Below are 41,691 nucleotides of genomic sequence, written 5' to 3' on the forward strand. Positions count from 1 at the left end.
GTCTGGGCCGTGTCTCAGTCCCAGTGTGGCCGATCACCCTCTCAGGTCGGCTACGCATCGTTGCCTTGGTAGGCCATTACCCTACCAACTAGCTAATGCGCCGCGGGCCCATCTGTAAGTGATAGCAAAAGCCATCTTTCAACTTTCATTCATGCGAATAAAAGTATTATCTAGTATTAGCTCACGTTTCCGCGAGTTATCCCAATCTTACAGGCAGGTTGCCCACGTGTTACTCACCCGTCCGCCGCTCGTTCCACAAAAATCCCCCCGAAGGGATCTTTTTGCTTCCCGCGCTCGACTTGCATGTATTAGGCACGCCGCCAGCGTTCGTCCTGAGCCAAGATCAAACTCTCCATAAAGTAATGAGCTTGCTTGCTCGTTTCAAAAACTAGCTTTAAAAATTGATTCAGGGTAGTCTGTTTCAAATAATTGAAACGTCTTACCTGATCTGTTTCATACTGGTTGTTTTGTTCAGTTTTCAAAGATCAAATCGGCGTCGTTTTTTTGACGACTAAAGAAGTATATCACATTGTTGTTAAATTGTCAACAACTTTTTGATTCAATATTTGTTTTGTTCTTGTCGTTTAAAGCGACTCTAATAATATACCATACTACAAAACTTAAAGTCAACAATTTTTTGAAGTTGTTTCGCTGTGTTCGTCTCTCTTGATGAGAGATTTATAATATACCATGATTCATAAACTTAATCAATGAAATATAGCTTACCATTTTTTACCAATTAGAACTGACGGGACGAGCACAAAGAAACTAACAGCAAATTCCCTTTATATCTATTGTAATAGATCGATAGTTACCTAGTTTCCTCTTATTTAATTACCATCTCATCCACCCCATTAGAAGATATCACTTAAAATCTATCCAAAATTATCTAGCTGACACTAAAAAGGACACCCCCCCTATTCAGCAACAGTTATAATTTAATGGAACAAAACCAAAACTTTTTTCATATATAGTCGGACTTATTAGTCGATCTGTCTTCAACTATCACACATACTAATGAACCATTTTTCACAAACATCACTTGTCTCTAACTTTTCGCTCATCCTCCACCTTAACTTTGCTCATTTTATCTCTTGCTGCTTTAAAAACACATTAAAAATACTGATAACCAACGACAATAATGGCGAACATGTCAGCACTGGTAAATATAATGTCACCACTACAGTAATTATAAGCGAACTAAACGATCTAGAGGCTGACAATTTGGATGCTAACTCAACTTTAACAGTACCCGAACAAAACTCAGAAGACAGCGAAGAGGCAAAAAATTAAAGAAAACACTGCATTTCGTGATATAAAGTGAAACTTCACTCTGTGGGAGTTTTTGTTCTTCCCCCCCACTGGTTAGTTGAAACAATTTGGGTGTTAGCGTCCGTTTTCTCACACATAAACATTGCCGTGTCATATCATGTTTTGAAGCGGGAGTCTTACGGACGGCTGCACCAGGATGAAAGCAGAAAAATCTATTAATGAACAGGTGAAGAAAGAGTATTCGAAGCCTCTTATACTATGGCGTAAAAATCGAAACTGAAGTAGAAAGTTGATACTACTGCATCTGCATGGTCGCCATTCACCATCAACCTACCAGCTACAAATGGAGAACCAATCACAATACTTATATGAATTAAGTGCAAAAGATAGCTCCAAGACAAAGGTTGTAGCATTGGAATTGGTGAAAATAGGTGAACGGAGCTAATTACTTAAAGCTTTTCTCCTTATACAACGGCAAACGAAATAATATACCAACCGCTGTCAATTGGTATGCTATTTGCTTGGTCAGGACATGGGGACAGGTTGAGGCCACTGAAAAAGTCTACTCAAAGGAAAAAAGGAGGTAACCTCTTACTATATATAGGTGGTCATCTTCTTTTAAACTCCTGTATGTTGATTAAGTTCATGGTGTTTTTTCGAAAAAGACAGTTCTTCAGTGGCCTCGGACAGGTTTGTTGTCCCACTCTAACTTGGGACAAGTGCCCTGTCCCCATGTCCCACCAAAGTCAACTTTGTTGACATTATTTTGAATTTAGACTATTATAAAAATAGTGACAATAACTTTTGGGAGTGAGCAAATGTTTACTATTGGGGATTTGGTTATCTATTCATCGCACGGCATTTGCAAGATTGATGATATTTGTGACAAAACTATTTTTGGAACGACAAAAAAGTATTATGTCTTACACCCAATGGAGGATGATCATCAATTAACAATTAGTACTCCTGTTAATAATGACAAAGTAATGATGCTAGAACTTATCGATAGAGAAGAGGCACAGCAGATCCTTGATTCTTTTCATCATCCAGGTGTCGAGTGGAATACGAATCACCATGAGCGTTTCCAGCAGTATTCTACTATTATTAAAACAGGGGATCGAAAAGAGATTGCAAAAGTAATCAATACATTAATACGGAAGAAAATAGAAGCGGAGCGTAACGAACGAAAATTCTATGAACGAGAAAGTGGTATGTTGAAGGAAACGAAACAGATTCTATTTGAAGAATTAGCCATTTCCTTAGACACGACATTTGAAAAAATCAATGAAATGGTTTTACGTTCACTAAAAGAAGCTGAATTAGTCTAATAAAAGACCTTACTGAATATTACAATCAGTAAGGCCTTTTTGTGTTCCTCCTATTAGTAATAGAAACTATATGTTTTAACGTTACCCGCATTTTTCTTCACATTCGTTACCATTCCCCTATTTAAGTCCCCAGTCCAATTTAAGAATATGTTTCAGAGTAAGCAATTGTTCTTCCCCTATATGCTCAGCAATTTTTTTCTCTATTGTTGCTTTTTGAACCTGATTTTTTTCATAACAGGATTCCCCTAATGCAGTTAAACGGATACATTTCTCTTTCTTATTGTTCTCTACATTCTGAACTTCAACCAGTCCTTTTGTCTCTAACTTCTTTATAAACTTATGGATTGCCTGCCGAGAAATATCTACATTTTTAGCCACATACGAAAACGTTGGTTGCTTTTTATAAATCCTAGCCATGATGTACCATTCAGAATTCGTTATATAAATCTCGCTCTCATCATTCCACGTTTTCTCAGAAATTCTTCGCAGTATATTGTGCCGCTCACTAATTAAATCTATCAAATCTAAACGCTCGAACTCAGTGTTTCGCTCCAAACGATTCACCCCTCTTCATCTTCGCTACCTAATATACCTCCCCTCCAACCAGATGTCAATTTAGTTGACATAACTGGGACATGGGGACAGGTTTGTTGTCCCACTTTCGTCACCTTTCGCTAAGCCTTGTCACCTCTACATTTTCTAACACATTACTGGGACAAGGTCCCTGTCCCCTTGTCCCAAAAGGTTGACTTTTCCGGGTATATAGTTTAATGTATTTAATGTGTTCAATTTTAATTAAACAAATTAAACAAAAGAATTGATCAGATGTTGGTAATGTCTATAAACTACAATCAATTGAGCAATCTATCGTTATGGATGGCGTTACTCCTTCTGTTGGTCGGGATTATGCTAAACAAGATTTTTTACGCAATTTCATCACATTTATCATTAAAAAGTTAAACATGAACACTATCACATCACCAAGCGCTCTGAACAGGCAGAACCTATTTTAGAAGATATAACATGTCACACAACCGATCAACATCCAACAGAAGTAGCCATGAAAAAGCTTGCTCTTATAAAAGATTCCGACCAAAATTTTAATTGGGCACTCAATCATTCGTGTGAAATGGAATCTAGGAAAATGGTTGACTATTACCTAAAACACCTAAAGAAAAGGAGACATAGCAATGGACAAACAAAATACGGCATTGGTGCTCATTGATCTTCAAAAGGAAAGTAATTTTGGACTTGAGATGAAACAGGTCGAGTCAAATGCGAAAACACTCATTAACGGATTCAGAGAACAAAACATGCCTATTATTTACACGCGACAAATCAATCGTGCGGATCGTGTTGGCCTATCATTAGGCGAACCGTTAAATGACGATGGCACCCCATACTACTATAATGATGCCAACGGTAGCATCGAAATTTTAGACAGCATTAAACCTCAAGAAGGGGACGTCGTCATTGATAAATATCGTTGGAGTGCTTTTCATGAAACAAGTCTAGACCTCACACTAAGAAGTTTGAATGTAAAAAATGTTGTCATTGGTGGGGTTGTGACAGATGGTTGCCTGTTAACTTCTGTTTTTGATGCTTATTTCAGAGATTACAATATTCACCTTGTCAAAGATATATGTGGAGCTTCTAACGAAGGATCTCATATGGCATCCCTTATGATGATGGCAAACTGGATTTATAACATAAAAATGTATGATACAACGAATATCCTCCAACGCATTAATGGAAAAGACTACCATGCATGGGAACCAGAACAAGTAGATTCCTTACAATTCACTCCAGAAAATATGCGTGAGGTATTTAAAAAAATAAACTAAGAGAGGGAGAAATCTAACATGAAAAAGTTTTTATTATTATTTATTAGCGCAGCACTACTAGCCCTTGTTGCTTGTGGCAATGGCGAAGAGAAAAATAATGATGCAACAGCAAATGAAACTGAAGATGCAACAAACGAAACGACTAATGAAGAAGCTAACGAAGAAAAAGGAACCATTGTGTTTGGACAAACACCTTGGTCAAGTACGGCCCCTCCTACACAAATTGCAAAACAAATTTTAGAAGAACAAGGTTATGAAATCGAAGTTCAACACGTATCCCAACCAATTATTTGGGATGGCATGAGTAATCAAGAAATTGATTTCTTCATGGATGCATGGTTACCATATACTGAAGCACCAAGATGGGAAAAGTTCCAAGACGAGTTAGTAAAAGTTGCAACAAGTTATGAAAATGCTGAACTTGGATGGGCAGTACCATCCTATGTGGAAGAAGACACAATTGAAGAACTAAAAGCAAATGCAGACAAATACGATGGCGAAATCGTAACCATTTCGGAAGGTGCAGGAATTGTTGAGATTTCTACAGAAATGTTCGAAGGCGAAAACTTTGAAGAGAACGGCTTTAAATTAAGTCCTTCAAGTGAAGGTGCGATGATTTCCGTTGTACAAAGTAAAATTGACAATGAAGAGCCTGTTGTTTTCACACCGTGGAGACCACACTCTATCTTTGCACGTAACGACTTGAAATTCTTAGAAGGTCAGGATGAATACTTCCAAGCAGATAATGTGTATGTATTGTCCTATGACGGAATCGAAGAAGCACATCCAGAAGCATATGAAATTTTATCAAACTGGAGCATCTCAATCGCTGAGTTAGAAGCGATGATTCTTGAAAATGAAGAAAACGGTACATCCTTCGAAGATTTAGCAACAGAATGGATCGAAGACAACCGCGACAAAGTCGATCAAATGCTAGGAAAATAATAAATTACAAAGAAGCAGAGGACTCCCCCTCTGCTTCTTTTTTTGCGGGACACGGGTGGGACACGGGGACAGGTTTGTTGTCCCAGCGCGGGACAACAAACCTGTCCCTCTGTCCCAAAATATTCTTATATCTCTTTATTCATCTTCACCATATTATACCAACATACTCCCCCATGCTCGGATTCAGAAATACCATGATTAGCAAAACCTAATTTTTCATAAAATGGGATAAGATCTTGTTTACATGTTAGTGTTATACCTTGTCGTTCATTTTCCCTCACAAGTTTTTCTAGCCTGTCCATTAATATTCTAGCAATCCCTTGATTTCTTGCTTGTTTGGATACTACTAATCCTAAAACACTCTGAAATCCACCTTTACTCGGATTGGTCTCGATCTGCTCAAAAAGATCATCTGTTATATATGGATTAGGAATGATTGGACCATTTACATAACCTATTACTTCCCCTTGTTGTTCTGCCACAATAAATGTATCAGGGATCATCTTCATTCTTTCCATAAGTGCTTGTTTAGTGGCAACTTCTTGTTTCGAAAAGCCCTCATTCTCTATTTTACAAATTTTTTCTAAATCTGTTTGCTGCACATTTCTCAAATAGATCAATTAAGTCCCTCCTTTGTCCCGGTTAATTGTCCGTAAGACTCCCGCTTCAAAACTTCAAACGAGAGAAGATTTTAAAGCGGCAGTTAACTTTCGCTTTCACTCCGTTTAAGAGCCTGCGTGTCTCCACTTGTGGTATTAATACTGGCGTAGGAAGAGCCCCCACTGAGTGATGTTTCACTTAATCCACATAACATTACGCTATTGCTCATTAAACTCTCACATTATTTGCAAACTTCCTTACCTGCAAACAAGAGACCCGAGCAATCATTTATCGGCAATCCTTCCTTTAACATTTCCTCGGCAATATTGCTGTTTCTTTTCACTATAATCTCCATAGTTCGGAAAATTCCTAATGAATTTTTCATTCTTTAAATCATTAAATTACCCGCAGCAATCCATTCATTGTGCTCCTGTTCCATAACGATTGAACACCTTTCATCATTGTACTGTGAAGAGGTTACAATAAAGTATCTAATCGTTACCTGTCACCAACCCGAATGATGTTCAACATCTATTATACAATTAAATTACGGTGCAAGCCACGGGACAGAGGGACAGGTTTGTTGTCCCATCCATACGTGGGACAACAAACCTGTCCCCGTGTCCCATAATTTTGTCGTATTTTGACGAACAAGTGGACAGGATTCGGTTCAGGTTAAAATACGATTCTATAGAGGCATAAACGCTTGTATAGGCTGTTTGATTCGTTTTTTGGCTCGTGTTACTCTTGTGAAGTTCGTATTTTAAAGACTATTTACCTACTAGCTTATTTCGTTACGATATGCTATACATAGGCTCTTTTTTTAATCTTTATAAGCAATATGTTCGATAGAAATAAACTAGTAAAAATTATCACACAACAGGAGTGACTAAAAGAATGGAATTACAATCAAATCCCCAATTACTTTGGTTTATTGGGTTCTATGCCGTACTTATGGTCGGCATTGGCATTTACATGTCAAAGAAAGTATCAAACAGTACAGATTTTATCTTAGCTGGTAAAAGCTTAGGACCAATCGTCTTAATGGGTACATTACTAGCTACATGGACAGGTAGTGGAAGTATTTCCGGTGGAGAAACATCGGTCTCTTATAGTTTTGGTATTATTCCTTCATTAATGTTAATGATCCCAACCATTATTGGTATTTTTATCCTTTATACGATTGCCCCTAAGATTCGGGCTTTTGGAAAATACACCATCTCAGGCATACTTGAAGCAAAATACGGTCCATTTGCCAGAAATCTAGCAAGTATCATTGTAATCTTAGCGTACGTCGGAATTGTGTCCTATCAAATGACAGGTCTTGGATTTATCTTAAATCTAACAACAGGCATGAGTGTTGAACTCGGTACAATTATTGCCGCTGTCTTAATCATCTTCCTAGCAATGATCGGTGGATTACGTTCAGTTTCTCAAACCGATGCTATTAGCGGTTTCTTAATGGTGGGTGGTCTGATAATTACGGTACCTATCATTATCTCTGTTGCAGGTGGCTGGGATACAATTGTAGCAAATGTACCAGAATCTCATATGACAGCAACTGGTGGCTTAACAACGATTCAATTACTAGGATACCTATTACCTTCTTTATTCCTATTATTAAGTGACCAAAACATGTATCAGCGTTTGGCCGCATCCAATGGGGACAAGTCATCGAAACGGGCAGCACTCAGTTGGTTAGGAATCATGCTACTTATTTCTCCAGCGATCTCGATTATTGCGTTTGCCTCTCGTTCGCTTTTCCCTGATATTGACCCTGGAATGGCGTTAATGGCAACAACAACAGCATTACCACTTGGTGTTGGCGGTATTTTACTTGCTGCGGCTGCAGCTTTCATTATTACAACAGGAAATTCCTATTTACTTTCCGCAGCGACAAATATGACGTATGATATATATGGAAAGTATATTAATCGAGACCCATCCGACAAGCAACAATTAGTCATGACGAAAGTGTTCATCGTCGGACTGGGTATCTTTTCATATCTATTAATCAGCTATTTCCCAACCGTATTAGAAGTACAAATGTATTCATACACGGTTTATGGTGCGGGCATTACGCCGGCGATTTTAGCGGTATTTTTCTGGAAACGCGTAACCGCAATCGGTGGTATTGCATCCATGGTTGCTGGTGTTGTGACAACCTTAGGATGGGAACTGATACTGAACACACCATTTGACTTAAACAGTTCGGTTATTTCCGTTCCAACCGCGATTATCGTACTGATCGTTGTATCATTAGCAACACAAAAGAAACAGTAAAATCAAGCTAATGAACGGTGAAGGATCCCAAGTTTTTCCCCTTCACCGTTTTTTATTACTAAAAAAAATCATGTTAAACGAGGAGTGTTAAGTATGAACAAACGTCTACAATCCTTAACCAATTGGTTAAACGAGGAAAATATTGAAGTTGCATTTATCAATTCAACGGAAAATGTATACTATCTATCAAATTTCTATACCGATCCACATGAACGATTAATGGGGGTGTTTGTTTTTAAACAAGCGCAACCATTATTTGTTCTACCTGCCATGGAAGTGAATCAACTAAAAAATGCTGGTTGGCAATACGAAATCATTGGCTATTCAGACCATGAAAATCCTTGGGACATGATTCAAACGTCGCTTGAATCAAGAAAACTAGCAAAAGCAAACGCTGTTGCCCTAGAAAAAGAAGTACTTTCCTTTAGCCGAACCGAATCTTTCCTTCAGTTCTTCCCTGAAGCAAACATTGTATCAGTGGAAGATAAGTTAAATCAGATGCGTGTAGTAAAAGAGGAAAATGAAATTGCCACCATCAAACAAGCAACAGAAATGGCTGATTATGGGGTGCAAGTTGGAGTTAACGCCCTTCAAGAAGGAATCACCGAGATGGAAGTATTGGCTAAAATCGAATATGAACTGAAGAAAAAAGGGATTCGTGAAATGTCATTTTCTACGATGGTATTGTTTGGTGAAAAATCAGGTGACCCACACGGCAACCCCGGTGACCGCAAATTAAAAGCTGGTGACATGGTGTTATTCGATTTAGGCGTTGTCCTTGATGGGTATTGCTCAGACATTACTAGAACAGTAGCCTTTAAATCTGTATCAGATAAACAAAAAGAGATTTACAACACCGTACTAAAAGCAGAGCTTGCCGCATTAGAAGCCTGCAAACCTGGTGCCCGGATTGGAGATCTTGACACGGTTGCAAGAAATGTCATTACAGAAGCTGGATATGGCGAGTACTTCCCACACCGCATTGGACATGGGATGGGAATTAATGTGCATGAGTTCCCTTCAATGAGTCATTTAAACGACGGCATCTTAAAAGAAGGCATGGTCTTTACGATCGAACCAGGAATCTATCTACCCGGAATTGGTGGCGTCCGAATTGAAGACGACGTGCTCATAACAAAAGACGGATTCGAAACACTCACCATATTCCCAAAAGAACTACAGATTATTGATTAAGTGGGACAAGGTTGCTGTCCAAGGCCATTGAAAAAAATCAATTAAAAAGTTCCGAAAACTATATTTAAATAAAAAGTATAAAAAGCGATCCGTAATATTTGGTAGAAAAGAATTCCGACAAACCAATCACTAAACATAGAAGGTATTTTGATACTTAGTGAATAAGCAAATCAACTAAGCACCTTTGCTATACAATAAATCCCAAATAGTCATCTATTTAATACTTCAAGACGTAGCAGATTTCACTTTTACCAATGAACCTCTAGAGATCTTACTGTAATTATCTTGAAGGGCAAAAGATGTCCGTTCTATTGTAGATGAAGACGGCAAGCTTGGACATAAATGGAAAACTTCTCATTTCTTTAGTTATGAGCTTGCAAAGATGGAAAATGGTATAAAGATTACTTTAAGAAGAAGTTACCGTTTAACAAGACAAATTGTCTGCCGAAGGTGCCACAAAGTACATAAGATGGGGACATGGAAGGAAAGTTTAGTATTCTTACCTAGGGGAGAATCTGTCGGAGTTTGCCGCCAACTTCCTTCAGACTTGAAGTTCCCCCTTCAAGTCCTTGTCTTGAGCTACAGCTACTACTGCCTTCACTGTTCGGGACTTTCACCCTTTGCATGCACCCATGCTTGGCTCACCAAAAAAGGGGAACAGGTCCCCCTAGCTTGCTTTACTCTTTTGTGTTGTCGTGTTTTGTTGTGATTTAACTAATATAGTTTCTAATTCTTCTAATGATTTTCCTTTTGTTTCAGGAACGAATTTCCAAATGAAGATTGCGGATAATAGACTCATTAATCCATAGAATGAGTACGTTAGTCCTCCACTAAATTCCATCATTGCTGGATAGGTGGAAGAGATGAAGTAGTTTGCTGCCCATTGTGCTGCAACTGCTATTGCCACCGCTTGTCCTCTAATTTTGTTAGGGAAAATTTCAGCAATAAGCACCCAAACTACTGGTCCCCAAGACATCATAAATGAAGCTGTATAGATGATAATAAATACCAATGTACCGATGCCAATTGCGTTTGAAAAGGCCATGCCAGCTACCCCAAACATACCAATTGTCATACCTATAGAACCAATAATTAACAGTGGTTTACGTCCAAATTTATCAACCGTTAAAATTGCGATTAAAGTGAAAATTACATTCACTAAACCCATGATAATAGTTTGGAACATGGAAGCATCTCTTCCCGCCCCCATACTTTCAAAAATTCTCGGCGCATAGTAAAGGGCCACATTAATCCCAACAAATTGTTGGAATACCGATAATAAAACACCAATCACAATGATTGCCTTACCAAATGCAAACAGTTTTGCTTTTGTTTGAGCGGTATCAAAAGATGATTTGATTTCAAACATGGTCGCTTTTGCCATTGTTTTCTCATACACTCGATTAAGCACTGACATCGCTTTGTCGTCTTTATGTTTCGAGATAAGATAACGTGGTGTTTCTGGTACTGTAAATAATAGAACAAGAAATAATAGTGCTGGTACCGCTTCCGAAAAGAACATATAGCGCCAACCGATATCGTTTACCCATTCAACAGGTTGACCTTTTGCAATCCCCCAATTGATGAAATAAACAACAAGCATACCAAAAATAATTGCAAATTGGTTTAAGGAGACTAAAGTTCCTCTTATTTTTGGAGGTGCCATTTCCCCGATATACATAGGTGCTACAGCCGATGCAATCCCAACACCAATACCTCCAATAATACGATAAATATTAAAGGTAATTAATAACGCCATGGTTGGCTCACCTTTCGTAAAGAATAAAAATTCAGGATAGCCTGAACCTAAAGCGGAAACTAAAAATAACATCGCTGCTATTACAAGAGAATATTTTCTCCCTACATTTGATGCTAAGTAACCGGATACAAAACCACCTATAATACATCCGATCAAAGCACTGGAAACCGTAATACCATGAACAAGGGAGCTAAGTTCTAGATTATCTGTAAAATACGCCTGAAGCGCTCCTTCTGCTCCAGAGATAACTGCTGTATCATAGCCGAATAATAACCCCCCTAATGTTGCTACCAGTGTGATTAGTACAATATAAGAATAACTATTTTTCTTCATATTTCGTTAAGAAAGAGACCGTTCTCTTTCCCTCCTCCTCTCTTCACTTGGAATTTCCTCACTTTTTGGTACCCCTTACAATACTTTTAATAGTACCGCAGTTTATGAAACCCTTCGAACCGTTACTGCAGTATCTGAAACTTTATGAAGCGTTTTCTTTTTCTGTTGCGATCACCAGCAACTAATAACAAAATACCATGAATCCGCTTTCTTGTTAGCACTTTCATCTTTACTTTCTTGTTAATTTCTAGACTATTTTGTCATCTATGCTAATTATTCATGCCAAAACTATCCTTAGTAATCTCGATCAGCTTTTACGATTCCCTCAGTTACATGCTGTATAAAATTTAAGTCATGATCTTCGTCTTAAAGCTTTGTCACATTTTAACAAAAAAACAACGACCTCTAGATCGTTGTTTTACTATAAGAGGTGTTTAAAAAGCCGATAAAATTGACACGGTGAATTTCTTCGTTAGCTTGCTTTTCCTGCGTTCACGTATTAACTCCATACGTTCCGCTCCTCAAAGCTGAGCTGCCTTGAACTTCTTGCCCCTTTTTATCTTCCTTTTTGAACACACACTATAAATACTTTTTTCTATATTCACTAGGACTCGTACCTGTTTCTTTTTTAAATACCCTACTAAAATAATTTGGATCTTTATATCCTATACTCAGTGCTATTTCTTTCAATGGAACCGTTTGATCTAATAGAAGTTCTTTTGCTTTTTGTAGTCGTTTAGCCGTCAAATATTCAATGAACGTCACTTGATACTTGTCTTTAAAAAGCTTGCTTAAATAATAGGAACTAATCCCTAACCAATCAGCTACTTCTTCAAGAGAGATCGACTTATCATAATAATTATCCAAGTACTCCCTTGCTTGCCCAAAGTAGGCATCCCCACCGCGGGAGCGCCAATCTCCTAATCGCTCAATAATCATTTGTAGGTGCGCTTTAGCTGCTTGTTTATATTGCATGATAGTTTCAAAATGTCCAAGACTTGTTTCCACATCCGCTTCAAATCCCATTTCTTTAATCGAGCGATTTATCACAATAAAGAAATTTTCCATGGCCTTTTGGATCAACCTTACCTGATAGTCAGATGCCCGTTCAATCAACTGAAAGTATGTCTCAAACAATTGCAACCCTGTTTGCATATCAGCTTTTTTGACAGCATCGATTAACTGTTTTTCTACCTCTAAAGGAATAAGCTTATTACGCTTTTGTTTTACACGATCACTATACACCATATAGGAAGCACTTGGGTGATTATACACGAATTCGAGTGCTGCCATTGCCTCTTTATACGAGTCAGAAAATTTGTCACCATCTGTGGTAAGTCTCCCAATTCCAGCATACAAGCGACAATCATCTAACTGGTGTTGAACATGATGAATAACCGTACGTGCAAACTCCTCCGTTCTTTTATCATCCGCCACGTCTTTATCCGTAAATAGCATCAGTACAGGCACTTGAAAACCTGTTAACGGGCCAACAAGACTAGAAGGATAGTGATCATGTAGGGTTTGTTTTAATAATTTGTACCATTGACTTTTTTCTTCTCGGCTTGGTTGGATAAGGTCGGACTCAAATGAAAAAACTGCCACAAACCCTTGTTTCTCTTCTAGGTCCACCCATTCCTGCCAGTCTTTTTCGGTAAATTCATGAACATGATCCATAATGAACGAAACGATATATTCCATTTCCACAAAGGAACTGACACTTTTCAATCGCTGTTTGACCTTCTTTTCTTCCATCCGTTTTTGTTCTTCGTTTTCAATTTCAGCGACCATTCGATCAAATGCTTTTAACAAGTCCGACACTTTACTTGGTTTCAGCAAGTACTCCTTAATTCCAAACTTCATCGCTCCACGAGCATATTCAAATGTATCATAAGCAGATACCATAATAAATTTTGTACCTGGGAGAACTGGGACAATTCGCTTAATTGCTTCCATTCCATCTACTTCTGGCATTTTTATGTCCATAAAGATTAAATCAGGTTTATGTAAAAGAGCTAATTCTATTGCTTGTTCGCCATTGCTAGCCTCCGCAACAATTTCAAAGTTTGAACGTTTTTTTCGAAGCATCATCCCTAGCCCTTCTCTTTCAATGGCTTCATCGTCAACAAGCATCACCCTAATCATCTATATCCCCCCATTCTTTGTTGTTTTATTTATTTGAATACTGACCGTTGTTCCCTTCCCTAACTGAGAAGAGATCGTTACTTTACTACCTTTATCAAATAATTGAAGACGATTTATTACATTTTTCATTCCAATTCCAGTAGAGTGTCCGGTACTTTGTTTAACTGTAAACACGTCACCTTCCTCCGTTGTATCCAGCAATCGGTCGATTGTTTGTTGATCCATTCCTTTCCCATTATCTTTCACATCAATACGAACCATTTCATTTTCCTCATAAATCATTATTTCAATTTCAGCATCTTCTGCCATATCTTCAATCCCGTGTATAAAGGCATTTTCCACGATCGGTTGAAGTGTTAAACAAGGAATTGGAACCGTTAAACAAGCAGGATCAACATTTGAGATAAACTTCACACGCTCGGCGAAACGAGTTTTTTGGATGAAAAAATACTCTTTAACAATTTCCACTTCATCTTTCAAGAGTGTTTCACGATCAAGACTACCAATATTGTATCGCAGCAAGGTAGAAATAGATGTAATTAAATCACTCGTTCGTTCTGCGCCTTCGATATAGGATGTCTTGGAAATAGTATTTAATGTATTGAACAGAAAATGCGGATTAATTTGATTTTGTAAACTCTTCAGTTCCATTTCTTTCACCAATTGCGCTAGTCTTGCTTTATCTTTCATTTCCGCAACTGATTTTCGAATACTTGTTTTCATTTGATTAAAGGTCTTTGTTAAAAACCATAGCTCGTCTTTCCTTGATACAACAACATCCTCCCCAGAATAAAATCCGGTAGAGATCTCTTCTGCAGATCGCGTTAACTGCTCTATCACTCGTGTAATGCCATTAGAAAACCATAGGGCAAACAAAATGCTGATAATAATAATTGAAATAATGATCGCAGACTCCATCTTGTTCATAGCACTTATTTTTTTCTCAATTAAATTGGAGACTGTGTGATAATTGGTTAACTCCTTATTCATAAAATCAAGCGTTTGGTCATGAATATAACTAGAGGTCTTATCTGCTTCGTTCACATAAGAAGAATACTGCTCTATATCTTGTTGCTTTACCCCTTCAACTATTTGGTCGGTCTGTTCAAGAAAACTACGTATCATATTGGAGATGTTTTTCTCAATCCCAAATCCATTTATATCTGCTTGAAATAATTGATGCAATTGGATGAGCTGATCTTTACTTTCTTGATAGACTGACAAATTTTCTCGTAATGGTTCGTGTGCATAAATTTGAACCGTTTCAAAGGTTTGATTCGTCACTTTTGTAATTTCATTTAATAAAAAGTAGTGTTCGAGATTCTCATCATAAAGTTCCTTAACCTGTTGACTACTTTGTTCATTAACAAAAAATAACAGGACAAATAAAAAAAGAATTGTCGTAAAATAAATAAGTAACTTCGTACGAATGCGAATCATAGTGAACCTTCCTTTTGACGCTTCCAATTAGATAGATCGCTCCGATGGATAATAGTTGGTTGTTTATAATAGACATCTTGCACGTATCTATCATGGATAATGTCTAGCATTAATTGCACACTTTGATAGCCCATTTCATAAGGTTGTTGTTCGACGATTGCATCAATGTCCGTATTTTCTAGTAATGCAATATTTTCATCAATCGCATCAAATGTAATCACATACATATCATTTTGTTTCTTCAATGATTTAGCTGCAGCTACTATCCCCATCCCATTATAGGAACTCGTTCCATAAAAGGCTGTAATGTTTTCATGTTCAAGTAACATTTTGTACGCTTTTTCCTCTGCTTCTACTCTAGTAATGTTCGATTCTTCTAAGGCGATGATTTCAATCCCTTCTGCGTGCTCGACCACTTCTTTAAATCCTTGCACACGTTGCTGGTGATGAGGATTATCTAAACTTCCAGTAACAATCCCAACCGTAGCCGCACCGTTTGTATCTTCTATCAGTGCTTCTCCGGCTAACTTTCCTGCAAGATAATTATCTGTTCCGATATAGGCATGACGAGAACTTTGCTTGGAATCGGTATCGATTGTGATCACTGGGATCCCTCGCTTTTCCGCTTGATTAATCATGTCCGTAAATTGCTCATTAAGCCCTTGTACGATAATACCATCTACATTTGATTGTATTGCCATGTCAACAAGTTTTAATTGTTCTTCGAGGTTCGACCGCTTCGGACCAACATACTCAACAAAAACGTTATGCTCTGATTCCGCTTTTTCTGCCCCTTGACCAACTAAACGCCAATAGTCATGATTCATTTCCTGCCCAACCAACGTAACATGATACTTTGATTGGGACTCATCAGGCAAAACAGCATCCTCCACTTGACTATCAAAGAACTGTACTTGTTTATAAAAATAGACAGAAAAACTAACTGCCACGATAAAGACCGATAATAAAATAACATAAACAACTGATGCACGCCTCATAATTTCCTCCTAGCCTAGCGGGACAAGGTACCTGTCCCCTTGTCCCACCAAAAAAACCCCCAATATTTAGGGGGGACAGAGGGACAGGTTTCTCGTCCCAGTCAAGTTTTTGTTTTTTAAGAATGTCTTCCATATACGCTCGTAATTCTTCGTTTATATCTTCACGTTTTAGCGCAAAATCGGTGGTTGCTTTGACAAAGCCGAGTTTGTTGCTAATATCATATCGATCGCCACTATATTCATAGGCCGTGACTGATTATTCGTCCCTTTTCCCGGCGCAAGTTATGTAATAGCTTAAAAATCTCTTGTTGTAAAATGTATCTTCAATTGTACCACTCTTTTTCGGCCCGAAAACAGATTACTCAACCATCGGCACTGACAATCTCAAGCAATACGTTAAGCTAGTCCTAACGCTTATAGTATCATCAAATGAAGCATTGTCAATCCAAATTACTGGAAATAAAAAAGAAGAGGGACAGGTCCCGTGTCCCCGTTAAAATGCGCCTGAACCTCCGCCTCCACCACCAACACCTGCGCCTGTTCCGGCAGTAGAAGTTGAGCTTGATGCGGAAACTGTATGATTTGCCTCGTTAAATTGACTCGTTAACGTAGTAGATAGTAACATCAGCATTACCATATCGCTGGATGTCACGCTAGACGAAACAGCAGAAACGTTGGGGCTTTCTACTAACGTTTTGTTTTTCTCCATCATTTTCTTGTTATTCGTTCCGACCCCATATATGATTGCTTGCATCTGTTCATCGCTCATCCATTCATTCCAGTCTTGATTAGTGATTTGTTCATATTTGGTACTGAATGTTTCCCACTGTTTTTTAATACGTGTACCTTTGGTCGTCCTTGGAAAATAGAAAAGCGCAAATCCTAGTAAACCTATAAAGCCAAACAGTGATAAAAACATCCACATCCACAACTGATGTATACCAAATAATATAGCGAATACCAGTACACCAATACTGGATAGTCCTACTGTCCACCTGTATGCTGGTAATTTTTCATACAACTGTTGCTGGTCCATTTCTTGTTTCACAGCAGTTAGCCAGCTATGGTTATCTTTCGAATAGGTATTTTGATTTTCTTCCTCTTCCATATAAGCTTTTAGTTCGGAAGGAGAAAACAGACCATCTTTCCCAACTTTATAAAATAACCAGTTGATTAACATCGATTCATGTTCATGGTCCGTATGGTGATCTACCACCTTGAATTGATCCTCATTTTCACGCTTGACAAAACCTTTCCTGACTAGATCTAATAAGGATGCGGACAGCATTTCACCACCTTTGGAAATACCTCCCATGTAATACATAATTGCAGGCAGACTCATGTTCTCTTTTGGCAGAATACCATGCTGATTCGAGGTACGAGTCGCCTCCCATAACGCTTGGCGCTTTTTCCTGACAGCCATCATTATTAACGCAAGAACAGCAACAAATGAACCCACTACAACAAATGGGGCAAGTTTACCCAATAGATTTTGGCGATTAGAAAAAGCAGCTGCTTTTTCTTCTTGTTCTGTTTTATCTGCTAACATATCTTGTTGAATCGATTCATCAGTGCTCGGTAATCCATTTGCAAAAATACTGGCATCATACGCTACCCGAATATCTCCATTTTCGCCATCTTCTACTTGTCCCAATGCAAAATGAACAACTCCTCCATCTTGGATATCCACACGATCTTGCGCTTCATCGTAGCCAAGGGCAAGTACGTCATCGGTTATTTGCGGAGGATATACAAAAATATCCATGTTTTGATAAGGCGTTTCATTGCTACTATCAAAAAACGGCCAATAAAATTGCGCTAACTCTGTATCTGTCTCAACCGCATGTTGAATCGTATAGTCAAATGTGACGGTAACCGTTTCGTCATCACCGCTGCGGTATACTTTATATAATTCGTCATCCTGCTCCACTTCAAGCGACGTACCTTGTTCCGAAGCTCGAAAATTTTCAATCACAGTATTTCTCTTCGGTATCAGAGACCTAGTCACACCATTAAAGGCCCCATCGAATTGATAACGATGCTCCTCCGTTACTTGCACAGCACCATTCTCCTTTAAATGGGCATGAATTTCTGTCTTTTCTATTTCGAAATCAACCGCGAACACTTGCGACGGCATAAACAAAACAATAAAAGAGACCAATAAAATAACTAAATATTTTTTCACATAAACAAACTCCCTTCAACTAAATTATACGATCAACCATGACATAGGTTTCATTTTTCTAGTGGGACATGGGGACAGGGCACTTGTCCCACACAAACTGGGACAACAAACCTGTCCCCATGTCCCAGTTTGAAAATGTGTCACTGACGTTCACTGAGCTTCACTGGTCTTCACTGAGGTAGCTAATTGATACTCATTGCCACTCAGTAGGTTTGGAGGATGTATCGAGCTACTGCTACAATTTACATTATCTTTTGAAAAATCTTTTGAAAAATCAAGTAATTGGAGGAATGAACCTTGGCTAAGAACCAAATACGAATTGTTGATACGGATATTCATGAAACCGCACAATACAAAGATATACTAAAATACCTTGATGAACCTTTTAAACATTACATTCAAAACTGTGGTTGGATTCAAGAAAAACATATGCCTTACACCCAGCCTACTGTCGCAGGGGTGAATCGTGCAGATGCGATTGTTCCTGATGGGCGTCAGGCAGGATCTGACTTGTCCTTTATGCAAGAACAATTGCTAGACGATATCGGCCATGAGTACGGCATTTTAACAAGTGCCTTAGATCCTTCTCCTTCGTCCATGCATGGTTGGTACGAAATGGCGACAGCATTAGCATCTGCCTACAATGACTGGCAAATTGAAGAATGGTTAGAAAAAGATGACCGGTTATATGGATCCGTTCATATCGCAGCACAGGATCGTGATGCTGCAATAAAAGAGATTGAACGAGTTGGTTCCCATCCTAAGATGGTTCAGGTTTTACTTCCAATTGATGACATCTTATGGGGCGATCCTTTCTATCATCCAATTTTTGAAGCGGCGGAGAAACACAATTTGATGATTGGCATGCACCATAATGAGCCACCTGTTTATTACGGAAAATGGCCAAGATATTTCATTGAATGGCACACCTTAATTCCGACTGCACATATGAAACAAATTACCAACATGATTTTCAATGGTGTATTTGATAAGTTTCCCAACCTTGGATTAATGATGATTGAGGGTGGGTTTACTTGGGTTCCACACATCATGTGGAAAATGGACCAGCAATACCGCGACCTTCGCCATGAAGTTCCATGGTTGAAACGAAAGCCTAGTGATATTTTCAAACAACAAATTCGAGTGACCACTCAACCGGCAGAGGAATTAACCAAACAAGAGTTTAACTCTCTTATTGAACAAATGGGTACCGATGACATCTTATGCTTCTCTACCGATTACCCACATTGGGATTATGATTCGCCAACCCGTGCGTTACCGAATATGGATCCAGAACGGAAGAAGAAAATTTTTGCAGAGAACGCAAGAGCATTTTATCCAAAACTACCATAAACGATCGGAGGGCTAACGATGAAAGAACAAGTTGTTTGTAAAACAAATGATATTGAACCAGGTGATATGAAAGCAGCTAATTTTGGCAAGCAAAACGTCTTAGTATGCCGTACACTTGACGGTGAATTTTATGCTTTCCTTAATCAATGTACACACCAAGGTGCACCACTTGATAAAGGCATGATTTGCGGTGCAACGACTGATGATAGTCAACCAGGTGACTACCATTACTGCCGAAAAGGTGAAATTATTCGTTGCCCATGGCATGGTCGAGAATTTGATATTAAAAATGAAGGTCGAATGCTAGCCAATCCTGACAAAAGGCTACCTAGCTATAAAGTACGCGTAGAAAATGAAGAGGTTATTGTTTATAAATAAAAAACAAGAAGGTGATGAACGTTGAATACAGAAAACATCGTAGACTCGATTATAATTGGAGCTGGACCTACCGGGTTATTCGCTGCATTTTACGGAGGAATGCGCGACATGTCCGTCAAAGTTATTGATAGCTTGCCACAGGTCGGTGGTCAGCTAATGGCATTGTATCCGGAAAAATACATTTATGATGTGGCCGGTTTTCCAAAAGTGTTAGCAAAAGATTTAGTCCAGCAACTAGAAGAACAAGCGAAACAATTCGATCCTGAGATCTGTTTAGAAGAAAATGTACAATACGTCGAAAAAATCGAGGAGCAGTTGTTTAAAGTAACGACAACGAAAACCGTCCATTACGCCAAAACTGTCCTCATTACAAGTGGTGCCGGTGCTTTCCAACCCCGTCGCCTTAAACATGAGAAAGCAAGTAAGTACGAAGGAAACAACCTCCTCTACTCAATTACCGACCTACAAGCATTCAAAGGTAAAAACGTCTGCGTTGCAGGCGGAGGAGATTCCGCTGTCGATTGGGCATTGATGTTGGAAGGCGTTGCAAGTAAGGTAACACTTGTCCATCGTAGAGATCAATTCAGAGCACACGAACATAGTGTGCAGCAATTAGAACAATCAGCGGTTCAGATAAAAACACCAATGATCATCGACGATTTAATTGGGCAAGACGGGTTCATCGAACGGATAGTCATGAAAGAAAACAAAGGCGATCTAACAGAAACTTTAGATGTTGATGCTTTAATTGTAAACCATGGCTTCCTTTCCGATCTTGGCGCAATTAAAGAGTGGGGATTAGAACTTGATAAGAATTCGATCATTGTTAACGAAAAAACAGAAACAAACATTGCCGGTATTTTTGCCGCTGGTGATATCACGACCCACCCAGGAAAAGTTAAACTAATTGCCTCTGGATTTGGCGAAGCGCCAACCGCAATTAGTCAGGCGAAGCATTATATTGATCCAAACGCGAAAGTACAGCCACCACATAGTACGAGAGTGCTTAGTGGCGTATAAAAATGTACTAGAAATGAACCCTTTAACAGCAAAATAGGAGGAAAAACAATGCCATTAAAAAAGATGTTTATTGATGGACAATGGGTGGAGGCCACAAGTGGTCAAACACGTACCATCCTGAACCCATATAATCAAGAAACAATCGCAACCGCCGCAGAAGGAGATCAGACAGATGCCAAACAAGCAATAGCTGCTGCTAGGCGTGCATTTGATCAAGGAGATTGGCCGAACACACCGGCAACTGAACGGGCAAGCCATGTGCGAAAAATTGCCGAATTAATTGAACGAGATAAACAAGAACTAGCAGAATTAGAGTCATTAGACACAGGCAAAACCGTTGAAGAAAGTCTTGTTGATATGGATGATATCGCGGGCGTTTTCCATTATTATGCCGAAATTGGGGATAAAGATGGTGGCGAAATGATTGATTCCCCGATTCCTAATTCAGTCAGTAAAGTCGTCCGCGAGCCTGTAGGGGTTTGTGGCCAAATTACCCCTTGGAATTATCCATTACTACAAGCATCATGGAAACTTGCACCTGCACTCGTTACTGGAAACACTCTCGTTATGAAACCGAGTGAAATAACGCCGCTCACCACTGTCAAAGTGTTTGAATTGATCGAGGAAGCAGGATTTCCAGCTGGTGTCGCCAACCTTGTATTGGGCGCAGGCAATACTGTTGGTGCTGAACTTTCGAACAATACGGATGTTGATTTAATTTCATTCACTGGTGGGATTGAAACGGGAAAGAAAATCATGCAAGCAGCAAGTATTAATGTTAAAAAGCTTGCACTTGAGCTTGGTGGGAAAAACCCGAATGTTGTATTTGCTGATGCAGATTTCGAAACAGCAGTCGATCAAGCGATGAATGCGGTCTTCTTCCATGCTGGACAAATTTGTTCTGCTGGTACCAGACTTATAATAGAAGAAAGTATTCACGACAAATTTGTGGCAGCATTAACGGAACGGGTTCAAAATATTAAACTAGGAAGTGGATTCGAGGAAACCACCCAAATGGGGCCTCTTATCTCGGCAGAGCATTTAGCAAAAGTAGAACATTATGTAGAGACAGGTAAACAAGAAGGCGCAAAAGTAGTCGTTGGCGGTAAGCGCCCAGAAGCCCCAGAGCTTCAAAATGGATTCTTCTATTTACCTACTATTTTCACTGATTGCACCTCTGACATGAAGGTAGTTCAAGATGAAGGATTTGGTCCAGTTATAACAGTAGAAACTTTCCAAACAGAGGACGAAGCAATTAAACTAGCAAACGACTCCATATACGGACTTGCCGGCGGCGTTTGGACAAACGATATCGTGAAGGCAGAGCGCTGTGTAGCAAAAATGCGCATGGGAACAGTATGGATTAACGAATTCAACCTCTACTTCCCACACGCACCATGGGGTGGCTTCAAACAATCCGGAATCGGCCGCGAATTAGGCAAACCAGGATTAGAAGAATACACAGAAACAAAACACATCTTCCACAACCTAGACCCAAAACCAATCAACTGGTTCTAGTGGGACATGGGGACAGGGTAACTGTCCCAGAGGTGGGACAGAGGGACAGGTTTACTGTCCCACATACCCCCATCTATCTATTGCTTCTCTTTTCAAAACCTAGCAAAACATGACAAAGTGGTCCCTAGTTCTGCTAACCCCCTCAATAAGTTCATTTTTGATGATGAAGCGGGCTCTGATTCCGTTAATGACCCTAAACGAAGTAAAAAAGCCCCAAAATTGGCAAATAGCGGAATCAGAATCCGCTCACCCTCCAAAAACGGCTTAAATTGGACTAATAACGGAATGAGGAACCGCCCCAAAAAAGCGGTTCCTCATTCCGCTATGTTCCTCGTCTGCACCAAGAGCATTCGCGACTGGGAGTAAGTTTATATTCATTGTATAATAAAGGCACCACCCTAGTAAGATAGAGTACCTTTTTTTCATAATGCGTATAATTACAGTCTACAAGATACGATCTAACATCTAGTGCACAATAACAAATACTTTAAGTTTCCCTTAAGCTATCACACCGTGCCACTTCTCCCTATCAAATAAAACCATCTACTAATGATTGGTTAGTCCAAAAGATCCATAAAAATCTAGAACAAAGCCCCCCCACCATCACATTTTTAACGAAGAATTTTTTCAATTACTTTCAGTGAGGTTAGTGCGTCATCACCGGTTACTGGTGGGACAGTGTCGTGTATGATCGCATCAACAAAGGCATCAATCACACCAGTGTTCGTTTGGTTATCATTGGTTTGAATCGGCTCGAGTTGGTACCTAACTACTTCACCATCTTTTGTTTCTACTATTAACTGATCTTCTGGATCGTGATAGATTTTCATAATACCTTTCTCACAATAAACCGTTGTTGAATTATCTTCTGCACCATAGTAAGACCAAGAAAAGGATGCCGTTCCTAACCGCCCTTTTTTAGTTTTTAAAGCACAGACAACATTATCACAAACTTCAATCGGATCTCCATGTTCATTCTTTTTATCAAGCGCACCATGAAATGCATGAACATCTTCTACTTCATCATTTAACAAATAATGAATCAAATCAATTTTGTGTACACCTAAATCACCTGCAACACCAGAGTGTGAGCGTTCTTTTTTAAAGAACCAGGTTGCATTCGATTGATCTATTCCCCAGCTCTCTGGCCCTTGATGACCGAACGTTGTTTTAAACGTTAATACTTCCCCTAATTCTTTGTTGTTAATGAGTTGTTTTGCTTTCTGATGGGCTTTCGTAAATCGTTGGTTATGATCAACCATTAGTTTTTTACCAGACTTTCGTTGTGCTTCCAAAATTTCCTCCGCATGTTCAATGCTGATTGCCAGCGGCTTTTCACTCAACACATGCTTTCCATTTAATAACGCATTGGTTGAATGAATATGATGGGTTTCATTGGAAGAACAGTCACTGATGGCGTCAATGCTAGGATCTTGATATAACGCTTCAACACTAGCGACTACCCGGCCATCAAACTCTTCAGCAAGTGCTTGAGCCCTTTCAATATTTCGGTCATAAAATACGATTTCATCAACATACGGATTGGCTTGATATTCTGGGGCATGACGAAATCTAGTAATCGATCCACAACCGATAATGCCTACACGAATACGTTCCATGTTACATCCTCCTTAGTCTCGTTTTTGGAAAAATACCGCCACTATAATGATTAACCCTTTAACTAATCCTTGTAAGTGTGGGGAAATATTAAGTAAGTTCATCATATTATTCAATACACCTAGCAATAACACACCGAAAAAGGTACCAATCACTTTCCCTTTTCCTCCTGTCATTCTAGTTCCCCCTATAATGACTGCAGCAATCGCATCAAGCTCATACAAGTTACCGGAACTTGAAGAAGAAATAGAATTTAACCGGGACGTTTCAATTAAAGCCGCGACACCAACTAACAACCCACACAGACTATATACACCAACTTTGATTCGATCGACACGGATTGCTGATAACAATGCTGCTTTTTCATTACTTCCTAGGGCATACACATAGCGCCCAAACCGTGTTTTCGTCATTAATAGGTAGATCGCAACTGTTAGTCCAATAAAAATAATAATTGGTAAATCAACGATACCTAATTCCGTATTAGCAATGCTCGAAAAACCTTGCACATCTCCAGCGATACTACCCCCATCAGCTGTGTATAAAGCAATCGAACGAGCACCAGCCATCATACCAAGGGTTGCAATGAAGGAGGCAATTTTTCCTTTTGCGACAAGCATCCCATTAATAAAACCAGCAAATGCTCCAACCGCCAAGGCAGTTAAGATACCGACGACAATACTCCCGGTAGCATTTAACGACAGAACAGAAAAAACACCTACCATTGCAAGTACCGAACCAACGGACAAGTCAATTCCACCCGATAACATCACCACCGTCATACCTAGTGCAATAATCCCAATGGTCGATACTTGCATTAAAATATTCATCTGGTTTTGTAAATAAAGAAACCGGTCATTCATTAGTGCAGCAACGATAAAGATTAATACAAAGGCAACGACGACACTATATTCACTCCAAAGCCAAGTTAATTTTGACCGACTAGTACTGGTCGGTTGTTGATTTTGATTGATTTCAATATTAGCCAATGTTCTCTGCCTCCCTTTTTGAACCGGTTGCATATTCCATAATTTTCTCTTCTGTCAATTCATCTCGGTGAAAACGACCGGTAATTTCTCCCTGGAACATAATATTAATCCGATCACAAACTCGTAAGACTTCAGGTGCTTCTGATGATAAAATAATGATTGCTTTTCCTTGGTCTGCTAGGTTCATAATATGCTGGTAAATTTCATTTTTGGCGCCAACATCAATCCCTTGGGTTGGATTGTCAAAAATAAGAATGTCACTATTTACCTCAAGCCATTTTGCAATCACAACTTTTTGTTGGTTTCCTCCACTTAACGAGTCAATCGTTCTATTAGGGTCATGAACCTTAATATTTAATTGTTGTTTGTAGTGTTGAAATTTCTCACGTTCTGTTTTGGAATGAATCCACCCACGTCTTTCAAAATTCCCCATAGAGGATAAACTCATATTTTCAATCACACTTAAATCTTTAATAATCGCGTTTTCTTTTCGGTTTTTTGGAACTAGACCTATACCAGCTTGCAAGCCTTTCTTCGGATGATCTATTTTAACAGGATGACCATTTACTTCAATGTCACCGCTATATTTTTTTCGAAATCCATATATGCTTTCAAACAGTTCTGTTCTTCCATCTCCCGCTAAACCAGTAAAACCTACAACTTCTCCTTTAGATACGGTGAAATTAATATTATGAAAATTCCCTTCGCTTGTTAAATGCTTAACCGTTAGGACTGGATCCCCTTTTGTCTGTTCATGATAAAATGCATCGGTAGACACCGCTTTTCCTACCATTAATTGCGTTATTTCTTCCAAATCTACTTCTTGCATTGACCCATTTCCGACAAAGTGACCATCACGCAACACCGTATAGCGATCACACACTTCTTTAATTTCTTTTAATTTATGAGAAATATAAATGATAGAAACCCCAGACTGCTTTAGGGAGCGCATTAATCCAAATAGTCGTTCGACTTCATTATCGGTTAATGATGTTGTCGGCTCATCCATGATAATGATGTTTGATCTCCGCAAGAGCGATTTAGCTATTTCAATCATTTGTTTATAGGAAGTTTCTAAATCTCTCACATAGGTTTTCGGACTTATCTCGACCCCTAACCGCAACATGATGTCCTCTGTTTGCCGACACATCTCCTTTACATCTAACGTGCCCCATTTCGTACGCAGCTCTGAACCAAGAAACATATTTTCATAGACTGTTAAATCAGTGACTACATTTAATTCTTGGTGGATAAAACTAATGCCTTGCTCCTGTGAAATTCGAGGACTCTCCATTTTAATTTCTTTGCCTTCTATTTTAATATGGCCACGATTCGGCTGGTGTACACCACCTAAAATATTCATCAATGTTGATTTACCTGCACCATTTTCCCCTAGCAATGCATGAATTTCCCCTTTGTTTAAGGTAAGGTCCACCCCATGCAACACTTCTACTTGATTAAAAGATTTTGTAATTCCACTCATTTCTAACAGACTGTCACGCCCCATCTACTCCTACCCCCTTTATGGAAAATAAGAAATACGATAGAAAATCACCTTCCCTATCGTATTTCGTTATTTACAGACGAACTCTAAAATACAGATTCTGGATCATAATGTTCATCAACGTTTTCATTTGTCACCGGTGTTGCTGGAATAATGACTTCTGCACTCTCCGGTTCTTCTCCATTTGCAAGGTCTGCGCCAACCTTCACCCCATCATTAACCATTAATGGAGAGTACAAGAATGTCGCGGAAATCAGTCCATCTTCTTGAATGATTTCATAGACGTCCTTACTACCTGCAGCACCTGTTACAAACTGAATGTCCGTGCGTTCTGCTTCTTTAATTGCTTGAATGACACCTAGAGCCATACCATCATCTTGTGTATAAACCGCATCAATTTCTTCTTGAGCCGTTAAAATGTTTTCCATTACTTGTAAAGACGTTTCTGTTGAAAAATCACCAGATTGTGATGCAATCACTTCAATATCCGTTCCTTCAATAGATTCTTGGAAACCTTCACTACGTTGGTTTGTAACAGAGTTGGACGGGCCGGAAATTTCAACTACTTTCCCAGTTCCATCTAATTGATCGACAAAATATTCCCCTGCGTTAATACCAATCCCTTTGTTATCTCCTTTCACGACAACAGTGGCTGCATCATTGGTCAATTCACGGTCTACAATGACTAGCGGAATCCCTTCATCCTTTACTTTCGTTGCCACTGGTGATAATGCTTCAGACTCTATTGGTAGCATCACAATTGTGTCCACACCTTGTGCAATTAAATCTTCCACATTACTTGTTTGTGCAGCTGGATCATCCGCTGTCGTAAACTCATAGTCATCAATTGTCCCCTCTTCTACAAGTGACTTTGCCTGCTCTTCAGCGTTTTCAATAAGTGCTCCCATCCAACCATGTGTTGCTGAAGGTAACGCTATTCCTAATACAACTTCTCCGTCATCACCTGAGCTACTACTTGAACACCCGGCCACAATAACGGCCAAACCAATGACCAAAAATAAAGATAACAAACGCTTCATGCTAAACTCTCCCCTTTTTAGAATGAAATTGATAAACCCCTTTGTTAACGCTTGCAAATAAGGCTAACTAACCGATATTAAAATCCTTTTTAATATCGGTTCGCTAGTCTCATATGGTACTATCCCATAGTTGACTCGCGAATGATCACTTCATGATCGAGAATGATATTTTCTATTTTTTCACCATGAATACTATTTATTAGCATCCTTGCTGCTGTACACCCCATCTCATGCATCGGCTGAGAAATGGTCGTTAATGTCGGATTCGTCATATTTGAAAAGCTAATCTTATCAAATCCTACTAATGCAATATCTTCAGGTACGTGAAGACCGGATGCGTTAATTTCTTTTAACGCTCCAATCGCAAGCGTGTCAGAAACTGCAAATACTGCAGATGGGCGACGGTCCAACTGTAGTAGCTTTCGCATCGCTTGAACACCATCACTAAACTTAAGTTCTTGCGTGTGATAAATAAATGTTTCATCAATTGGAAAACCAAATTCCTGTAACGCTCGTTCGTATCCTGTCCTCCGCTGACGAGCATACAAAAACTTCTCATCCGAATTAATTAGGGCAATGTTTTCATGTCCAAGTTTGACCAAATGTTTCACGGCATGATAAGCGGCTTGTTCATTATCAATCGTTACATAAGGAATCACCCCACCCTCTTCATACTCACTACATTGAATCACTGGGTATTGCTCATATAATTCATTTAACTTTTGCATATTCACTGCTGGATCCATGGAAATAATTCCATCTGCCAACTTATTCTTGATCATATTAAAGTAAATGTTTTCTCTGTCTGGATTCGAATCGGTTTCGCATAGAAGAATATTATAGTTGTTACTAATCGCAGTTGTTTGAATACCATTAATAATCTCTGAGTAAAAAGGATTGGAAATGCTAGGAAGTAATACAAGTAATAACCGACTCTCTGAATTTCTGAGATTTCGTCCCAACATGCTCGGTTCATAGTTTAAGTCCTTGATCGCTGTTTCCACTTTTAACCGAGTATGAGGTGAAACGGTTGCATTATTATTTAACACTCTCGATACTGTCGCAACAGAAACACCTGCTTTTTGAGCTACTTGTTGAATATTTGCCATGTTGTGTCCTTCTTTCCAATTAGATTTGATTGTAAAAAGTCCATGTAATCGATTACAATTAAAAGTATAAAATTTTCTGATTATTTTGTCAACAATAAATAAAAATGGATTTTTTTATGCTAATTTCATTGATTTTTAGGCTTGGTTTGGTTTAGTATTCTATGTAACGGATTTCATTAAGTGTTTTCATTAAGCGGAGGAGGAAACTAATATGAAGTTAGGTGTATTTACTGTTTTGTTTTCTGATAAAAACCTAGATGAAATGTTAGATCATGTTGCTGCTAAAGGGATTGAAGCTGTCGAACTTGGTACAGGGGGATACCCCGGTGATGCGCATTGTAAAGTGGATGAACTACTCGATGATGAAAACAAACAACAAGAATTCATGGAGAAGATCTCTAGTCGAGGTTTGATTGTAAGTGCGTTAAGTTGTCATTCTAATCCACTCCACCCGCAAAAACATATTGCAGAAGCCGGTGATCTACTATTTGATAAAACCGTTCAACTTGCAAGTAAACTCAACATTCCGGTCGTCAATACATTTTCTGGTTGTCCTGGTGACCATGAAGATGCGAAATATCCAAATTGGCCTGTAGCTCCTTGGCCCAACGATTTCCAAGCTATTCTGAAATGGCAATGGGAAGAAAAAATCATCCCTTATTGGCAAGAAAAAGCTGCCTTTGCTGAAAAACATCATGTAAAAATAGGCCTTGAATTGCACGGTGGATTTTCTATTCATACGCCAGCCAATTTACTTCGTCTACGAAAAGCATGTGGTCCGGCAATCGGTGCGAATCTTGATCCAAGCCATATGTGGTGGCAAGGGATTGACCCAGTAGAGTCTATTAAACTATTAGGTCGCGAAAACGCAATTCATCATTTTCATGCAAAAGATACGATCATCGATCAACCGAATATGAACCGAAATGGTTTAACAGATATGACTCCATACGATAACATGAAAGATCGTGCATGGTATTTCCGTACAGTTGGCTTCGGCCATGAGACAAAAGTTTGGGCAGACATGATCAGTGCACTGCGTTTATACGATTATGATTATGTTGTAAGCATTGAGCATGAAGACGGCTTAATGTCCGTCGATGAAGGATTCACTAAAGCAGTTGAAAACCTTAAACCAGTCATGGTCAAAGAATCTGTTGGTGACATGTGGTGGACATAACTTATTGAATCGGAAATAGGGTGGAACCGTCGACTGGTCCCCCCCTATTCCACGCAACAGCCCGGGACAACAAACCTGTCCCCGTGTCCCACATCAAAAACGGGCGCCTTCTCTTAGAGAGGTGCGCCCGTTTTGATGACATTGATTGATCGGTGACCACTGGGACAAGTGCCCTGTCCCCTTGTCCCTATAAAAAGAACAAGGCTCCTATAACACCTATAACTCCGGTAATGGCAAGTGAATATACTGGTTTCACAGGCATCTCACCATCATTTTCCATTGCCTTACCAAACATATAGAACACGAGTGGGTGTACTAAGAATGGCATGGAGAAAATAAATGGAATAAGTAATGCAGGATTTGCACCAAACATACCACCTTGAATCGCTGCAAATAATCCAAAGTGAGAAATAGCACTAGATTGAGCCATAATGGAATAACCAAATGACATATCACTTAAACTTATTAACACTAAACCGCCAAAGACAGCACAAATTTGCCAGCCAAACGAAAATTGAATGAGAGCATTTACTTCTTTTTTATCATTTCCATTTGCTTTTCGCATGTTAAGAAGAGACCAAATTGTCAACCCAACGCCTATGACAGTTAAAATCGCTGATGGTAGTATCCATAAACTTGCTCGATCAGCACTAATCGCTAATATAGAAAATACAAAAACATGTCCAAAAAATGGAATGTTAATCATAATCGGTGCACGATTCGCTGCAATTTTCCCAAAGTCTCCTGCCGTACATGCCCCTGTTAAGCCAGAGTGTGATAAGGAACCAGCCATGCCAGGTGCAAGGTTTCTGGCATTTGCCGTCCTTGCAAAATACATAAGCAATGCTATTCCACCAAACATCCAAAATAATTGTCCAAAAAATCCATAGACAATAACGGAATTCATTCCCTCGATTGAGAAAGCCTCTCCTATACGAGACCCACCAATCATAAAGTTACCTGCAAGAACAATTGGGATACCTGCAAATAATAATGCACGTACTGTTGGCCCAAACGTCCATTTATAAAATACTGCTCCTACTCCTGCAGAAATCATCATCGCAAAGAAGATTTGTGGCAGAGAGATTAGTGAACTAATCCATACAGAAACATGATAGGAGAGGATTAATACTGCAACAATACTAACAATCTCTATAACACCTTTTCGTAAATAAACGCGTTTATTTTTAATTGTCGCTTTATTATCTATAAAAATTAACGCACCAATAATCCCAATATACGCAATAAGTGGATAGAAGTTTGCCGGCATCGTTTCCGAGCTTGTATTTAGGATAAGGCGTGTTAACCCTTCAATCCCAAGTAATATAAAGAAAGAACGAATGATAAAGATAAATTGCGTTCTTGATGTACCAAGCATCGTTTCTTCATCAGATGGTGTAACGAAATCATCCTCAGCTACTTCTTTGTTTCCTAAAATTTTTCTTAATTCTTGACCACCAACGAAGAAGGTTGCTGTAAGAGCGATGATGGTCGTATTAGCCATTAAATCGACAAACGGGAATTCTGGAAGACCGGGAGATGAAACACCACTTAATACAAGTACGTATCCCATAGTTAATCCAAAAATAACGATGATTAGAATTGGAGAATACCTTGTCCCCGCTACGACTGTACGAGATATTAAGACCATCGGGATCAGAAATAATAAAATGATCCAAAATTGATTTAATAATTGCAAATGAGTAACCTGTTCAACTATATCCATATACTGACTCCTTCGATTTTTTTGCTCACAGATTTAGATATTATCCTATTATCGAGCAAAGGTAAATCACTTTTTGTGAAAAGTTGTTACAATTTCACAAACTACTACTAATTTTTTAATAAAAAGGAGTTTTTATTCGTTTTTTGTGATCACTAGACATCGAGAGTAGAGTTCAGGCGCTCGCCAATCTAAAACCGTTGTTATGGGACATGGGGACAGGTTTGTTGTCCCAGTGGTGGTGGGACAACAAACCTGTCCCCGTGTCCCAGTTAAAGTTTGTCTGGTAGGGAAAGGATGGATTCGATTAATGTGTTCAGTTTGGTTTCGATGCGGTGCAATAAATAAAACGTTACCGCAATTGGAAATCCAACGTCAGTAATTAATGAAATCAATGTTTCCTCCATAACCATCTCCTCCTTTTTAAAAAAAGAAGCACGGGGACGGTTCGTATGCTTCCTCGTCCTCATGCTTCACGCTGATAGTTATCTTATTATAATTCAATCGCTGTCACATTACGTTCCACAATGCGCGCGCTCTTCTTACTAACTAGGTCCCCACCTGACGAATAAAAGATATTTTGTGCCAGAATTTCATCCATTGCTTCGTTAATCGCTTCTGTGTCAACTGGTTCCACAGGTTCATCAAGCGAAATTGTTACGATATGGTCATCCTCATTTAAGAATTTAAGCTCTAATTTTTTCAAAAGAATTCACCTCCTTCCCACTTTTATTGCTTTATACGCAATTATTCTTCTGTGATTAATTCGGTGTCATCACGTTTAATCGAATAAAGCTCACGTTGTTGCAATGGTACTAATGCCTTTGTTACTGCAAATAATTCATCGGTTGTCGCTGCCATTTTCACATTGTTAAACGATTTACGTTTCAAGATCACGTTGCCAGATTCCACATCTAAACCATCCTCAAACTCTAGTTCCAGTCTTGAACTTGTTTTTGTTGCTACAGCCATGTCTCTCACCTCCTTTCACTTCTATAATCGTCCCAACAGTGATTGGAGGTGTCTATAAAATAAAAAAACTCCGTAGATTTCTACAGAGTTTTTTAGATCGTGCTGATCGCCTTTAGCTTTCATTACATTATTCTACTATGGTATAATATACTTAATTAAAACATAGTTATGAGTAGGTCACAGCTGGTAACTGTGACCTATAGATAAGCGGTTCCCCCATAGGGACGGCTATCTTGGTTGATAGACCTCACCTAATCACTTGTCAGGGTAATAGGGAGGTCTATTTTTTGTTGATCAAAGAAATAACCAACGTGAGTAATGCAATCAAGAAGGTACCGAAATAAAAATGAAACGCAGGCTAAGTACGCCACGTCCTGTGGCAACGCCTGCATGACCTTCATCGTGAAGGCCTCCATAAAACTTTCATACATACCCATAGGCATCACCCCCTTTCGCGGGGATTAGCCGACCTCACCTAAAGGAACGTTATCTTAGTAGATTATATCATAGATTTGGCTTTAATGCGAACATGCGTTCTGTTTTAGGTGTTTTCAATCTCCTAGACAAAGTTACATACATCCACAAATAAAAAGGATGGACAACCATTAACCTTTATACTGTTTCTGACAATCAAAACAATATATCTTGCCCTCAAACTTACTATTATTTAAACAGTACGCTTTTACTTTATCTGAAACAGGCTTCCCGCAATCGGCACATGTCTGGTTGGCACGATCTTGACTGGCTGTCCCCTTTTGAATTCGCTCGTTATGTTTGGCGCGAATGGCTGGGTCTTCTATGTTTGCATTCGCGATCGTGTTATGAATGTCGGTGATTTCTTGTTGAGTTAAGAAAGGTTCTTGATGTTGAAGTTTATTAACCGATACTTTTCGATGGATGAACTCCGATAATTCAATGTCATAGACGATTAAGTCATTCGATGTGATTTTTCGTAGCTCTGGCTCAACCTTAAAGGTACACCGCTTCGTAAACGAAATCATCGATATAAAGGATGCATGATGTTTGGGATCAACCAACTCTTTTAACGCTTCTACATGGCCATAGTTTTGTCGGAATGGATTCATAAATTTAAACTTTCCATTTACTAACCATGTCTTTCGATCTCTCCCGCCATAAATTGTCCCTTGATAGTTTTTTGTCTCAATCACAAAAATGCCATAAGGACTAAAAACCAAATGATCGATTTGAGAATAACCGGTTTTCGATTTAGCATTTTTGATCATAATATCGTTGAGGAACTTGTATTCTTTTGGTAATTGCGATAACTGAATATCGATTTTATGCTCCCCTATATCTCCCTTGACTGTCGCTAATTCTTCCTTACTTCGCTGGGGTGGACGACTTTCGTTTTTAGTTTGTATTTTTTGTTGTGGGTTTTCCTTTGGTGCCAATTTTTTCTTTAAAAATTTAAACATAGGTTTTCTCCTTTTTACGGACTCCTAATTATATCCATTCCATTTTTATCGAGCATTGAGCAAAATATTCTTATTGTCTTAGTTATTCTCATTCACGTCTGATCTTCCATTCACCCATTCCGTTCAAGGTAAAAAGACAGATACTCTCGTTTAGAAAGTTTATCACTTTATGAAGTATTACACGTGCTAATCAACCTCAACTGAAAGAATCTTTTCTTTGAATCCAGCACGTCATCTTCTATTCGTTTTCCGCTTTTGTCTATCACTTGAGTGGATGGAAGTGTGCTGAATTAAACTAGACAGTTACCAACTGAGATTACTAGATTCTAAAAAAGGGTACCTTGCTCATACCTAGAACCTGCACCCACAATCTCTTCTACCTTTCTATAAATACGGTCTTCTACTCCTTGTTTTTCCACTAATTCAAGAACACCTTGATTCTTTAGGTGTTCTAAAAATATACAAACGTTTGAAAAAATTCTTGGCTTTCCACTCGAATACATTTCATTGGAAGCACCATGATGCTTAATCAATTCATGACAAATTCCCATCGCACTAAACTGAGGGTGCGGCAAGTGGTTTAGGATCGCCAACACACCTATTTGTAACTCATGTTCCAGGAAAATGTCACTGCTTGTCTTGGCTGATGCATTCGAAGCAGCAATTTCCTGTCGATGTTGAGTCGCTTCTTTTTGTCTTATTTCTTCCACTGCTTCCTTTTCTCTTGCTAATGCTTCAAGTCTTCTCTTTTCTTTCTCTCGATTGTATTCTGCCAATCGACCTTTTAACCTTTTTACCTGCCTATCCAGCAATGGTATATCATGATCAACATGCTCTTGTATATCCTTTGGAATTTCGATGGATGGAGGAATTGCTGCAATCCCCTCATCAGCCAACGTCCAACCACTGGTGATTTTGGCTAGTACTTCATCCATTTCAAAATCAATCTGTGCAATACCGTTTTTGATCTCTTTTACTAGTTTTGGAGGAATTCCAAAATGATCCTCAAAATGATTGATTCCGAACATTTTCACTTCACCAGTTTCCATATTTTGCACAATGTACTGATACCGTAATCGTCGGCCACACTGACAATATAATTGTGAATGTTTTTGCCAGTCAGGTCCCGCATCGATGTAATCTTCTAACTGCCAGCTTTGAGCCACTTTTTCAATAGTACGATCATCACTAGAACTAGCTTTATCATTCGCTAACACATTGGCAAAAACCGTTCTTCTTCCCCGCTTCAAGTAATCTTTAATAAACTTTTTTTGATTATCAGTTAACGTAGCCAATATGTCATCTCTTTCCGATTGAGAAAAATTTCCTTGCCAATCCATGTTTCTCTCCTCCTTGGGACATGGGGACAGGTTTGTTGTCCCAGTCAACATTTTTTGCGGGACAAGGTGTCTGTTCCCTTGTGGCTCATCACTCTACCATCCCTCTTAAAATTATTTTACAACATCCGCAGATCAGGGTGAACTTTTTTATTGAATCCCGTTTCAAAAAGCCCCCCATCAAGAATACACCCTTTGTTTCAATCATATATTCAATGGGTATTCATATAGTAAGAACACGAGGAGGTTTGCCATTGAGTCAAAGAAAAATCATCATTCACATGATTAACATTGTTACTGGGATTGCACAATTCCTATTAGGATTAAGGATTATATTGAAATTATTTAGTGCAAATCCATCAGCACCATTTGTTCAATGGATTTATACAACAAGTTCTCCGTTACTGTACCCATTCGAAGGAATATTTCCAACAGCAAGTCTAGATGGAACGTTTGTCATTGAATTCTCTGCTTTATTCGCATTTATCATTTATACTATTTTGGGTTATGTATTAATAAAAATAGTCTCCAAGTTTTAGGGACAAGGGGACAGGGCGCTTGTCCCATGCTGTATGTTATATTTTTGGGAATCCTTCCCATAGATTGTACGGGACACGTCCCCTGTAAGCTATAGCGACCATCACTTATGTAGACAGAGTACCTGCTCCGTCTGTCCCTATTTCAATTCTTTTGCTTCTTCCGAATAGAGGGCGGTGCGTTTAAGGTTAACACCTACGAACGATTCCAAGATCGCTTGGCCGCCAGCAATTGCTAATACAAATATGAGGTAGATGGCATACTGCGGAATCCACAAATAGATCCCACCTAAGAAAATGGCGCTCCAAATACCGGTGCACCAGTAACACGTTAGTAAGTAGCCAATATTCGATTTGGGAACTTTTTTCATTTCATTATGTTCATCTTTCTTTTGGGTTAAAAAAGGATTGCGAATGAATTCCGTAATTTTGTCAAACACGATTAAATGCGTGAGGCGATAACTCGCTAATATGATCATGACGAATGTCATCCAAGAGATCTCCATAAGGATATTCCTTCCTTCCATTTTTAAACTTAACTTGTCCATATCAAGTAGAATATAAACATGATGGAAGGATGGACCAACATTCATTTCCATTTTTCGTTAAATCCCTTCATTATCTTTCAACTTTTCCATAACTTTTACCAAGTTTTGTGACGCGTGCAATCATGTCAATGGATAACCCTTCCTTTAGCATTTCCTTGGTAATATTCTTAGTTGCTTCCATTTCTCCCTTATCTCTCCATGAATTAGAAAACTTCTTAATGAACGCTTTATCTATTGGAAATTATAGACTGCTGTCCATACCAAGTACCAGGTACATAATGGAACCAGGAGAACCGCCCCTGTGCTCCGAACCTCATTTTCTCTGAAATCCCATGTATTCCTTCCTCTTTTCATGTATAATCTAGAGTACTACATAGTAGCAAGACGCACGAACAGGAACAGCTTGATTATATGGAATGGGGGACGTACAATGACAAGGATCATTTTATCGACTGAGAGTGGAGCAGATTTACCAAAGGAATTAGCTTTAGAGCACGATGTTCAAGTTGTCCCAATGCACGTCATCATGGATGGAAAGGATTATTTAGACGGTTCGTTACCCGTCCAGGAAATTTATGACTATTATGCCCGCACGAAAAAAATACCCTCGACAACGTCTACAAATTCTCATGAATATCATGAATTTTTCACAAAGATACATACAGATTTTCCTGATTGCACCATTGTTCATATTGGCTATACGTCAAAGGCCTCTTCTTCCTTTCAAAATGCGGTGATCGCAGCAGAAGAATTTGACAATCTTTATCTCATTGACGCTTTAAATGTTACAGGAGGATTAGCTGCTATTGTGATGTATGCTGTTAACCTGTTAAAGCAAGAACCTACGATCGAACCTGGTCGATTAGTAGAAAAAATTAAAGACATTGTTCCTAAATCAAAGCTTGCCTTCGTACCCGGAAGCCTAGATTTTTTGAAGGCTGGTGGCCGTGTAAGTAATATGGCTTATCTGGGAGGGGCTTTGTTAAAAATAAAGCCTCGAATTGAATTAATTGATGGGAATCTTGTTTCAAATAAAAAATACCGTGGGATTATGAGTAGAGTTTCGGAAAAGCTTATAAGAGACTATTTAAATCAATATGACATTGATCGAGAGCAACTTTATTTAATCTACTCTATTGGTCTTGATGAGGGGATTAAGCAACGGATCGATGAAATCGCAATAGAACATGGTTTTAAAAATGTAAATTGGATGCAAGCAGGTGCTATGATTTCAACTCATTCTGGCCCTGGTGGTTTCGGCATTGCAGGAATTGAATCTTAGGGACATGGGGATAGGTAAATTGTCCCAAACGAAATAGGTACCTGTCATCCAGCGGGGCAAAGGCCTTTTGTCCCGCTCACCAATCAATCACTTCAGGATAATCTCGTCTAAGTCTAATGCCACTCGGATCACAATCATGTTTAGAAGCTACTGCATAAATCTCTTGTTCCACAGTTTGATACTCTTTTTCACGTTCCGCAAGTCGCTTGGCAATAATAGATAGATTTTTTCTCTTTCATCTTTCTCCCAATTTAGGAAACGAAGATTTAGCACATCTACAAATTGCGTCAAATAATGGCTAAGGTTTCTAGAACCAGCGTTCAATTTTCTGATTGTGTTTATAAACTTTTCATCGAGTCTGGATTTAATCCATTATCCACATAAGAAAAGTCTCAGTGCCCAACCTTTGCATGTCGTAAATTGACTCGTAAAGAATCCAAATAATCCCCACTGACTGTTACTCCAGCTAGATTAGGTGTGTTATGTACATTTATCATTTCCCAAGACCCCAGTTCATTTTTATTCTATTAAAATCGGTATGTATTAAGGGGTCAACACATTGGGACATGGAGGCGGGTCACAAAAATGTAAACAAATTTAGACAAACTTTTCTGAGTATAAAGTTTGTTAAGTCTACTCAAAAAATCTTTTGATAGAAAATGGACGAATATCTAGTTTTGGCTCCTTATTTCCGGTCACTAATTGGCTAAGAATTTCTCCGACTACACTACCAAATTTAAATCCATGTCCAGAAAATCCACAGGCTATAACAACATGTTCATGATTGGGATGCTTATCAATGATAAAATCCCCATCAGGCGTATCCGTATAGGTACATGCTTTACCCATTTTGTGTGGACCAACATTAGGCATACAACGATTAGCGAAGTTAGGGACATCCTGTTTGTCTTGATCATATGTTCCAAATGGCTCCAAGGCTTTATTCATATCTCGTGGAATACCACCATCGTGTCGTCCAATTTTCACCCCTGCCTGTTCGATGCTGGGAAATCCGTAATAGGTTTCATTAGGTAACTTAAATGAAAAGGCCGGGAACGTACTTGATTGATAAATATGTTCGTCCGTTTCAAACCATGAAAACGTATTTCTTAACTCTTGTAAAGGTAGATCTAAATCTACAAGGGGAAGTAGTTTTCTCGTACCCGCTCCTGGCGTCATGATTAAGGATGCTGCTGTAAAACTTTCGTCTCCTGCTTTTACTTCTACACTATTTTCAAAGATAGAGATATTGGTTACTGATGCATTGACTTTGAGCACAGCACCATGTGCCTCTGCTTGTTTTCGGAAAGCACTAATACAATTCTCACTCATTAATACTCCTGAATCTACTTCATAACAGCCTATGTAGCCTTCAGGTACTTGAAAACCAGTCCATCTTTGATTAATTTCCTCTTTCGTTAATTTCTCAACATTCAACGAGTGGGTTTCCGCACTACTTATCACATTTTGAATAAAAGTAGAGTCTGGTTGACCTATGTTAATCACACCAGTTGGGATAAAAATGTCCTCGTCTGACTGTACTTGCAGTTCATGCCATAGTTCTTGTGCACGTAATGCCATTTTCACGTAGTTTTCCCCTTCACCATAGGCATGGCGTATAATTCTAGTTTCCCCATGATGTGATCCTTCTGCATGCGGAGGATTATGAGAATCAATTAATAACACACACTTCCCCTGTTTCGCTAAGTAGGATCCTGCTGCCATCCCCATCGTGCCCGCTCCTACGATAATCACTTCATAATCCATATCCTTCTCTCCTCTCTTTCACTGTGAACAAGCTTTGTCCAATTTACTATTAACTAGAATCATACCTTCAACCAAAATAAAATTCAATATTTTTGGGGATACGATGACAGTTCCATTGTCCTAGCGTCAGTCAGTTAGGCGGGATGAGGCTGTGTCCCTATTGGTTAATATTGTATAAATAGGATAATGGTAAAGATAGATATACTAAGATGCGAACCCCCTCCATTAAAGCTTGCGGGACAGGGTCCCTCTGTCCCAATATATGCTCAATAGTTTCTTGCATGAAACTGACGATGGAGCTTGCGAACTTGCTCTGCGAGTTCTGGAACAGGTCCATCTATTGTCGTATCACGAATAACATCTTGGATGGGAAGATTACGAACACGTGATGCAGGAACCCCTATTTCACTTAACCATTTTCCCAACTGCTCAGATGAACTTGCATAAACGATCCGACCTAAACCAACCCAACCATGGGCCGCAGCGCACATAGGACAATGTTCACCAGAGGTATATACTGTTGCCTTGGCTCTTTCTTCAATTGACATGTTCTGTGCCGCCCATCGTGCCAAAGCAAATTCCGGGTGTTGGGTATGATCACCACCTGCAACATGGTTATGATCTTCCGCAAGCACATCACCATTGGTTGAAACAAGGACGGAACCAAATGGCTCGTCCCCAAGCTCCAAAGCAGTTTTTGCTAGTTCAACACATCGTCGCAGATACCTCAAATCTACATCACTGATCATGATGGAAACCACCTTACTATTTTTAGGGACATGGGGGTTGTTGTCCCAGTGTTTAGTTGTGAAGAAGGACAGTCACTACTAACGGAAAGTATTTTTCTTATTTCAATAAAAAACTTTCAGAAAATATTGACTATTCCTAATAAAGACTATACGCTATATAAAACATAAAATAAAGGAGAGGTAATATGGGAACAAAGCAATTATTAAAAGTTGAATCAAATGGAAAGTGGGAACAAGGATTAAAAACTTCCATATCAATTAGGGACTTTCAACCTTTCATTATAGACGAGCCCGAAAATCTAGGTGGTACCGATGAAGGACCTAATCCGGTGGAATTAGTGTTAGGTGCATTATCAAGTTGTACTTCGGTTATGATTGCAATGATTGCAAAAGAACAAAAGTTTTCTTACCAACAAGCTGAATTTAAAAACAATGGAGTTCTTGATTTACAGGGACTGATGGGTGTTGAAGGAGTTTCACCACATTTTCAAACTGTAAGCTTTGATGTCATGATCAAAACAGATGAAACGGAAGAAAGAGTTGCTAAATTAAAAGAATCCGTAGAAAAAAGATGTCCAGTTATGAACTTACTAGTAGATGCAGGAGTAAAAGTTGAATCTAATTGGATTAAAAAATAATCTTGATGCACAAGGACGGTTCTTGCTTCCAAGAACCGTTCCCATCTCTAAAAATGTACCTTGTGGACAGTAAATATTAAGAACTTGGATACATGAGTATGTTGTCCCCAAACACTTATGTACCTATTTTTGTTTTTAGAATTTGTTCTCAATCTGTAATTTGACGCAAAAGTACCACTGTGTCTCCTACACTTATTGGATAGACATCACAGTTTCAAATTTCCCATGTGTTCTTCTAGCTCTATACGTTCGAATTGCCGAACATTCAGTCGCATCTCATACATCGAATGTGTGCAAAAAGACTACAGATTCTCAATCCTTAAATTCTTTTTCTAACGCTTCTATCTCTAACCTATCAAGTTTTGTCACACGAGCAATCATTTCAATGGGTAATCCTTCACTTAACATTTCCTTAGCTATATTCTTTGTTGCTTCTTTTTTACCTTCTTTAAGCGCCTTATCTCTCCATGAATTCGGCAGCTTCTTTAGTAACTCTTCATCTATCGGGAACAACTCTTTCATCTCTTTACTCAATTCCTTTTCCTGGTTACTAAAATCTATAAAAATCTAAAATCGCCACTGAACCAAGAAAACGTGACATACCGTGAAGATTCTCACTTCATTCCGTCAGAAGGGGATAGAACCTCTATCATGTACCTATTGCACAAG

Annotated in this window: 37 protein-coding genes, 1 rRNA gene and 1 pseudogene; 13 read left to right on the plus strand and 26 right to left on the minus strand. The window is 38.9% G+C overall.

From position 1 onward, the window contains the following. Both FCI53_RS18815 and FCI53_RS22090 read right to left on the minus strand, forming a co-directional pair. Positions 1 to 359: ribosomal RNA gene (locus FCI53_RS18815) — 16S ribosomal RNA — on the minus strand; the annotation flags it as partial. A 1,164-nt stretch (positions 360 to 1,523) separates the two neighbouring features. Continuing rightward, on the minus strand, positions 1,524 to 1,655 hold the full coding sequence (locus FCI53_RS22090) for a hypothetical protein (RefSeq protein ID WP_281279566.1): 132 nt from the start codon (positions 1,653 to 1,655) through the stop codon (positions 1,524 to 1,526). A gap of 435 nt (positions 1,656 to 2,090) precedes the next feature. Here FCI53_RS22090 and FCI53_RS18820 point away from each other — a divergent pair, with 435 nt between their 5' ends. Next, positions 2,091 to 2,600 (plus strand): CarD family transcriptional regulator, encoded by a 510-nt coding sequence (locus tag FCI53_RS18820; protein ID WP_138420544.1) that lies wholly within the window; start codon positions 2,091 to 2,093, stop codon positions 2,598 to 2,600. Between the two features lie 117 nt (positions 2,601 to 2,717). Here FCI53_RS18820 and FCI53_RS18825 read toward each other — a convergent pair whose 3' ends face one another. Then, positions 2,718 to 3,155 carry a MarR family winged helix-turn-helix transcriptional regulator gene (locus FCI53_RS18825; RefSeq protein WP_138420577.1) on the minus strand — a complete coding sequence of 146 codons (438 nt, stop codon included), beginning with the start codon at positions 3,153 to 3,155 and terminating at the stop codon, positions 2,718 to 2,720. Between the two features lie 635 nt (positions 3,156 to 3,790). Between FCI53_RS18825 and FCI53_RS18830 the strand changes: the two genes are divergently transcribed. Together FCI53_RS18830 and FCI53_RS18835 are read left to right on the plus strand one after the other, a co-directional pair. After that, entirely contained in the window at positions 3,791 to 4,444 is a 654-nt protein-coding gene (locus FCI53_RS18830) for a cysteine hydrolase family protein (protein WP_138420545.1), read from the plus strand. A gap of 18 nt (positions 4,445 to 4,462) precedes the next feature. Next, a complete protein-coding gene (locus FCI53_RS18835) occupies positions 4,463 to 5,389 on the plus strand; it encodes a glycine betaine ABC transporter substrate-binding protein (protein ID WP_138420546.1) in 927 nt (308 codons plus the stop codon). 125 nt (positions 5,390 to 5,514) lie between these two features. Here the strand turns inward: FCI53_RS18835 and FCI53_RS18840 are convergent, their stop codons facing one another. Beyond that, a complete protein-coding gene (locus FCI53_RS18840) occupies positions 5,515 to 6,009 on the minus strand; it encodes a GNAT family N-acetyltransferase (protein WP_171038243.1) in 495 nt (164 codons plus the stop codon). A gap of 877 nt (positions 6,010 to 6,886) precedes the next feature. On the opposite strand from FCI53_RS18840, the gene FCI53_RS18845 reads away from it, so the two are divergent. Next, complete coding sequence (locus tag FCI53_RS18845) at positions 6,887 to 8,272, plus strand: sodium:solute symporter family protein (protein WP_138420547.1); 1,386 nt, start codon at positions 6,887 to 6,889, stop codon at positions 8,270 to 8,272. A gap of 93 nt (positions 8,273 to 8,365) precedes the next feature. Continuing rightward, positions 8,366 to 9,466, plus strand: coding sequence for a M24 family metallopeptidase (locus tag FCI53_RS18850; protein ID WP_138420548.1), 1,101 nt, complete (start codon positions 8,366 to 8,368; stop codon positions 9,464 to 9,466). 667 nt (positions 9,467 to 10,133) lie between these two features. Here FCI53_RS18850 and xylE read toward each other — a convergent pair. The 5 genes from xylE to FCI53_RS18875 all read right to left on the minus strand — a co-directional run bounded on the left by xylE (position 10,134) and on the right by FCI53_RS18875 (position 18,326). Further along, on the minus strand, positions 10,134 to 11,558 hold the full coding sequence (xylE, locus tag FCI53_RS18855) for a D-xylose transporter XylE (RefSeq protein ID WP_138420549.1): 1,425 nt from the start codon (positions 11,556 to 11,558) through the stop codon (positions 10,134 to 10,136). Positions 11,559 to 12,137: 579 nt separating this feature from the next. After that, positions 12,138 to 13,703, minus strand: a complete 1,566-nt coding sequence (locus FCI53_RS18860) for a response regulator (protein WP_138420550.1) — start codon at positions 13,701 to 13,703, stop codon at positions 12,138 to 12,140. Continuing rightward, complete coding sequence (locus tag FCI53_RS18865; protein ID WP_138420551.1) at positions 13,704 to 15,143, minus strand: sensor histidine kinase; 1,440 nt, start codon at positions 15,141 to 15,143, stop codon at positions 13,704 to 13,706. Beyond that, entirely contained in the window at positions 15,140 to 16,141 is a 1,002-nt protein-coding gene (locus FCI53_RS18870) for a sugar-binding protein (protein ID WP_138420552.1), read from the minus strand. Before FCI53_RS18870 ends, FCI53_RS18865 begins: the two co-directional genes overlap by 4 nt. A 493-nt stretch (positions 16,142 to 16,634) precedes the next feature. Beyond that, a complete protein-coding gene (locus FCI53_RS18875) occupies positions 16,635 to 18,326 on the minus strand; it encodes a DUF2207 domain-containing protein (RefSeq protein ID WP_138420553.1) in 1,692 nt (563 codons plus the stop codon). Positions 18,327 to 18,623: 297 nt separating this feature from the next. On the opposite strand from FCI53_RS18875, the gene FCI53_RS18880 reads away from it, so the two are divergent. Genes FCI53_RS18880 through betB form a run of 4 tightly spaced genes read left to right on the plus strand, consistent with a single transcriptional unit; the run spans position 18,624 to position 22,595 of the window. Continuing rightward, positions 18,624 to 19,679, plus strand: coding sequence for an amidohydrolase family protein (locus FCI53_RS18880; RefSeq protein WP_138420554.1), 1,056 nt, complete (start codon positions 18,624 to 18,626; stop codon positions 19,677 to 19,679). Between the two features lie 18 nt (positions 19,680 to 19,697). After that, positions 19,698 to 20,057 carry a Rieske (2Fe-2S) protein gene (locus tag FCI53_RS18885; protein WP_138420555.1) on the plus strand — a complete coding sequence of 120 codons (360 nt, stop codon included), beginning with the start codon at positions 19,698 to 19,700 and terminating at the stop codon, positions 20,055 to 20,057. Between the two features lie 21 nt (positions 20,058 to 20,078). Next, positions 20,079 to 21,077 carry an NAD(P)/FAD-dependent oxidoreductase gene (locus FCI53_RS18890; protein WP_138420556.1) on the plus strand — a complete coding sequence of 333 codons (999 nt, stop codon included), beginning with the start codon at positions 20,079 to 20,081 and terminating at the stop codon, positions 21,075 to 21,077. Positions 21,078 to 21,125: 48 nt separating this feature from the next. Beyond that, positions 21,126 to 22,595, plus strand: coding sequence for a betaine-aldehyde dehydrogenase (gene betB / locus FCI53_RS18895; RefSeq protein WP_138420557.1), 1,470 nt, complete (start codon positions 21,126 to 21,128; stop codon positions 22,593 to 22,595). A 611-nt stretch (positions 22,596 to 23,206) separates the two neighbouring features. Here the strand turns inward: betB and FCI53_RS18900 are convergent. The 5 genes from FCI53_RS18900 to FCI53_RS18920 form a co-directional block, all read right to left on the minus strand. Continuing rightward, positions 23,207 to 24,214: a Gfo/Idh/MocA family protein gene (locus FCI53_RS18900; protein WP_138420558.1), complete on the minus strand. Its 1,008-nt coding sequence runs from the start codon at positions 24,212 to 24,214 to the stop codon at positions 23,207 to 23,209. Positions 24,215 to 24,226: 12 nt separating this feature from the next. Further along, the gene (locus tag FCI53_RS18905; protein ID WP_210238508.1) at positions 24,227 to 25,201 is read right to left on the minus strand and encodes an ABC transporter permease; all 975 of its coding nucleotides are present in this window, start codon (positions 25,199 to 25,201) and stop codon (positions 24,227 to 24,229) included. Next, positions 25,194 to 26,708: a sugar ABC transporter ATP-binding protein gene (locus tag FCI53_RS18910; RefSeq protein WP_138420560.1), complete on the minus strand. Its 1,515-nt coding sequence runs from the start codon at positions 26,706 to 26,708 to the stop codon at positions 25,194 to 25,196. The genes FCI53_RS18905 and FCI53_RS18910 overlap by 8 nt, the downstream gene beginning before the upstream one ends. Before the next feature lie 83 nt (positions 26,709 to 26,791). Further along, a complete protein-coding gene (locus tag FCI53_RS18915) occupies positions 26,792 to 27,745 on the minus strand; it encodes a substrate-binding domain-containing protein (RefSeq protein ID WP_138420561.1) in 954 nt (317 codons plus the stop codon). 119 nt (positions 27,746 to 27,864) lie between these two features. Beyond that, positions 27,865 to 28,854, minus strand: coding sequence for a LacI family DNA-binding transcriptional regulator (locus FCI53_RS18920; protein ID WP_138420562.1), 990 nt, complete (start codon positions 28,852 to 28,854; stop codon positions 27,865 to 27,867). Positions 28,855 to 29,065: 211 nt separating this feature from the next. On the opposite strand from FCI53_RS18920, the gene FCI53_RS18925 reads away from it, so the two are divergent. Further along, complete coding sequence (locus FCI53_RS18925) at positions 29,066 to 30,034, plus strand: sugar phosphate isomerase/epimerase family protein (protein ID WP_138420563.1); 969 nt, start codon at positions 29,066 to 29,068, stop codon at positions 30,032 to 30,034. A 187-nt stretch (positions 30,035 to 30,221) separates the two neighbouring features. Here FCI53_RS18925 and FCI53_RS18930 read toward each other — a convergent pair whose 3' ends face one another. From FCI53_RS18930 to FCI53_RS18960, 7 genes are all read right to left on the minus strand, one after another. Then, positions 30,222 to 31,760, minus strand: coding sequence for a hypothetical protein (locus FCI53_RS18930; RefSeq protein ID WP_138420564.1), 1,539 nt, complete (start codon positions 31,758 to 31,760; stop codon positions 30,222 to 30,224). Positions 31,761 to 32,029: 269 nt separating this feature from the next. Then, the gene (locus FCI53_RS18935) at positions 32,030 to 32,164 is read right to left on the minus strand and encodes a YvrJ family protein (protein ID WP_138420565.1); all 135 of its coding nucleotides are present in this window, start codon (positions 32,162 to 32,164) and stop codon (positions 32,030 to 32,032) included. 86 nt (positions 32,165 to 32,250) lie between these two features. Then, positions 32,251 to 32,463 carry a DUF2922 domain-containing protein gene (locus FCI53_RS18940; RefSeq protein ID WP_138420566.1) on the minus strand — a complete coding sequence of 71 codons (213 nt, stop codon included), beginning with the start codon at positions 32,461 to 32,463 and terminating at the stop codon, positions 32,251 to 32,253. 41 nt (positions 32,464 to 32,504) lie between these two features. Continuing rightward, on the minus strand, positions 32,505 to 32,729 hold the full coding sequence (locus tag FCI53_RS18945) for a DUF1659 domain-containing protein (protein WP_138420567.1): 225 nt from the start codon (positions 32,727 to 32,729) through the stop codon (positions 32,505 to 32,507). Between the two features lie 251 nt (positions 32,730 to 32,980). Next, entirely contained in the window at positions 32,981 to 33,166 is a 186-nt protein-coding gene (locus FCI53_RS18950; RefSeq protein WP_138420568.1) for a hypothetical protein, read from the minus strand. A gap of 168 nt (positions 33,167 to 33,334) precedes the next feature. Beyond that, positions 33,335 to 34,165, minus strand: a complete 831-nt coding sequence (locus FCI53_RS18955; RefSeq protein ID WP_138420569.1) for a nuclease-related domain-containing protein — start codon at positions 34,163 to 34,165, stop codon at positions 33,335 to 33,337. Positions 34,166 to 34,491: 326 nt separating this feature from the next. Then, a complete protein-coding gene (locus FCI53_RS18960; protein WP_171038244.1) occupies positions 34,492 to 35,505 on the minus strand; it encodes a DUF3895 domain-containing protein in 1,014 nt (337 codons plus the stop codon). 251 nt (positions 35,506 to 35,756) lie between these two features. Between FCI53_RS18960 and FCI53_RS21600 the strand changes: the two genes are divergently transcribed. Then, on the plus strand, positions 35,757 to 36,041 hold the full coding sequence (locus tag FCI53_RS21600; protein WP_171038245.1) for a YggT family protein: 285 nt from the start codon (positions 35,757 to 35,759) through the stop codon (positions 36,039 to 36,041). A 137-nt stretch (positions 36,042 to 36,178) separates the two neighbouring features. Here the strand turns inward: FCI53_RS21600 and FCI53_RS18970 are convergent, their stop codons facing one another. Then, positions 36,179 to 36,565: a DUF1360 domain-containing protein gene (locus FCI53_RS18970; protein ID WP_171038246.1), complete on the minus strand. Its 387-nt coding sequence runs from the start codon at positions 36,563 to 36,565 to the stop codon at positions 36,179 to 36,181. A 451-nt stretch (positions 36,566 to 37,016) separates the two neighbouring features. On the opposite strand from FCI53_RS18970, the gene FCI53_RS18975 reads away from it, so the two are divergent. Further along, on the plus strand, positions 37,017 to 37,868 hold the full coding sequence (locus tag FCI53_RS18975) for a DegV family protein (RefSeq protein ID WP_138420572.1): 852 nt from the start codon (positions 37,017 to 37,019) through the stop codon (positions 37,866 to 37,868). Positions 37,869 to 37,944: 76 nt separating this feature from the next. On the opposite strand, the pseudogene FCI53_RS22255 reads toward FCI53_RS18975, so the two are convergent. From FCI53_RS22255 to FCI53_RS18985, 3 genes and pseudogenes are all read right to left on the minus strand, one after another. Then, positions 37,945 to 38,192 (minus strand): annotated as a pseudogene (locus FCI53_RS22255) (DUF6904 family protein). Positions 38,193 to 38,501: 309 nt separating this feature from the next. After that, a complete protein-coding gene (gene solA, locus FCI53_RS18980) occupies positions 38,502 to 39,635 on the minus strand; it encodes an N-methyl-L-tryptophan oxidase (RefSeq protein WP_138420573.1) in 1,134 nt (377 codons plus the stop codon). 266 nt (positions 39,636 to 39,901) lie between these two features. After that, positions 39,902 to 40,384, minus strand: a complete 483-nt coding sequence (locus FCI53_RS18985) for a nucleoside deaminase (protein WP_138420574.1) — start codon at positions 40,382 to 40,384, stop codon at positions 39,902 to 39,904. A gap of 185 nt (positions 40,385 to 40,569) precedes the next feature. Between FCI53_RS18985 and FCI53_RS18990 the strand changes: the two genes are divergently transcribed. Next, complete coding sequence (locus FCI53_RS18990) at positions 40,570 to 41,022, plus strand: OsmC family protein (protein WP_138420575.1); 453 nt, start codon at positions 40,570 to 40,572, stop codon at positions 41,020 to 41,022. A gap of 312 nt (positions 41,023 to 41,334) precedes the next feature. On the opposite strand, the gene FCI53_RS18995 is transcribed toward FCI53_RS18990, so the two are convergent. Then, entirely contained in the window at positions 41,335 to 41,556 is a 222-nt protein-coding gene (locus FCI53_RS18995) for a hypothetical protein (RefSeq protein ID WP_138420576.1), read from the minus strand. Between the last annotated feature and the right edge of the window lie 135 nt (positions 41,557 to 41,691).

The sequence above is a fragment of the Aquibacillus sediminis genome, from assembly GCF_005870085.1.
GTDB classification, from domain to species: domain Bacteria; phylum Bacillota; class Bacilli; order Bacillales; family Amphibacillaceae; genus Aquibacillus_E; species Aquibacillus_E sediminis.

Bases quoted from the DNA above. Each gene is read 5' to 3' on its own strand.
- FCI53_RS18925 (WP_138420563.1), top strand. From the start codon at position 29,066: ATGAAGTTAGGTGTATTTACTGTTTTGTTTTCTGATAAAAACCTAGAT.
- FCI53_RS18955 (WP_138420569.1), bottom strand. From the start codon at position 34,165: ATGTTTAAATTTTTAAAGAAAAAATTGGCACCAAAGGAAAACCCACAA.
- FCI53_RS18960 (WP_171038244.1), bottom strand. From the start codon at position 35,505: ATGGATTGGCAAGGAAATTTTTCTCAATCGGAAAGAGATGACATATTG.
- FCI53_RS18885 (WP_138420555.1), top strand. From the start codon at position 19,698: ATGAAAGAACAAGTTGTTTGTAAAACAAATGATATTGAACCAGGTGAT.
- FCI53_RS18990 (WP_138420575.1), top strand. From the start codon at position 40,570: ATGGGAACAAAGCAATTATTAAAAGTTGAATCAAATGGAAAGTGGGAA.
- FCI53_RS18870 (WP_138420552.1), bottom strand. From the start codon at position 16,141: ATGAGGCGTGCATCAGTTGTTTATGTTATTTTATTATCGGTCTTTATC.
- FCI53_RS18970 (WP_171038246.1), bottom strand. From the start codon at position 36,565: ATGGAAGGAAGGAATATCCTTATGGAGATCTCTTGGATGACATTCGTC.
- FCI53_RS18910 (WP_138420560.1), bottom strand. From the start codon at position 26,708: ATGGGGCGTGACAGTCTGTTAGAAATGAGTGGAATTACAAAATCTTTT.
- FCI53_RS18975 (WP_138420572.1), top strand. From the start codon at position 37,017: ATGACAAGGATCATTTTATCGACTGAGAGTGGAGCAGATTTACCAAAG.
- FCI53_RS18920 (WP_138420562.1), bottom strand. From the start codon at position 28,854: ATGGCAAATATTCAACAAGTAGCTCAAAAAGCAGGTGTTTCTGTTGCG.
- FCI53_RS18930 (WP_138420564.1), bottom strand. From the start codon at position 31,760: ATGGATATAGTTGAACAGGTTACTCATTTGCAATTATTAAATCAATTT.
- FCI53_RS18850 (WP_138420548.1), top strand. From the start codon at position 8,366: ATGAACAAACGTCTACAATCCTTAACCAATTGGTTAAACGAGGAAAAT.
- betB (WP_138420557.1), top strand. From the start codon at position 21,126: ATGCCATTAAAAAAGATGTTTATTGATGGACAATGGGTGGAGGCCACA.
- FCI53_RS18835 (WP_138420546.1), top strand. From the start codon at position 4,463: ATGAAAAAGTTTTTATTATTATTTATTAGCGCAGCACTACTAGCCCTT.
- FCI53_RS18900 (WP_138420558.1), bottom strand. From the start codon at position 24,214: ATGGAACGTATTCGTGTAGGCATTATCGGTTGTGGATCGATTACTAGA.
- FCI53_RS18915 (WP_138420561.1), bottom strand. From the start codon at position 27,745: ATGAAGCGTTTGTTATCTTTATTTTTGGTCATTGGTTTGGCCGTTATT.
- FCI53_RS18860 (WP_138420550.1), bottom strand. From the start codon at position 13,703: ATGATTAGGGTGATGCTTGTTGACGATGAAGCCATTGAAAGAGAAGGG.
- solA (WP_138420573.1), bottom strand. From the start codon at position 39,635: ATGGATTATGAAGTGATTATCGTAGGAGCGGGCACGATGGGGATGGCA.
- FCI53_RS18950 (WP_138420568.1), bottom strand. From the start codon at position 33,166: ATGGGTATGTATGAAAGTTTTATGGAGGCCTTCACGATGAAGGTCATG.
- FCI53_RS18945 (WP_138420567.1), bottom strand. From the start codon at position 32,729: ATGGCTGTAGCAACAAAAACAAGTTCAAGACTGGAACTAGAGTTTGAG.
- FCI53_RS18845 (WP_138420547.1), top strand. From the start codon at position 6,887: ATGGAATTACAATCAAATCCCCAATTACTTTGGTTTATTGGGTTCTAT.
- FCI53_RS18820 (WP_138420544.1), top strand. From the start codon at position 2,091: ATGTTTACTATTGGGGATTTGGTTATCTATTCATCGCACGGCATTTGC.
- FCI53_RS18830 (WP_138420545.1), top strand. From the start codon at position 3,791: ATGGACAAACAAAATACGGCATTGGTGCTCATTGATCTTCAAAAGGAA.
- FCI53_RS18865 (WP_138420551.1), bottom strand. From the start codon at position 15,143: ATGATTCGCATTCGTACGAAGTTACTTATTTATTTTACGACAATTCTT.
- xylE (WP_138420549.1), bottom strand. From the start codon at position 11,558: ATGAAGAAAAATAGTTATTCTTATATTGTACTAATCACACTGGTAGCA.
- FCI53_RS18935 (WP_138420565.1), bottom strand. From the start codon at position 32,164: ATGGAGGAAACATTGATTTCATTAATTACTGACGTTGGATTTCCAATT.
- FCI53_RS18985 (WP_138420574.1), bottom strand. From the start codon at position 40,384: ATGATCAGTGATGTAGATTTGAGGTATCTGCGACGATGTGTTGAACTA.